We start from the raw sequence: 56244 nt of genomic DNA, 5'->3' as shown, positions 1-56244 counted from the left end.
AACTGGCCGATGTAAAGTTCACCTACCGACCCGAGCTGATCCGTGATGCAAAAAAACTGAGCGTTGAAGCCGAAGCCTCGAAACTGGCTGATCTGCTCGATGAGATCCTGCAACCACTGGACATCAAATACAAGATTGTGCGGCGGCAGGTGATCCTCACAAAAGTGGAGCGCAGCCAGAGCCTGATCCCCGAAATAGCACCATTACAGCTGAGCAGCAGGGCCGAACGGGAACTGACCGGAAAGGTGCTCGACGAAAAGAACAGTGGCCTGCCCGGGGTCAGCGTCGTGATCAAAGGCACCCAAAAGGGCACTACCACCGATATTGACGGGAGCTTTAAACTCGCCTTACCCGACGAGGAGGCAACGAATGCGGTACTTGTTTTCAGCTTCGTAGGATACCAGAGCCAGGAGGTTCCGGTAAGAAGTTCATCGGTGATCACGGTCTCACTTGCGCCGGAAGACCGCTCGTTAAACGAAATCGTGGTAGTAGGTTATGGTACCGTCAAAAAGAGCGACATAACCGGGTCGGTGGCCCAGGTCAAATCCAAGGATATTAACTCTTTCCCTACTTCCAATGCATTGCAGGCGCTTTCCGGCAGGGCGGCCGGTGTGCAGGTTACGCAAAACAATGGCTCCCCGGGCGCTGGCATGAGCGTACGGATCAGGGGTACCAACTCCATTCAGGGAAGCAACGACCCGCTTTATGTGGTAGACGGATTTCCTACTACGGGCAATAACCCGACGATCCTGAACAGCGTCGACATTGAAAGCATGGAAATTTTAAAAGATGCTTCTGCGACCGCTATTTATGGTTCAAGAGGTGCGAACGGCGTTGTTTTGATCACTACCAAACAGGGTAAGGCGGGAAAAACGAGGGTGGATATCGAGACAAGTTACAGTTCGCAGACGCTCCGGAAGAAGCTCGAACTGATGAATGCTTCCGAATATGCGCGCTTCTATAATATGCAGGCTGCGAACGATAAGCTTGCACCCTATTTTACCGACGAGCAGGTCAACAATTTTGGCGAAGGTTTCGACTGGCAGGACCAGGTTTTCCGCCGTGCGCCGATCAAATCCACTTCGATAACGGTGAGCGGAGGAAATGAAAAAACGCAGTTTTCGATATCCGGGAGCTTCTTCGGACAGGATGGTATTATAAAAGGCAGCGATTATGACCGCTATTCACTGAGAACCAATTTTAAACACAGTATCAGCAAGAAGATTTCCTTCACAATGTCGACCACCCTGTCCCGCCTGAAAACGGCGCGTCGTGACAGCGAAGGCGGATCACGTGGGAATTCGATGATCTCGGCGGCTATATCCAGCCCGCCTACTTTGACGCCCTACAATGAGGACGGATCGTACAGGGTTATGGCCACCGCCTACCCTTTTATCGCGACAGACCTGATCAACCCGCTCAATTTCATTAATGAACAAACGAATGTGGTAAAAGCCAACAGGATCCTCTCCAATGCAGCATTCATTTACAACCCTATTCCGGAAATAGCTATTAAAATTTCCGGCGGGATCGAGAATGCGGACGACCGTACCGACATTTACACTACCCGTAAATTCGTAAACTCCAATGGGAATGCGACCGTGCGCAACACGCAGGCGACAAGCTTCCTGAATGAAAATACAATCAGCTACAACAAGACTTTTAACGAAATACACAGCGTGTCGGCTGTGGCGGGTTTTACTTATCAGGATTTCCTGACTACCTCCCTTTCGGGAGCCGGTACCGGTTTTCTGAGCGATATTACCGAAACATCTGGCCTCGGCTCGGCCGCTACGCCAGGCATTCCGGGTTCCGGATATTCCAAAGCTGTACTCCTTTCCTACCTGGGGCGCGTTAACTATGCTTTGAAAGATAAATACCTGTTCACGGCCAGTATCAGAAGGGACGGGTCTTCCCGGTACAGCAAGGGTGAAAAATGGGGCTATTTCCCTTCCGGCGCCGTTGCATGGCGGATTTCGAATGAAGACTTCCTCAAAAATAACAGCAATATCTCCGACCTGAAACTGCGGGCCAGCTGGGGACTCACGGGAAGCCAGGCTATTGATCCTTATGCAACACTGAACCAGCTCGAAGCTGGCCGCACCGTATTCGATGATGCGATGTACCCTTCCTTCACCCCGGAAACGACCTTGCCGGGTAACCTGAAATGGGAGACGACGGAACAAAAAGATATTGGTATTGATATGGGAATCCTGAAAAACAGGGTCCTGCTTTCAGCAGATTTTTATATAAAAAATACCCGTAACCTCCTCAACCGTGTGACCCTGCCCTCCTCTCTCGGTTATACTTCCACGATCAGAAACGTAGGCGAAATGCGTAACCAGGGACTGGAATTCGGTGTCGATAGCCGCATTTTCACGGGTGAGTTCAAATGGGACCTGAATACCAATATTTCTTTTAACCGCAACAAAGTGGTTAAGCTGTACGGCAATGATGATATCCTCGGGGGCAGCGTCGGCGTAGTCGTGATCAATGACGTGACCTCCATTTTGCGTGAAGGCAGGCCGGTCGGTCAGTTTTGGGGCTATATTGAAAACGGGTATACCGAGCAGGGAAAACTGCAATTCCAGGACCTTGACAACGACGGTAACATTACGCAAAATGACAAAACCTATATCGGTAACCCGAACCCTGATTTCATCTACGGTATCAATTCCAACATGTCCTACAAAGGTTTCGACCTGACACTGTTTATCCAGGGCGTGCAGGGAAATGACCTTTTTAATGTAAGCTCGATTGTGAATACGATCGACTACGGTTTTGGCCTCAATATGCCGAAAGAAGTACTATACAATCACTGGACGCCCGAAAACCCGAATGCAAAATACCCGCTGATCACCCGGAATTCGAATGCGCGCGTTTCTGATCGCTTTATCGAGGACGGTTCGTACCTGCGGCTGCGGAATATCCAGCTCGCCTATAACCTGCCGCTGGAAAAATGGGGAGTTAAGTCCGTGCGGAATGTGCAGCTGTATGTCAGTGCGCAAAACCTGCTGACGTTTACCAAATACTCCTGGTGGGATCCCGAGGTAAATTCCAAAGGAGGTGGTAATGTGCAGTTGCAGGGAATTGACCACAACAGTTACCCTACGGCAAAATCATTCACAGCCGGGCTTCGTGTAGGCTTTTAAGGTATTCGCTTTTTTTTTACTGCTAAAAGAAATCTCATGAAAATCTCAAAATATATCCTGCCTGTCATTGCGCTTATTACGCTGGCTTCCTGTGAAGACCTGCTGGAAGAAAAGCCTAAATCCATTGTGGTGGAAACATTTTTCAATACCGCCGCCGAGGTGGAAGCCGCTGCTAACGGCATTTACAAACCGCTCCGCGACAACAATTACGCCGTCTATGAAACTACCCTCGAATGTCAGGCAGACTACGCCTACGGCCGCGGCAGCTGGGCGCCATTGCATGAATATCAGGGTTTTAACGACGCCAATATCAGCCGGGTAGCCGGCTTGTGGAATGCGTTCTACCTCAGTATCCGCAATGCAAACCTGGTGATTGCGAATGCGCCGAAAGGCAATGCGATCAGCGAGGCTGATGTCAAAAAGTATGTGGCCGAGGCTAAATTCCTGCGTGCATTTAACTATTTCCAGCTGGTAAGAAACTGGGCGGGTGTGCCGTTGCGGACGGAAGCGAATATGCTGGAAACAGACCTCGCCAAAAGTACGCCCGAACAGGTGTACGCATTGATTACCGCCGATCTGACGGAGGCTGAACAAAACCTGCCTGATAAACCCGCCATGAATGGAAGACCCTCCAAATGGTCGGCCAAGCTATTGCTTGCAGATGTGTACCTGAATTTGAAACAATATGCCAGCGCGCGTGACAAGGCGGATGAAGTGATCAAATCAGGTAAATTCTCGCTGGTACCTGTCAAAACGACGGCCGACTTTCAGACGAACGTTTTCGGGCCGGAGCTGGTGAGTACTTCCGAGGAAATTTTCTTCTTTAAATATACCCGGCAGATTGCGCAGGGCAATTATATGCTCTGGATCACAAACCATCCCAGCACAGGACTGTTCAATTTCGGCGGCGCTTATGTGGTTTACGGACAAACTACCGATCCTTTTTACCAGGCATGGAATGAAAAAGATATTCGCAAGGGGCTGTGGAATAAAGTCAATATCGGTTTGGGTGCCAATACGCTGCTCAGTTCCAAATTTATCGATAAAGCTGCAATTGCACAGAATGGCGCGGGTAACGATGATCCGGTTTACAGCTATGCCGACGCCCTGCTGATCTACGCCGAGGCTGCGGTAATGGCAGAAAATAGTGTTACCCCGGCAGCAATGGATGCACTCAACCAGGTACGCCGCCGCGCCTATGGATTAGCCCCGGCGACCGCCGCACCTGATGATTACGTGGCAACAGCCTACACCGCCTCGACATTCCAGGATCTGGTTTTACAGGAAAGGGCCTACGAATTCCACTACCTCGGCAAGCGCTGGCTCGATCTGAAACGCACAGGAAAGCTGAAAGAGGTTATCCAGAAATCGAAAAACATCACTGTCGCCGACAAGCATTTGCTCTGGCCGATACCCAATTCAGAAATCAATTTTAACAAAGCACTGGACCCTTCAAAAGATCAGAATCCAGGTTATTGATCCATATAAATTCAAAGATTATGAAGAGAAGATCAGCATTAGCTTCCATCGGGGCCATTTCCTTTGGGATCGGATCAAATGAGAATGCGGCGGAAATAGTCCGGGAGCCTTATAAAGTAAAAAAACAATCGCTGAAAACGGATATTGTGGTTGTAGGTGGCGGTACCGCGGGCGTGATTGCCGCAATACAGGCAGGGCGTGCCGGACAAAAGGTCATTTTGATAGAAAACGGAAGTCAGCTGGGCGGCACCACCACTACCGGCGGCGTGGCGTTTCCGGGGATATTTTTTGCGTGGGGAAAACAGGTAATCGGCGGGATCGGCTGGGAACTGGTGCAGGAGGCGGTTGCATTGAATGACGATACCCTGCCCAATTTTTCGATACCGCACGGACGCCACCACCCGAGGCACCAGGTGCGCCTCAACGGACAGCTTTATGCCATGCTGATCGAGGAAAAGTGCCTCGAAGCGGGCGTGCAGCTCCGCTTTTATGAAACCCCGACGCGTGTTGCTTTTCAAAATAACAGCTGGACCATTGAGACGGTGGGGAAAGGCACCAATACCGAAATAACCTGCAAGCAGCTGATCGACTGTACCGGGAATGGTTACGCAGCGCACTTAGCCGGTTACAAGCTTTTACGCGAGGCCGAAACACAGCCAGGTACATTGATGTTCCAGATCGGCGGGTACGATTTTAAATCGCTGGATTTGAAAATGATACAGTCAAAATACCAGGAAGCTATTCAAAAAGGGCAGCTTGTCAAAACGGATTTCCGGAACAATATTGTAGGGCTGCTGAAAAGCCAGGGCGACAACATTCAGCATATTTTGAAAGCAGATTCCACTACCTCGGAAACGCATTCCGTCGCCAACATTCAGGGCAGGACCGCATTGCTGAACACGCTTCGTTTTCTGAGAACTTTACCGGGATTGGAAAAAACAAAGCTGATCGACATGCAAAACGAAACAGGCGTGCGCGAAACATACCGGATCGACGGGCTGTACAAAATCACCCACGAAGATTATGTGACCGGAAAACTCTTCGACGATGCCGTCTCCTATTCGTACTATCCCATCGACGTCCACGACGAAAACGGTGTGGTACCTGACCACCTGAAAGAAGGCGTGGTACCGAGTGTGCCGCTGCGCGCACTGATCCCGAAAAACAGCAAAAACTTTCTGGTAGCCGGACGATGCCTCAGCAGCGACAGACTGGCCAACTCCGCATTGCGCGTACAGGCTTCGTGCATGGGCATGGGCCAGGCCGCAGGCGCGGCGGCAGTACTGGCCTGCAAATTGAACAAAACCCCGGCAGACGTGCCGATGAAAGAGCTCAGACAACTTATCACAGAACATGGCGGAATTGTGCCGGGCATTGCCTGATTGGATGTTTCATGAATAAATGCAGCCATTTTTTGGTTTTAATTTTACTTGCATTGGCTGGCTCGGCATTTCATTCCGACCAGCCAACCAGGTATTTCCTTGCGCCGACAATTGCACTAAAACCGGAAATCACCCGGGCGTTCACATTCGATTTCGATGATGAACTTTCCGACGATACCTTGTTTCAGAGTCTGTCGAAAGAAGGTTTCCCTGTTTCCTATCACCGGCGGTTGAAGGCAAGTGTTTGTTTTGATGATAAATGCAGGTTGCTGGATGTGGCGATTTACTGGAACACGACCGGTCGCTACCTGGGCTTTGAGCTTCCTGAAAAGGAATATTTAAGCAAATCCGACCACGAACCGTTTACAGCCGAAGAGTACCAGCGACTGAATGCATTGCTGGCCGACGCACAATCTCCGCTGCGGAATTTGTCGTACGAAGAGTTGGTTCCAAAACCCCGATTTGCAGTGAAAGGGGTTGACGCAGTCTCTTCTGCGACGGCCAAAAGTGTGCTTGATTACATTGTAAAAGGCGCGGCTTACACCACTTACAAAATGTGGCATTTCATTTATGGACCCACTCAGGACCAGGTTATTAACCTTACCAAAAAAGCATTATCTGCCGAACTGATCCTGAAAATACTGGAAAGCAGCGACCCGTCGGACCGACTTTGGGCGCTGGACCATATCAATGGATTTATAAAACCAAACCCTGCGTTGACAGCCCGGCTTTTAGGTTTTATCAGTAATGAAAATTACAGCTTTTCCGAAAGGGCAATCCGCGCGATCGGTGCGACCGATCTGCAATCGGATTCACTGCAAATCGCGTTGTTAGGGAAGTTTAATCAGGCGGACTATAGCCAGCGCAAATTACTTTTGGCCAAACTGAAAGATGCGCCATTTCTGAACGAAAAAGTACGGGACGGGCTCGCGGGTCAACTTCAGAACCTGAACGGAGAACTGGTCGGCGATGTGCTTGCGATTTATACGAAACTGGCTATTAAAGATCCCCAAACCTGCAAATCAGTCATGAAGCTGCTCCAACTGGAAAACCGGTTTATCTCCCAGAAAGCATTGAAATTCCTCGAAGAAACCGGGACTTCTAACCCTGCAATATTAAAGGAGATAGCAACTTACAAGGCGAACAAGCAATAGGGACAGCAGCTATTTTACCATTCTCTTTGCCCAGTTGAAAATCGTAGAATATACTTCTTCACGCACTGGTTTTTTGGAGAGTACCAGATCGTGCATACCGCCCGGAACTGCCTGAATGCTGTATTGGCCCACAATATTCTGCGCCTGCCGCGCCACCTCACTCACATTGAGGATTGCATCCGCACTAAACATCGCGTCGGTCCATTTCTTTTCGTCGATGGATTTGGCGGCGTGCAATACCAGAACCGGTTTGTTGATCTGCAAACCCTGCGAAAGCTTTTCCTGTCCCATATTCACGGCACGTAGCCAGCCGAAATTGACCGGCGGGGCGATCAGCGGCTTGAAACCCAGGCTATAAGACCATTCGCCCCGGTAATCTTTATGCAGACTTTCTCCGTAAAGCGGGTTCAACCCCAGGTCGATAAGTGTTTCAGGATGCTTTTCAGCGCGTTTGATCATCAAAGGCAGGGCTGTTTTTTTTAGTCCCGATTTAAAAGTAAGGTCAAACATCGGGCTATTCAGAAGTATTGCATCAAAACGTTCCTTCCCGCTTCTTGCATCCGCATACATTGAAACGATCAGCCCACCGAGCGAATGCCCCATGAGCAGGACTTTCGCGTTGCCTTCCTGATGAATGATATTTAAAGTAGTATCAATGTCGGCGAAATACTCGCTCAGATCTCTAACATTGTTGAATTTCTGGTGCCCCAGCCACGAGCGGCCGTACTTGCGGAGGTCGACCGCGTAGAAGTTATACCCTTCATTCAGAAAGCGTTCCGCCATTTCTTCCTGGAAAAAGTAGTCGTTAAAACCGTGTACGTACAGGACAGCCTTACTGCTTTTTTCCGTCGTGGTTTTCCGGACAATCGTGCAGGTGACGCTGCCCTCATAGTCAGCAGGTTGGACGATAGTAGCCTGCTTAAATCCTTTACCGAGAATATCTGTGAAATAGGTAGCCTGTGCCCGGGCGGTGCAGGTACAGATCCATATTAAAAGAATACAGCTAACAATTGTTTTCAATGCAGGGCAAATTGGAAATGAGGATATAAATATAGCTTCACTAACTCAGTTACAGGTTCCAGGCAAAGAAAATTTTAACACAGATCGTCAAAACCTACTCTATTTTCTTCAACTCCTCGCCGCGGTCAGGTTTCAGGTTGACGGTTTGAAAGGCGGGGTCGGTATTGTTTTCGATCGTAAAACCCTTCGCCTGGTCTATCTCCACACGCACCGAGTTGGTCGTGAACTTAAAGATATGACCGCCGGATTTCAGGTCGTCAGAAACGTAATGCAGGTGAAAGCCCGGCACGTTGGTCCGGGCGAGATATGGCGGAAGGAGGAAACCGTTACAAATACCATGCGTTTCTTTTAGCTCGAAAACGGCCTGATTTGTTTTCAAATGCTCACTCAGTGTTTTGTAGGGAGGTTTTGCCGGACTAGCCGCGCGCGTGGTCATTTGTGAAAATTTCCCGGTGATCCGCAAAGCATAAATAGCGTTTGGGTTGAGGATATCTACCAAATGCTCCTGTATCTTTTCATAGCTCAGGTTTTCGCCGGTAATTGTAATGATCGTATCTGCCTTAAAAAACTTCACAAATGCCGCCGAAGTACTGTCGGAGTCGCTGGCTTCCTTCACAGAACCGTTGTGAAGAACCTGATATACCCGTCCGTTATTGATCATCAGTTCCCCGTCGACCTTATTAAAAGTACCGACACCAAAATCACCCTTGGTTTTCAGCCCGGCTATATTCAGATCACCGTCGAATACGCCGGCCATCAGTGCATCGATAATAGAATACTGGTACATGAAATCCTGATCTGCAAGGCTGGTTTCAATGTTTTTTTGGGTAAGCCGGGTGGATTTGCAACCGGCACAAAAAGTAATCAGGATGGTAATAAAAGAAATTGATAATATCCGGCGGGTTAATGTGATCTGCATAACAGGAGGTTGAGGTGCTTAGTACTAATGCAGGCTTTGGGTTTCTCTACTGTTCTTTTCTTTCCTGAATTTCAATCTGAATGCGCTGGAAGTTGTTTTTCCGGGAAAAAGGGGGCATCTTAAACCAGCATAGGCCAATTGCGAAACCGCTCAAATTGATTCTCAATGAGAAAACTCCTGCTCCTTTTTGCATTTCCGGTCGCGGCACTCGCCCAGGCACAGCCGGTTACGATGTCGCCCAAGGCAGCGCAAATCCACGCGAATGCCCTCACGATCGATACCCACGCCGATGTACCTATTAATATGATGAAGGAGGGTTTTGACATTTCGAAGGAATACGACTACGAAAGAGACGGTTCTCAGATCGATTTTCCGCGAATGATCAGAGGCGGAATGGACGGGATGTTTTTTGCGGTATACCTCGGCCAGGGAAAACGGACAGAAGCAGCGAATGCAGAAGCCAAAAAGAATGCGCTGGCGATATTTGACAAGATCCGTGAAGCTGCCCGGCTCCACCCGGATATCGCCGAAATCGCGACTACTTCCAAAGATGCCTACCGATTGCAGAAAGAGGGAAAACGCGCCATGTTTATTGGTATGGAAAATGGCTGGCCGATCGGGAAGGACATTGCCAACCTGAAAATGTTTTACGACCTCGGCCTGCGATACATTACCCTTTCCCACTCCCTGAATAACGATATCTGCGACTCGTCTACCGACGGCGACGGACCTGAACACAATGGTTTAAGCAAGTTCGGCGAGCAGGTGGTGCAGGAAATGAACCGGCTGGGCATGATGGTCGACATTTCGCACGTCTCGGACTCTACCTTCTACGATGTGATCAGGCTCACGAAAGCGCCGGTGATCGCGTCGCATTCCTCCTGTCGTGCACTGTGCGACGTACCGCGCAATATGACCGACGATATGATCAGGGCGCTCGCGAAAAACGGAGGTGTGATCCAGATCAACTTTGTCCCCAATTTTGTAAAGAAACCCTCGCAGCCGCACGAAATGTCGCTGAAAGCGCTGCGCCTTAAAATCCGGCAGACCGACCTTTCGGATGCGGACAAAAAAGCTTTAAGAGATGAAATGAAAGCAGTTGACGAAAAATACAAGGACGACAAACCGACCGTGCAAGACGCTGTAAACCACATTGAACATGTGATAAAGCTCACCAGCGTAGATCACGTAGGCATAGGAATGGACCTTGACGGCGGCGGCGAAGTGATCGGAGTGAAAGATGTGAGCCAGATCGGTGCCATTACGGAAGAACTTGTAAAACGCGGTTATTCTGCCGGAGATATTGAAAAGATATGGGGTAAAAATATCATGCGTGTGCTGGACGAGGCAGAGAAAGTAGCAGGCAAACGGTAACCCGAACAAAATGAGGTTATTTGCAAAAAAGACAGTAAAAAAATATATACATTTTAAGAAATAGTTTAATAAAATTGTAAATCTTACATTCAGGTTAATGATTATCATCAATTGCGTTCAAACAAATGGCTAAGTCAGCGGAAAAGAAAAAAACAAAATCAGCAAGTGATCTTCCTGACAATGAGATTCAGAAGGAAGAAGTGCAGGAGCTGAATGCGGTCGAAACCATTAGCCGTTTTACAGATTTTGATATTCATCTTTTCCGGCAGGGAAAGCATTATAAACTGTATGATAAGCTGGGTTCGCACGTCATGGAATTCAAAGGGGTTACAGGTACCTACTTCGCGGTATGGGCGCCCAATGCTACCTATGTTTCTGTGGTTGGGAACTTCAATGGATGGAACCACTCGGGTCACGCGCTAGCAGCCCGTTGGGACAGTTCGGGAATCTGGGAAGGATGGATTCCTAACATAGGTGTCGGGGAAGTTTACAAATACTTTATTATTTCCCAAAACGGCGACCATCTCGAAAAATCCGACCCTTTTGCTTTATGGTGCGAAGTAGCCCCGCGAACCGCGTCCATCGTTTGGGATACCTGGTATGAATGGGAAGATTCGGAATGGATGAAAGTCCGCAAGGAAAAAAACAAGCTGAATGCCCCGATATCGGTCTACGAAGTGCACCTCGGTTCATGGCAACGCGACCCTTCTGATCCTGAGCGCTATCTCACCTATAAAGAAATTGCAGCCGGGCTGGTACCTTATGTAAAGGAAATGGGCTTCACCCATGTGGAGCTGATGCCGATCATGGAACACCCCTACCCGCCTTCCTGGGGTTATCAGATCACCGGTTATTTCTCGTGCGCCTCACGCATGGGCACGCCGCAGGAACTGATGTACCTGGTCGATCAGCTGCACCAGGCAGGGATCGGTGTGTATGTAGACTGGGTACCGTCCCATTTTCCGGGTGATCAGCACGGGCTTTTCCGCTTTGACGGCACAGCACTTTATGAACACGAAGATCCCAGGAAAGGCTATCACCCCGACTGGAAAAGCTACATATTTAATTACGGAAGAAATGAAGTGCGCTCGTTCCTGATCAGCAACGCCCTGTTCTGGCTCGACAGATACCATACCGACGGTCTGCGCGTCGACGCAGTTGCTTCCATGCTGTACCTTGACTATTCGAGAAAGCACGGGGAATGGATACCAAATGAATTTGGCGGAAGGGAAAACCTGGAAGCAATATCACTGCTGCGCGAAATGAATGTGGCCGCATACACTGCATTCCCGGATATCCAGACAATCGCCGAAGAATCCACCGCCTTCCCGGGTGTATCCCGTCCGGTTTTTGTAGGGGGATTGGGTTTCGGAATGAAATGGATGATGGGCTGGATGAACGATACGCTTAAGTATTACGAGAAAGATCCGAGTTTCCGAAAATGGCACCAGGATCAGCTGACATTCAGTCTGGTGTACGCATTTTCTGAAAACTTCATGCTGCCGTTGTCACACGATGAAGTCGTTTACGGCAAGAAATCGCTGATCAACAAAATGCCTGGCGACGAGTGGCAGAAATTTGCAAACCTGAGGCTGATGTTCAGTTACATGTTCACGCATCCGGGCACGAAGCTTATTTTCATGGGCGGCGAATTTGGTCAGACCTCGGAATGGAACTTCCAGCAGAGCCTTGACTGGCACCTACTGGAATCGGCACCGCACCACGGGATCAAGGAATGTGTCAAAAGCCTGAACAAGCTTTACAAAGAAGAACCGGCATTATTCGACTTCTCCTTCGCCAGCGAAGGCTTTGAATGGATTGATACGCAGGACCGTGAAAACTCGGTATTGATTTACGCCCGTAAAGCATTCGATCCGGCACAGCATCTGATTGTGATCCTTAACCTTACGCCCGTACCGAGGAAAGGGTACCGTGTAGGCGTTATTTCGGAAGGCAACTGGCAGGAAATATTTAATTCGGACTCCGAGGCTTTCGGAGGCAGTGGAATGATTAATTATGCGCCGGTGGCATCCGAGGAACACAGGTGGCACGGCAGGGCCCAATCACTTATTCTGGATCTACCACCAATGGGCGCCGTCGTTTTGAAAAAGGTTTCCAAGGCATTAAGGTAAATACATTGCCCGTAACCAGGCTTGATATTATTCTTAAGGCAGAGATTCTGATCTCTGCCTTATTTTTTTGCACATTTTTTTACCTTTGCCCATCACATCATTAAGAAACAGATGAAGCGTTTTCGGTTAATAGTACTTTTTGTGTTTTTGGGATCAGTGTCCGGGTTTAGTCAAAGTCTGTCGCGTGTTACCTCTGGTATTGATGTTGGGGTCGGTTATCAGGATAAGGTGTGGGTGCCTTCGGTTACTTATCATCAGGAATTAAGTCTGAGTAATTTTTCCTGGTTTCGGATCGGCTGGGGCGTGCGTGCGTGGGGATATTATGCAGGCAGGACAAACCTCTTGCCTCAGACCAATGCATTTTCTGACGACACACTGAAACTGGGTGCTGTCAGTGCAAACGGGGCCAGCTTTTTGTTTGGTGCCAATGTTCGGGTCTGGAAATTCGATATCGGGGCAAATACAGATATTTTCGGAATTGCGTTCGGGTTACGCAGGAAAGCGCTTTATACCAAGTCCACATTCTACGAAGGCGAAGGCAGAGGCAATTATAATGACTACGTTCCAAGCAATCCTGCCACATTAAATGCACTGCCACTCGTTTTTGATAAACAGAACGGCCAGTCGGAAATTTATCTGCGCTACTGGATTACCGACAGGATAGGTTTGAAATTGGCTTATGTTCACGGCAGAATGACTTACGCTACTGCCGAAAAGCTTGACAACGGGCAAAAACGGTTCTCGACTTCATTCGGAGTTCCTTACGCTGCGATATCGTTCCCTCTTTATAACTGACCTATACACTCCAATGGCTGAAAGGCTGGTTGATTCCCACAAATACAATCTGTGGAAGAAAAAGCTCGAAAGCAACGGGCTGGATATCCACCGTGTAGATGAACTTTACACGCGGCGGAACGGTCACGGAGACGTTCTCTTTTCGCTTTTGTACACAGATGCCACCACTCCGGAAGGAAACAAGATACCGCCGCTTTGTTTCCTGAAAGGCGAAGTTGTCAGCGTACTGATCTGCTTCATCGACGCTGCTACCCGCGAAAAATATCTTCTGCTCGTTCAGCAAAGAAGGATCTGCGACGGCTCGATGACATTTGAACACCCGGCCGGCATGCTCGACAGCGAAAGCGACGCAGCGGCGGTGGCGGCAAGGGAAGTGTTTGAAGAGACCGGCATTCCTGTAAGCGCGGATAAGCTGATCAGCGTAAACAAGGAGCCATTTTACCCGTCAACGGGAACAAGCGACGAGGCGATGTTTATGTTTTACTGTGAGCTTGAATTGAGTACCGAAGAAATTCATTCCTACCATAATCAGGTCCAGGGGATTATTTCAGAGCATGAGTTCATCAGCACTTATGTAGTACCCTTTGCGGAAGGTCACAAGCTGATTACCAACGTAAACGGTGTGTTGCTGGACTACTTATATCTGAAAGATGTGGGTGACTGGGAGTTGCTAAAACGATTATAAAAATTTTAGTCCATAAAAATTTTAGTCCAAAATGGCCTAAAATCAAAATAGGGGCTATATTTGCACCCCATTACCGAGAGAAGCGCCCGTAGTTCAATGGATAGAATTGTGGTTTCCGGTACCACCGATAGGGGTTCGAATCCCTTCGGGCGCACGATTTAATAGTGATCTGAGATACATCGCAAGGCTTTGAGCACCGATTCCCGCCCGTGAAAACAGGCGGGTTTTTTTGTGGGTAATATCCTGGGTAACCAGCTTTTTACAAGAAAATATTACCTACCCTTCTTAAATAAATCACGTGAACACCAATCGTATGCCCCTCAAAGTCAAATTCAGAACCAGAAAAACCGGAAACCGGACATTCATTTACTGCCGGATCAGGCTGAACGGAATGGACGCTACCGACTTTACAACACACATTGAGCATCGTGAAAGCTGGGATTCGGCCAGCCAGCATTTCAATTGTAAGACCATGCGGGATGCAAACCAAACACTCAATGAGATCACAACTGATATTCAGTTATTATATAAGGAGCTTACCCGGCAATCGGAAATTTCAGTGCATGATCTCCGTAACGCATACGTTCGCCGGGCTGAAAAAAGAACGCTGCTGAATGCCTACGACGACCACATGCAGCATTTGCGCAAGAACCTGGGAATTAAAAAGGGATGCAGCAAAGGAACTTTGAAAGCACATACCAGCCTGCACAACAACCTGATTAAATTCCTTGCATACAAAAAACTGAATGATATTGAGCTGATCTTATTGCGGGAATCGTTCGGAAAGGAACTGATCGACTTTTGCCGGATCAAACGGAAGTATACCCAGAACTACACCGTGCGGCACATTAATCATTTAAAAATGATCATCGACCAGGAAAAGAAAGCGGGTTACCTGCAAAGCAACCCGTTCGAATACCTGATAGAATCCAAAGTCCCGCCCGGCCCGATAAACTTTATCAGCGAGGCAGAATTAGAAGATTTGAAAGTGACTGACCTGTTAACACCTGGTTTGCGCCGGGTTGCCGATGCATTCCTATTCCAGTGTTACACCGGGCTTTGCTACTTCGATATGAAAGTTTTTAACCCGGATAGGCACATTGCTAAGATAATGGGTACGCGGGTAATCCAAATGAGAAGGACAAAAACGGGTACCTTATTCACCGTTCCGGTTTTGCCATACGTGGAAGAACTGCTCTCAAAATATGAAGGAATGATACCAATTTTGAGCAATCAGAAGATGAACAAGTATTTGAAGGAGATCGCCAAAACGGTAGGAATCCGTAACAACCTGACCACGCATGTAGGAAGGAAAACAGCCGGTACCTACCTTTTGAACAACGGTGTGCCGCTGGAAGTGGTTAGTAAAATCCTGGGTCACCAATCAGTTAGGACTACGGAAAAGATTTATGCTGAACTGTTACAGTCAACCATTATCAGGGAAACGGTGCATTTAATGAAAGCGGCATAAAAAGGAAGCCCGGCACGCGCCGGGCTTTATTCATAAATATCCTTTCTATTTCCAATGTCAACAACTTCTACGGTCAGCACCTTATCATAAACCTGGTACAAGATCCGGTAATTACCCGCCCTAATACGAAACGTATTTTCAATGCCTTTTAATTTTGTGCAACCCGACTGATAAGGATCAGATTCAAGGGAAGCAAGGGCCAGCGAAACCAATTTATAATCTTTCCCGGAAATAGATTGCATAAACTTCTTAGAGCTACGGCTTAGCGAAATTATATACATTACACCAATCCATGTTTGGCGTCAAGCTCCTTTTTCACAACGTCCCAAGGCACGTAATGCTCAAAATGTTTTTTTTCTCTAATAACGACCCCATCGTAAAAATCTTCCAGGAGATCAGACAATTTATCGCCCTTCTCCAATTCACCATTTATGACCAGGTCCATTAAAAACACATTTTCTTTAAGAACCCTCACCACTCGCATGACAGTTTCAAAAAGCGGCTTTGCTTTGTCTTGCGGGGTTACCTGCCTATCAGTAATAATTCTCAGCACTCTCAAATTGTATTCAAATCGCCTTTTATCCTTTGCAGCATCAAAAACGGTTAGAGAATGAATCTCCTTTTGCTCGCTCTTTAAATCCTTTGCAAAATCAGAATAGGCAGCATTCAGCTTCGCAACTATGATTCCTGGTAAATCATTACTAACCCGCACACCCCAAGAGAATAAACGAGGTAGCCACCTTATCGGCTGTATCGGTACTGAAATAGCTAAATACATATTTGTTGCTTGCATCAAGGCAACACAAATCTAGCAAAAAATATTCCACCTGATTACACCCACAAAGAAAGCCGCCCCAATCGGAGCGGCTTTGACAACACACGCAATCCACACACTTAACCCGTTCTTAAAGATTTGCTATTGAAAGGTGCGGCATATCTCCGCAAGCCTCGAAAGTATAAGTAGCACCGGATTGACCGATTACGGTCACAGTTTTACGTTTATTGTCGCTGCACGGATCAATAAAGAAAATCGCTTCCTTACCGTTTTTCATCACAGTTTCACAGATCGGCTTTTTGTTGGCCGCTGCGTGGCATAAATCGTCCTCAAAGGTATTTACCGGGTTGTAGAACGCCCCGTTCCCTACCTTGTACTTAGCCGCTTTACGGGTACCGCCGTAAACCTGACCAAGGGTTGCGGCATAAGCGTATGCAGCAAAAGAAGCCATATCATTGTTGCTTTGCCATGAAACAGTTGTATAGGACATATCCCCGGAAAGGTACGGCCACGATTCCCAACTACGCGTTTGGCTTTCCCCGTTCTTAACCCAGAACGATCCATTAAACAGTTCGCGGAACCAATGGGTAGACCAAATTTTATTGGTCACTTTCCCACTGCCGCCCCAACCACTGAACCCGTCGCCAAAGTGAAGCCCGGCAACAACGATACCAGCCGTTACAGAATCGCCTACCGGTATTTTCTGTTCCATGTACAAAATCCCTTCCGGCCTGATCTGTCCGTGTTTCATGTTCGGCATCCATTCCCGATCATGCGCAAAATATGCAATGCAATGACGGTTAACCGCTTTGTAAAATCTCGCCTGCAGTGCCAGTGCGTACACTGCCCGTTTGTCCCGATCCATACCGCCCAGGTACACACCATGCCCGTACATATTGCAATGCTTCAAAGAATTATTAAGGTTCTCTGATCCCGGCGCGGTGTTGGGGTTGCGGAAATAATTCTTTGCCTGCTGTTCGGTAATGTAATACCAATCGGGGCCAATCTTGACAAACATGTAATCATGTGCCATTCGCCAGTTACCAGCACCAAAGCGGGCATCTAACCGGGGTGCCTTTGCATCGTAGTAGCCCGCCCAATGTTGCCCTGCTGGATTTGTGTAATGGGTGTTCTCCATTGTTTCCCCTACAATGATCCTATGCGAAATATCGCAGCCCTGACCGTATGCAAACCCTTGGTTATAATCAGGCAACCCGTTAGGGAAAAACAGACGGTTGTAATTGTTGGGGTAATCGCCTACCCACTCATTCGGACCAGACGCGCCAATGCCGAAAAGTTCAGGCGTAATCGGGACGTCGTGAAAAGTCTTGCCCTGATCTTTTAATTGCTGGATCGTACCGGCATCAATCCCGTGAAAATCGTTATGCGCCAAATGCGTAAGGCCGCGTGAAAGCACCTGTTGGTGGTTCCACTCTTTACCTTTGGTCAACCTGAAAATCTTATCAGAAGGAAGCTGAAAGGCTGGCATAATGTCGCCCCACTGATGTATCTGTGTTGTCGGGTTATACTGATCCGGTACAACTTGATGAATATCTACTTGCATTATTAAGAGCGGTTGAAATAAAAAGTCTGAATTGCAAAACTCACGTTTCCGAACATCGAAGCCCCGTCTTGTGGCCGGGCAATTCCCTGATCACTCGTACCGTAGAAATAAAGGTCATCAACCCCGTCTTTGATAATCCCTTTATGGAATGTCAAAGGAAAATTGCTTTCCCAGCGGTAGCCCACCAGCGGCGTTTTAGTAATAATCGTTTCGCCTGATCCGATATAATACCGGATGCTATAACCTTGCGGCACGTCCACTACTGCCAAATCCCGGAATGTCCAATTCCCTGAACTTCCAGACCATTGCATATTGATGTGACCCGGATAACTGAACGTTGCCATTTTTGGAGTTACCGCGCCATTGCCCGGCGTGTAAGGCTGGAAGCTTCCCGGCGAACCGCCCGGCGTTGTCGGTTGCCCGTTTCCGGTATTATATCCGGTGCGTAGGCTTCCGTAACCCGGCTCGTTCTGTTGCGCCCGGTTGCGTACGTAGAAGAATAAAGCAACCGCCCCGATAATGAAAAACAGGATTTTACGGTTCTTCTTTTTGCTTAACCAGCGTTCAAATTGATTTGCCATTTTGTCCGTTTTTCTATTTTTGAACCCGTATCCTGAAATTGAAAGCTGTCGGGTCGATTGTACCCGCCGTTCCATTGTGATAGCGAACCGTCACCACATCCGGGGCTGAAACAAAGGCCGTATAGCCTTCCCCCTGCGTTCTGTTGGGCGCACCGGTGAAAACGTAATCCCCTTCAACCGCGCCAGTGACCGCAATCGTCAAATCCGCATAGCCACCCGCAACCGTGCTCGGAAAGTTCAACGACGCCGAACCACCAAGGGTAACTTGTGTCTGCATTGGCTTCCAGTCGTCGGAAGGGGATACACTTCCAACCGACGTACTTACAAAGTATTTTCCCGACGAAGTGTTAAGCCAGAACTGCCCCAAATAGGCCGCGTTTGAAGTCGGATCAGTTGCCGCACGGCGAACCGTCGTAATAAAGTCAACGCCTGATTGCGAATTTGCTACCCTCGAAAAACCAAGTCCCTGACCTGCGTTTTGTCCAGATAACGATGTTATGCCTATCCGGTTAACATTTGTAAATGCGTCGGTTGACACGCCAAATTCCAATTCGGTATCTACACGCAAATCCCCGAATATCCTTGCTGACTTCGACACCGCGTTTGGTACATCTAACCTGAGAACCGTCTGGTCTGTCCCTGAGTTGGCGTAGCTTGACCCTAATTCGGTATACCTTCCGTTTGTTTTAATAAAGGCTGTTTCGGACGCATTCGAGGAAGCCTGAATGCGTATCGTCTGTGGGGAAGTAGCACCGCCCCTTAGTATCCTTAAAGTATTTAATACATCCGTGGCCGGTAGTTTGTTGGGTGCGCTCAACGAACTAACAATTAAAAATGGAGGGTTCCCAGCGGTTTCGCTACTCGGTTGGGCATAGTCAGGAAATTCATTTGAATTAAAGCCGGTCGCTGTTCGGTGCCTGTACCCAACAGTATTATAGAGCCGTTGCGGACCAATATTGACTATTTTGCTTTCGTTCAACGAACGTATCAAACCACCGTCCGCATAGATTGCTTTTCCGCAATGAGAAGCTGAAATTTTAACAATATTCACCACGTCATTAGCTGACAAATCAATCATTCGTGCTACCCCTTCCAAATGGACATCCATGATGTTAATCGTGTTTACGCGCTTGATCAACATCCCATTCCCCCGGTCGGCTTGCGTGTTGCGTGGATCACCGTAATTCTTATTTTTTATATTTTCGATATAAATATCTTCCATGTAGATAAGCCCGAACAGGTTCGGACTTGCTACATCCTTGTTCACTTCAACAGCATACCGCGTGGAATCTTCAATAATTGCATTGGACACCCAAAGGTTTTCCACGTGCAAATCTGACCCGTTGCCAATAGCAAGGGACGTACCTTTTGTGTTTGCAATGAAAACATCCTTAATGCCCGACGTTACCCAAACGCCTTGAAAGTTAATTGCAACATTCGCCGCCGTTTGGTTGACCCCGTTCCCGTCGAAATAAATTCCCTGCAACTCCATGTAGTGCGTTGCGCCTTCGCCTCTTGCAAAGGGAGTATTGAGCATTTCACAATTTGATCCAGCTTTTAAGAATATCCGCGTGGAGCGGCTTGCGATTGTTTCCCTATTTCCGGTACCAATCAGCCGTACACCGCGCTGCAACCTGATCGGTGCGCCGATCACATAGGTCTTTGAAGAGAATTTAACATCCCCCTTTTGAAAAGCAATTGCCTTGTTAATAGCTACAATATCGTCGGTCACGCCGTCGCCAACTGCGCCGAAATACTCCGGCCTGACATATTCGTACTGCCTTATGTACCTGCGGTTCCCGTGCCGGATAACCATAGCTGAGTCGTCGGCTGCATTGCTTGTTGGTGAATAAATGAAAGTACCTGACCTTACCCCGTCATTGATATTGACCACCTGCGCCGTATCTGCCTGGCCAGCACGTAATTCTTTCATTGTCAGGTAGGGAGCACGCTTAACGGCCAAATCAGTAATTGCTTTGAAAGCATTCCTGAAATCTGCCGGGGTGATTGCCCGAATTGTATTGTCCCTGATCCGGCCAATACGGTACCGGGCTTTCTTTTCAAACGTCGTCGTATCGGGTGCCTGACTGAATGCAGTCAGGGCAAAAAACTGTAATAACAGGAGTGAAACTAACTTTTTCATATTTGGTTTTTAAGTGATGAATTACGCGAAGGGTGAATTTTTCAATTCTTCAATTTCAGCTTCCAGCATCGCAAACTTTTCGTCCATATCCCTGCGTAGAAGTGATTCATTGGTTGACATTACACGGGTATCTGTTCCGGCTACTACCTGCGCTTTCCGGCTGCGGAAAATCAAAAACAGGATGATAAAAAAAATAATGTGCTCTGTTTTCATCTGGTTAGAATAGTTACAGCGGTTTTCGCAATTACAGCGGCCACAATTACCACTACTGCCTTCCCCCGCCTTTTTGCTTTTTGTTTGAATTTGTCCCGTTCCTTTTCAGCTTTGGCCGCTGCTGTCTCTGCTTTCCCTCGCCGGGTAATTTCGACATTCAACTGCCCGGTGAGACTGGTAATGTATTTGGCCTGCGTGTCCCGTTCGATCTTGATCAGGTCGCAAACTTTTAAATCCCGGACTATTTCCGGCAAGTGCGCCGCCAGATCAAAGCCTGTCGAAAATGCTTCATTTGGGCTTGTACCGTTCTGACATATACCGGACTGATTCAGCCATATCAGGCAAAACAGCGTTGATAGAATCTTGCTTAACCCGCAAGTCGGAAATCTGTTTTTCATATTGCTGATTGGTTACAATGAGGTTGACCGGCTGTTGCTTTTCGCATTTCTGAAATGCGCCTACCACCACACCGCCCAGCACGGCGAAGAAGAAAGGACGGATTGCCGAAAGGACCGCCCCGGCTGTTTTGATAATTTTCGGGTTTGGGATCATAGCGGCGCGTTGTTGAAAATGACGTTTGAGATTCCTGTCACTAGTTCCCCCAGGTTGTCGCGGTACTTGTTCACGTCCGACGGGTTGGACATAAAGCAGACTTCCAAAAGAACCGCCTGTACTTTGGTGCGGTCTATTATGCCAATTGTCCTGTGTTGGGAATATGGCGGTGTTTTAACGCCCCTGTTAGGGATATTCAACGTAGTTTCGATTGCCTCGCATAACTCAGTTGCTACCTTCTTTTCAAAGTCCGAAGGCTCGTAAAGCTGTACAAAGCATTCTACCCCGGACGGGTTGGGATTGTCCACCGCATTGAAATGGATTTCAATCAGTAGATCAGTTTCGGCGGCATCCTGATTAACCCAGCGGATCACATTCCCGGTGCGCTCGTGGTTACTGTCGTTTGTAACCTTGATATTGCGCTTGCGTAAAGCCTTGGTAAGCAGGTCGCGAAGTATGATCGTTTCCGTCCCTTCGTCAAACCATGAACGCCACGCACCCGATTTGAAACCGTAGTGCCCGGCTGTTAAAATAATGTTGCGCTTTTCTTTTTTTGCTGCCATTGCTATTAAGAGTTAAGTTGTGGTTCCTGTGGTTTGGGCGGCTCGTCTTTGTCCTTTGCCAAGTCTTCCAATTTGCCGGTTTGCTGAAATTTATCGAGCCGTTCAATTACCCATTTGGGTACCCAATCGGGTTTTATAGCGTTGATATTCTTCGCCACGCTCATAGCCTCCTTTGCGATCATGTAGGAGTACAGGAAATAGTCTATCCAAGTAAAGTAGGTGAAGGGCTTTCCGTGAATGGTGAAGTTTCCCAGCGAGTGAGCGAGTACCAATACACCGAAATACAGAAAGCATTTTACCAGCAACCCGTTGGCTTCTTTGAAACTCAACGCCCGCCAGCCTTCCTTTCTCACTATTTTCCACATTGCAAAAACAGTATCAGCGACAATCAGCACAAACAGGAACCTGAAAAATTCCCAATCGTTAAAAACATACTTTGCGAACAGTTCACGGAATATTGTGAGCCAGATCGCTAAAACTGCATAGCCCTTTGCATACATAGAAGTGAGGTAGTATTTCAGTAACGAAATCATTTTTTAAGGGCTAAGAACATGAATGCACCAATCAGGATCAGCCATATAAAATTTGTTGGTGCAACTGATCCGCTTTCGTAGAGACGTATCTCTTTTTCCCTGCGATCGATCAGCCCTTGTTGGGGCACACCACCGGCATTAATCCATTTTCTAAACTCGGTTGAAATAGCCTGATAGTTCAGTGGGTTTTCATTCACTCTTTTCAAAAGCGTACTATCGGCCAATGCGCCCGCACCGAAATTGTACACGAAAGAAACCAGCGCGTCAAACTGGTTTTGGTTGATATTGCTTGTCACATATCTATTTACACTCGCCCCGCGTAACGGCGCGTCGCGGATCAGCATTTGCCACGCTTCCGCTTTCGTGACTGTATCCCCGGCCTTTACCGGCCTGCCGTTTGGCATGATCCCGGTACCGTAGCCAATTGACCACTGTTTGTAATCCCACTTGGCGACAGGTATAAAACCTTCTACGTCGGCAAGGAAATTCAGGGTACTATTTTGAACTGTCAGGTTTGCCATTTTAAGGGGTTATCAACTGACCAGTTTTTAACAGTTCGGCCACATAATCGGCCAGCTTTTGACCGGCTAACCGGCTTGTAAGTTCCTCGGTAAAATTGCCGCCATACGTTGAGTTGTAGGCATATTTCACCGCATCGTAATTGGTTGTATTACGGGCAAGGTAAATGTGCAGCGGAACGCCCTGATAGGTCATATCAGACGGCGACGTGATCAGATCACGGTACGCTTCAATTACAAAATCACTTGTCACGTCAATTGTTTTACTGCCTGACTTTCTGGAAAGCAGTAGCACCACGGCCAGCACACCGCCGACTATTAGAAGTTGCTCTTTCTCTTTCTTTGTCATTTGTTCAGGATAGTTAGAAACCGCTGGTATTCAGTTGCTGAAAGTTCTTTTTGGAGATCAGCGGTTAAGTCGCGATTATACTGTGACTTATAGGAATCGAACACAGCTTTATAATTTGTAGTCTCAGCGGCCAGTTGGTAAATCAAATCTTCCTCTGTTCCATCTAATTCAAACATCCAGTCATAACCGGATGAGTTAAGAGCCTGTTTATAAAGGGTAGCCAGGGCATTCGGATTGTTGCCGCCTGCTGATTGTAGTTCTGATTTAGCTTTATCCGTTGCGGCTTTTATCGCCCATTTTTTAAGTATGAAGTACGCTACAATAGCGATAATCCACTTTCTGTTTCCCTTAACAAGACTGCTAGAAGCTCCGATGAGCAGGGGGATTACAAGGGCTAGAATTTCGATTATTTTCACGTACTGCATACTCTGATTTTTAGCTTGATGAATATTCTTTTACTGCATTTGTGCGATCAGGGGCGCGTATTGCGCTACCTGAGCAATCATTAATTTTGCGTCGGCCACCCCTTCGCGTGTCAACATTTTGTCGAACACTTCCGGGTTTTCTACTACCAGTTGCCGGATTTCCTGCAACGCGTCCGGGCAATCCTTGGCGAACTGCGTAAGGGCGGTTAATAATTGTGTTGTTTCCTCGGTTCCGATTGCGTTGTCAATCGAGGCTGCAAAGTTTTTTACCAGTTCGAGTTTGTCCATTTTTTTATACGACAGGGTTAAAAATTGAGTGAATTACAGGTTTGAAAAACCGCCTGATCTGATTGCCGGGGCGGCGGCGGTGCCCGCTTTCATCTTACTTGCAATCAATGGGGTAAACATTGAAATCAACTTCGTGAACGCGTCGTTGTCGTCCTCTTTCCCTTCGGTCATCGCTGCCGCAATGGCTTTTCCCAACGTGTCGAGCTTTTCTTCGATACGGTTCATTTGCATCTGCATTTCCAAATCTTGCTTTGCCCGCATGTACATGTCGTAAGGGTCAGGGCTTCCGTTTCGGTTGAATTGTTGGTTCATGCGTGGTTCATTGGCGGTGATGGTGAAATTGTGCTTAAATGCGCCTTTGTCGCCGTTTGTTACCCGGATCAGGTGAATACGGTACTGCCCCGGTTCACTCATTCGGTATTCCAGTTCCTGCTGGAACAGTTGATAGGCAATCTTCGGATCAGAAGTCGGGTTAACTTCAATATCGCATTCTGCAACCTTGTCATTTCCAGCCCCTTTATAAAGTTTCCAGAATGGCAGATTACGTCTTTCGATTGTGTCAAGTGCTGTTTGCGCTGTGCTCATTGTGTTAAGCGGGAAGGTTTAAAAGCGGCTATTCCGTGAAGTATAGCCGCTTTTAATGGTTTACTTGCGTTTTGACTTCATTTGCTGAACCTGCTTTTTCACAGCTTCCTTCTTTTTCTTGTCAGCAACGATTTGAGAATTATGCTTATCAACCGCGGCGCATTTAGCTTTGTAATTCTCCCATGTTTGCAGGGATGCGCTTTGCTTTGGCGACTTTGGATATTTTTTAGGCTTTGCCATTTTTCGTATAAAATTTTTAAATGATTACTGAATGAAATAGCAAGGAACGCCCCGTAACGTTTTACAGGGGGCTTATTCCCTTGCGCCCTGCCGATCTGGTTTTATATCAGGCTCTTAGAAAATAAAGAGCGGTTTTTTCTTTTTGCGACGGAAGAACCAAATAGCGGCCAGAACCAAAATCACAAACATGATATTGTCCTGAAAGAACTTAACCGGGTTGGTCAGGATCAGTCCGAAATCTGCCGGGAAAAGCCCGTTCAAACCGCCTGTGTTGCCCGCTGGTGGATTGGTCGTAGTGCCGCCTGTGTTTGCGCTGCCCGGTGTGTTGGGTGTTGTCGTTTTCAGCTTGTCAATATCTGACGTTGAAACGCCCTCACCTTTTACAGTATACGCAGGTTCAAAATTGAACAGTCTCGGTGCTTCGTCGCCATTGGTTACGGTTTCCACAGTTGGGAAAACGTTCTCTCCGTCAGCTACAAATTCAGGTGATGCAATGTCAGTCAACAAAGCAAAGTTAAAATCAGATTGCAGGATAATATCCCCGCCGCCAATCCCCGACTCAATTCTGCTTTTGCGGTAGTATTTCCATACTTCCACATTGTTTTCAAGGTGCTTCATTAAGGCCATGTAAGTACCTCCCTCGGTCTTACCTACGAATAGCATTCCATTGCCACTGTACCCCTTAACGTATCCAATGTTTGCAATGATTTTTACGTCTTGTGCCATTTGATTTGTATTTATTTGGTTTTTAGATTGTTACGCTATTATTTTTTCTTCATGAACAGGATCACCACAATCGCGGCCACTGCTATAATCAGGATCATGTTTGTATTCATGCCGCCCGTATTGGTGCCCGTTCCGGTCGGGTACTGGTTGACCGGGTATTGGTTGGCATTGGCATTGTTCCCAAACAGGCCGGTGATGATCGCAGGGAATACACCGAGCGCGACTTCCCACCATTTTTTACCACCCGTTGCCGGATTGGTGTAGCCCGGCGTGTCTGAACCGCCGCCGCCTGTCGTGTACCCGTTTCCGTTGCCTGTACCGTTCGGAAAGGTCGTTTTCGATGTTCCGTCCGAATAAGTTACCGTCGTTGATCCGTCCGCGTTGTAAGAAATATCTATGATGTCCATAACTGGTTATTTAAACTTTGGCAGGTTGAACGCAATCGGTATTTCGACAGGGACGTAAAAGCCTTCCACATTGAGCGTACCACGAAAAAGCATATTCACCGCCTGATCCTGAACACCGCCCAAAAATCCGGGAATTGCGCTTGCCATATCGATCAGGTTTACGAAAACCTGTGTGCTCAACATGCTTTGCCCGAATGGTAAAATCTGTTGGTTGTAGGCCGCAAAAGCCCGCCCTATGTACTGCCCTTCCGCATATACCCTTAGGTCAATGCCGCCGATATTCAGTGTCCCGTTTGATCCGTTGAATGCCGTAAATGGCAAGTCAAAAGACAGGTTCGAAATCCCGTTCAACCTGAAATTCCGGGGGAATGCAGGACGCAATTCCATGCTTTGCAATGCCCTCCTTTTATTTAAAAAGATCAGCAAAACGCCGACAATGATCACAATCAAAAGTTCTTTTTTCATTTCCTGCTGATCAGATAAATAAAAACCCCAATGCCAATAAGGAAAAGAGCGGTTCTTCGTGTTTGTGCGGCTTTTGCCGCGCTATCGTCCCGGTGATGAACCGGGTAAATGCTGTAATCGTAGCCTAATTGGCCGTTTTCAATTTTAAACCCGGCTGGTAAAACACCTTCACTTTCCGGCTTGTAAAACTTGTCTGCCGAAACCCAATTTCTGAACGGGGTATTTTCAAATATCCCGTCGTGGTTGAGCGGTGAAATGTGGTCTACCTGAACAGAAACTAGTTGACCATTGACCGCGTGATAATTACCAGTGTAAACCCCCGCGTGCCCGCCCTTATACATTCCAATTGTGTAACCGGGTCGCATCCTGCTTACAAACCGCTGTGTCAGTTCTTTATCTGTAAAGTAGAATCCCTGATCCTCATTCACATAAAGCATTGTCCCGACCTTTGGCAAAACCTGCCCGTTTTTCAGCCGTAGCATATTATTTACGCTTTCGTGTCAGAAAGTAAAGCCCCGCCCCGATTGCTGCAAGTGTCAGTAATTGCGAGTTCTTTTCTTTGCTGGTTTGTGATCCGGCTGGGTTATCCGTCCCGGTTTCATAGCCGTTGCCGGTTGGTTGCTGCGAAATCTCAGACGGTAGTTTATAATCGAAGCTGGAAGCCGTTACCCACAAAGTATATTCAGTTTCGACCGCGTTACCCTGCCGGTCAAATGGAAATTTTGTTTTTACTTCCAGAGCGGTTATTTTCTTTATCCCTGCCGTTGTCGTACCGCCGAAAAAGTGTTTTCCGGTATAGAGCCCGAGCACTTCGCCAGATTTCCGGCTACATTCTTCAATCGTTTTACCAATCGGCCAAAACCTTTGCACTAGCTCCTTTTCCTCGAAGTAGTACACTTTCTGACCGCGCGCAATGATTTCAGTGTTTTGCGCCGGTAACGCTTTGCCACTTGGCAAACTATAATCAAAGCCTGATGAAAGATCAGGGCGCGGTTCGTTCTTGCCGGTATTGGTGTTTTCAGCCGGGATCAAATAACCCGGTTTTATCTGCCCGTCTAACTGGACATATTCGTTCAGGTTCGCGCGTTCCGCATCTATTTGCGGGGTGTAGCCCGTAAATGGCCTTACCTGTATGTATCCGGTTGCGTTCATCTGCGCTTTTTCTTTTGAGTGCTGAAAATCAACGCTGCCGCTACTGCCGCATAACCGAGTGTCGTTGTGTCAATTCCGCTATCACCGGGCGGCGGCGGGGGTGGTGTTTCTTCGTCACTGTCCGGATTATTAGGGTCAACAAAAGTTGTTTTTAGATCAACAGAATCTAACTTTACCCAGCTCGTTTTATTTTCTGTTTTATAAGTCCCCTTTTCAGGCATTCCCCAATTTCCTCCGATTCCAAAACCTGGCTTTCCGTTTTGCCACCACCTATTCACCCAATCCACTTGGATCATTCCGTTTTCACCGACCCCGGTTGCGACACCTACGTACTCCGTATTTGAACGACTTGGATTCCCATCCTGACCACCTTTCCCACCAGAAGGACCGACGACACTCGCGGCTTTCGAATCATTAAAGAAATTCAGCGACTTGCCTATTTTCGCATACACAAACATCCCTTTTTTAACCGTCACACCACCACTGGTATAACCTCTTGGCAGGTTTAACCCCTTATTTAATGTTGCAGTGTTTTGGTACGTTCTAGGCCTGGTCTCACCGCCGCGGTCACTATGATATGTAGGGGTATCGCTCATCGTTGGCTTATTAAGTACGCCGCCGCCCCAAAAAGAGCAATCGGCAATAAGTTTATTTTTTGAAGTTCCGACGTATAGTTATCGTAGTACGTCTTGATCTGGGAAACTTCAAGTTGCATTCGTCGGGCTTGACCTTGCAATTGCTGCAATGCCTTACTGTCTTTTTTTCGTTCAGCAGCATTTACAATCAAGCCGGCAAGGCTAACAACCGCACCGCCTATCTGAGTGTAGATAGTAGGAATTACAATAGCCACCCCACCAATTGTGGTTAGCCATTTTCCAACATCACTAGCACCATCCAGTTTTGCCCCTTGCTCCAACAATGCCTGCATTTGTCCAGAGTAGCTGTTCAGGGCCGCTTGAAGATTGATTAGCTGCCGCTGCAACCACTGCTTTCTGTCTGTTGGATTGGCATTGTATCTTAGTGCTTCCTGCCGGAAGAATTCCGGGTCTAAAACGGTCGATTTTTTAGCACTTACATAAGGCATCTTGAATTGTTAAGCCCTGGTTATCAAGGAATTTTCTAATTCAAAGATGATTTATACGCTTTTAACGTTCTGCAAAAAATCGTATATTGTATAAGAAACAATCAGAATTAATCACAATGAATCAGCAATTGGGTGTGCAACTTTATCCAAAATCGAAAAGTGAGCTTTTTTACGAGTACAAGGATAGCATATCCATTTGCACATTTAGAAACTGGCTTAAAGAGCTTTCAAACGAGGGCAAAATCAGGAAAGGAAAGAAAATTCTCAGCGTGAAAGAGGTACAAACAGTGTACGAAGAATTGGGAATTCCTGGAAGTTTCAGACAGTTAGAAATAGAATTTGGATAATAGCATCTGAACATCGATCACAACACTAACAAAAAACCGCGATAATCGCCCATTTTGCCGGGCTTATCGCGGTTTTTTTATACAAACAAGAGCCGATACCAGCCCGATTTTTTAGCGATCCTCAGACCGATTTACCAGCCATTAATAACCGTACGCTACTCCCGACTGTATACTTTCTGGATTTTTATTAAATCCCCTTCCTGTTGTTTCATGTTGATGAATTAAAACAACATGGCCATTCTTTTCAGCCGCCTCACGCTTAATGCGCTCCGTGGCCTTTTTATCACTACCCTTAGTAGTTCTCAATGAACCATATCCGCCCGCTTTTGCCTTTATTTCTCCTACCCTTCTTAATCCTACCACATCGCTATTGTTACTGGTAATTATTACATTTTGCCAGCCATCCTTTCCACCGACATCTATCTTTTCAGAAATTTCCTGTACCCTCCCAGACTTAAATTCAATTTCTGAAACCGCGGCTTTGCCGATGCTCTGAGTGACACTTTCACCAGGGAATTTATAGTAAATGCTGTTTTCTCCAACTTCGGTAACTTCAACTTGCAAATTCTTACCAGTATGGCATTTTATTACATCTTGGCAAAAAGCCAAACCTCCAAAAGAAATAAAGAACAATGTGCAGATCACTTTCATAGAATAGACGGTTTATGTTTTTGCGAAAATTAGAAAATTACTCGAATACTGTTTGAAAATTCTTAATATTGGTCACCCCGGCAACCTGGCATGCTGTCAAGAATGCAGGCATGAAATAATTCCAATCGTCTATCGCATGTTCAGCATGCATTGTTATTATCAAATCCGGTTCCCGTAACATTTCCGGGTAAATCGTTACCGGGCTTTCCCTACCAACCGGGCTTATATAAGTGCTCCGAATTGTCCCGTCCGGCGAAACCTCCCAGGTCCCGAAAACCGCATACGGCATTTCTTTTTTTACGGGCTTCATTCATTGTCACCCGCATAAAGGAAATTGAACACGCCCCGGTAGTGTTCTTTGTACCGCTCGAACATCGGCGGCGAATACATTCGTAGAATATCCTTTTGTGTGTTTTCGAGCGGCACAATGACACCGCCGTAATGTCGGAACTGCTCCCCAGCTTTGGCCGTAGCCTTATCAATGTCAGCTTTCGGAACGTACGAAGTAGTCAGGAATTCAACATAGCGGGCCGCATCCGCATCTACATCCGGGGCGGCAATATCCCGTTTAGTGTCCCTTACCTCATTTACCTTCACAACCTTTTCCATGTGAGAGAAAACCCGTTCCCCAAAAATATTGATAGTATATGCTGGCTGGGAAATGGTTACCGGCCTGTACTCTGTTGTTGTCGTGGTCACCATGCTGAATGTTTCCAGCGCAATTGTATACGGGGAAATTGAATCGGCATGCAGCAATTTCGAAGAACCCCACACCCGGCCACGGATATAACGATTTGTAAATGATACTTTTACTTCCCTGGTCTTTGTTTCAACTGTTTCCATCTCATGCCCTTCAAGTGAGATAAGCGGCGTAACCAGTTCGGTTTGAATGAAATACTTTCCGTTCTCCTCAATCAATTTTTCTCCTTCGCCCAGCTTTACATTCACTTCCGGGGCCTTCGTCATATACTTGGACACGTAGGCAGTAAGCTTTTTTATGTTCTGGATAGCGTGAATTTTTGTCGATGGTGGATTGTTCCAATTTTCCCGGATTCCGTTATTGTATGCTTCCAGCTGCTTTTTCTTCCCGTCGTTGCGAACATCGTGCATGTTGAAAGACTTTTTATTTGCCTGGCATTCCTTGCGCCGCTGGGAAATGTAGCTTTCCAGCATTTCTTTCCTGACGAACCAGCCGTTTTTGAAAATGTAGTTTTGCTTGTTGCGGAACCGGGTCACATATCCGAACCTCTCAATGATCTGGTTCCATTTCTGATTAATACGAACGCGCGGCAAAGCCCGGTCGATGATAAGGTGAAAGTGTATGTTGTGGTTTTTCTGCGTTTCCGCAACCCAGATATAATTTTTCACACCCCACCCCGAAAAGCCTTTTTCCTTATCGCCGGTAAGCCATTCAATGAATCGCAGGAAGCATTCGCGCTTAATATCATTATCGCAGTGAATCTGCTTTGCAGGAAGTGTCAATGTGAGAAACGTCGGGTAAACCTCTGTTGATGGAAATGATTTCGGGAACTGCATAGTAGTATTGAGCTGCACTGCAGTCAGGAAATTTTCAATTTTCCCTTTCACGTTCCGGCGCGTGGCCGGGGACATATACCCGTTCCATTGGCCGGACGCTCCTTTTTCCAGGTTCATGAGGCTATTCGCGTTTTTTTGCGACAGGTCCGGTTTAACCACTACCCTGTTACCGTTTTCATCATAGGAATAATGGATGAAACGCGTTTGCAGGATCACCGAATGAGGTTTGAACTTGGCGTATTTCTGAAAATCGAAATCTGTCGTGCGGGTTTCAGAGGTGCGGGTAAGAGCTGCTGACATAGTCAAAACTGTCTGTAATGGCCAGAATGGAGGAAAATTTACTTTTGATGTTCGATTTTGGAGCGTTTGAGCACTTTACGGGTGGAGTCGACGCTTTGATAAACCCATTAAGGATCGGTCCCGGTTTGGTTGGCTATTTTCATTCGTTTGTAGAGATCAGCTATTTCTTTTTCACCATCTCTCATTTTTTTGCAATATGTCAGGACAGCAAGAGCTTCCGATAAATCAGCTACCTTTTGCTCATACTCTTTTGTGCCGCGCATCCATTCAGCATTCGGATTAGGAAGCAATTTTGATTTGCGCAAAAGCTCAGTATATCGTTTCAGTTGGTAATCCAACTGCTCAATAGCGTATTTCATAAGGTTTGAGGCAGTTAAGTTTATTCCGGTTCCATAGCTACCACCATTGACACAGTGGAGAAAATGAACATTAAGCCGTACCATTGCCGATCGGTGACAGGTATTTCCCAGGCCCATACGATAATGAAAGCAGAAACGAGAATACAGGTGAATATCAACGCCCATTTGCCTAAGACGGCAAGAATGATAATAAACAAATCTTCCATAGGGATTGACTCTGTTAAAGTTTAACGGTAATTGTCGTAAGGATAGGGTTCTGATATTGGAGCCTGGCTCTTTACATGCGAGTATGAATTGTCGTCATTTTTCACCCACGTGCGGGACTTATTCTTTTCCAGCTTCTTAGCAAATGCGGAAACAATTTGCTCAATCGTGATGCCGTTGCGGCCTGCACTATCAAACAGGCACATAATAGCGTCGGCGTATTCTTCCGCGTCCTGAATTCCGGCTTCAATATTTTCTTCGATTTCCTTTATTTCAGATTCGCATTTACGTAAGCTACTGACTGCCGTTGCTTCTGGGAAGGTTTCAAGTGCCCAAACCATGCGCTCTTTCTCCAATTCAATAAGAGATTTTGGTTTGAATGGTACTCTGTCCAACGCTTTCGCACGATCCAGAAATAACTTATGTTTTACTGCATCAATACGCAATAGACCGTTAACGCCTTCCCTCGCTGTGGGTAAAGGCACATTGTAAGCTTCACAAAATTCAGTCGTGGTCATCCAATCAATATTGAGGATGAATGTTATCATAGAATCCATAGGAGTTCGACTCTGTTAAAGTGTTGAATTGATTCTTTTGTCTTCGCAGCCCACACACATAAACATTAATGGTAACTGCCCGGGCGGGTTATGCTTCGTCCATTCGGAAGGGCCGGAAGACCAGGGCCACGGTTTGCCGTGGTCAATAGCTATCTGATGAATCCTATTTATTTCGGCTGCGGCTTCTGGGAACTCAGACTTTATTTCAGACCATTCTTCCCGGCCAGCAAACGCACCACAAAGGCACTCGCCACTGATACAAATCTTATCCTTAACCGGATTACGCGGCAATGACTGTTCTGCCATGTACTTTTTGCAGTCCGTTTCGCTCCAATAAAAAATAGGGCTGCACCAGATTCGACTATCCTGTTTCTGAATGTATTCTTTGTACCCCATCCTGATTTTGCTTTCAGATTGACGAATACCACTGATCAGCAATACATTTTCCCGCGCTCTGGGATTGCTTTTGCATTCATGCGTGACAAACTTGTGCAGCGCATAAGCCTTTAATCGCCGGTACATAATTTGGTGGCTTTGCGGCGTTGATCCGGGAAAACCCCACTTCTTAACCAAATCCTCATACGTATGTCCTTCCTTTGGGAATCCCTCATAAAACGGCCAGTTAAAATGTTTGACAACTGAATAGACATATTCTCTGGTTTGCCTGATCCCGATTCCGGTATTACCGTGGTAAACGGTGAAGTCCCTGCCAATCGATTTCAAGTAGGAGGCGGCAAAGTGCGTACTGCACATAGAATCGTGTCCACCCGAAAACAACAGAACTATCTTAACCGGGTTATATTTTTCGATTGCTTCCGCAATTATTGAGCTCATAGGGGTTCGACTCAGTTAAGGTTAAGAAAAGCTGTCAGTCTTGTAGGGTGCGCGGGCCATTACCTGCAATGAATTTTCCATTACATCAATGATCGTTGCCAGATATTCCGGGGTTATTGGTCCAGCTGCTGAATGCATGTGAACTTTCATATCCGGTGTTAGGGCAATTGAAAATACGTCAACGGGTGTACTTAGATCGGCTTCCATTTCAACCAGGAATGCGCAATAGCCAGAAATAATTTGATCGGTAGGGAGTGGCATGAGTAAAGTATTAAAAGCTTACTGAATGATTTAGAAGGGATTTCCATTTGTTTATTCGAAAATTCTCAAAGCGTCGCGCCTCCCTATTAATTTGGAATTCGTGCTCTCTCTCAATGAATTTGTGAAACCGGTACTTTTTGGCAGGCACAACAAAGCCTACACGCGGGGTAGTCGTGGAAGTCATTTGAATGAATGTTATTATTGACGGAAAGAGAAACGGGGCGCGGGTTGGCTGGAATCGAAAAACCAGACAAGCACCTGAAAAGAAAAAATGAATATGGCAATGATCACAGCGATAACCAGGGCAATTAATCCAGCAATGCCATAAACGACATACATGTAATATTCAGCGAGGCATCCGAGGAAGTAGAGAAGGTTTTTCATGATCTGATTTTGCGGGCCGGCGTGGACATTGGGAAAAACTTCTTTTCTGGTTCCCGCTGTTCCTTTCGCAGGTCTGCCAGTTCACGTGTAAGATTATCAATCAGTTCAGCTTGCAGCCCGGCAAAATTTATCATTTCGGCGAAAGTCTCTTTTTTTTCAAACTTCAACCATTCCAAAAGCTGTTCGGATCGGTGCTGCAAATCGCCGTCCTGCATTTCTGCAATTGCTAATCTGAGTTCCTTATTTGATTTCATGGTTCAGGGAATGTGAAGGTTTCAAAAGCAATAGCGACAGGATCAGAACCAGGAAGGTGAACGTACAAATGCGTTTCGGTTACTACGTCGATGAAGCAAAGGAAACACCAGCGGTTTTGTTGATAGTGGGCTATATATTCCCGGTTGCGATCCTCCGTCAGCCTCAATACTTCATTCTCTAATCTGGGAACCTGAAACCGTTCACCGGCTTCAAACCGCTGCTTCTTCGATTTGGGGAGTTGTGGCATTGGTGTAGCTGTCTAAAATTTGTTGTTTGTAGAAATTAATCCGTTCCACCTCTTTTTTGTCAATTAGGCTTGTGATTCGATCCCGGACCGGCTCCCAATTAAAAACCGTCGCAAACCCGTCCGCAACCTTTACACCGTCGATTTCCCTGAAAGTCTGTTCAGATTTTGTCATTAGAAACTCACGCCTGAACGCGCTCCGAAAACCTTCACATTCCAACTGGATCAGTAAAATATTCTCCTCGCATTGCCTGCGTAATTTCTCTGCTTCGTCGGCGGCAGGGAGCAACCGCCAGCGGAATCGCATTGAATCCAAATCCGCTTTTAGTTCCTTGACATTTGCCATTTCACGAAACCAGTAAATGAGCGGTCGCCAACTCATCATTGATCTCAGCCAGTTCTTTTATATGCTGATCCTTTGCGGCTTCATTCGTCCGAAAGTCACCGTCTGCCCTTTTTTGCAGGAAAACTGTAAACTGATTGTCAAATTCAGCATCACCCAAGACTTGACGGTATAACCGCTCTACTATTGACAATTCTTCGCCTTTAAATGGACGTACGCCGTACATCTTATTATTGAACGACTTGGCCGAAACTTGCTGTATTTCCGCGAACTGGTCACGTACGGACGCATTTGTTAACCGGCTGCAAAAGGAATTCAGCTGCTGAACGAATAATAATTTATCATCCGTTTGTAATTGTTTTCTTTCCATTTGTCAATTCTTTGATGTTAATTTGAGACAATTGATGTAAATCGATGTATTAAAGGTAACGAGAAAACTTTTAAAATGTCAAGTTAAAACTGAACACTATTATGAAAACAGTACCTATTGGCGTGATTATCAAGGATATAGTCCAGAAAAAAAATTTATCACCTGCACGTCTTGCTGATAAAACTGGACTATCAAGACAGGCTGTATACAATACTTATAGCCGTACTACTATGAATGAAGCCGAACTAGAAAGGTGGGCTGACGCGCTGGGTGTAACTATGGACGATCTAACAAACGCCGGTTCCGACTTTAACGCCGGTCAAGCTTCAATAAAAGCCGATGACGTTATGTCGCTAATGCGGAAAATGTTTGAGGAAGAATTAAAGGAAAAGAATGACCAAATCCGGGCATTACAAAAAGCATTGGAGCAAGCTCAAAACCTTTCAACGGCTCTGCTGGGAAAGTCGCCTGAGCATTCGGACGCGGACGTATTACCACATTGGACAATCATCATCAACGGCGCTGACGCAATAGAGCGTCCATTGTGGCCTGATGGAATCCAACATGCCACGGCATAAAGTGGGTAATATTCCGGGTGCTCATCGCAATTGCGATATTTAAAACTCAGACACACAACACTATACAAGTTAGGTTCTACGCCCTTCGGGCGCACTAGATGGCATATCCAATTTCAACAAAACCCTGCAAATCAAACATTTGCAGGGTTTTATGTTTTCTGAGGTGTGCCCACAAGGTCAAAGATTGGCAATATTCCGGGTGTTCCGGGAGGTGATCGTACTATACGCGCTTCAAGTGCGCAAATTTGCTGCTTCTCGTATTACGCAGATGCGCATAAATGCAGTCTTTAATACTATCAACTCGTCAATTCAACAAATAAAATATTTACTTTCCCGAAAATCTCAATGGTATGTTCATAATATTTGTAAATTTACCGGGTACGTACCCGACACGTATTTCTACATGCTTCTATGTGCGCTGTTTACATGAACAATTTAACCTAAAACATTTATAAGCTCCACGAGTGACAACAGTGTGCTCCCAACTGAGCATTATCGATCGATTACGGGTACGTAACCGTTTTTTATGATCCTTGATTTACAATGCATTATCACCTAACCCTTAACTAGTTTTTTTATGAATTTAAAACACCTTTACCACAGCCTTACTGTGATTTTGCTTTTTGTCCTGAGCACCTGTGCGATTCCAGGCGCAATAGCACAGGACACACGGGACATTAAGATCACAGTTTTAGACAGCGTTTCTAAAACCGGCATTCCCGGCGTCAACATTGCAGTAAAAGGCACCACTCGCGGCGGCGCAACTGATGTTGAAGGGAAATTCAGCATCGGCGTCACGGCTACTGAAACGCTTGTTATTTCCTACATCGGTTATGAAAAACAGGAGATTACTCCGGGAAACAAAACAGCGATTGAGGTACTAATGCGCTCAGGCACGAACGTACTCGACGAACTCGTCGTGATCGGCTACGGAACGCAGAAGAGAAGCGAACTTACCGGTTCAGTCACTTCTGTGAAGGCAGAAGAAATCCAAAAAGTAGCTACCGGGAGCTTCACAAGCGCATTGCAGGGCAAAATACCGGGCGTGTCTATTAACCAAACCAGCGGCGCTCCCGGCGGTTCCTCATCAGTGAGGATAAGAGGTGTAGGCACAACAGGAGGTAACCAGCCGTTGTATGTAGTCGACGGCTTTCCGCTTGGCGGCGGCGGAATGGATATTGCGGGCAGCTCCGACCGCATTGACGGACTTTCCATTGTCAATCCTAATGACATCGAATCCATTGAGGTGTTAAAGGACGCTGCCGCTGCTTCGATTTATGGCGCACGTGCCGCCAATGGGGTTATTTTAATTACTACCAAAAGAGGAAAAGACGGTGCGACCCGGATCAATCTCGACGCCTACACGGGAATGCAGCAGCTGTGGCGAAAACCCGAATTCCTGAATGCCACCGAATTTACCACGCTGGCCAATGAATTATACACCAACTCGGGTATGACACCGAACCCGGAATGGGCCAATCCTGCCTCGTTCGGACAAGGTAGCAACTGGATCAACCAGGTTTTCAGAACCGCGCCGGTTCAGAACTACGACCTCAGGATTTCCGGCGGTAGCAAAAAAATCACCGGCGCTTTGTCCCTGGGTTACCGCGACCAGCAAGGTACGTTGATCGAAACGTGGCACAAAAGGTTCAGCGCCCGCATTACCGGTGACCTGAAAGTGAGTGATAAATTGCGGTTCGGCAGTTCGCTGGCTTTTACCGTTTCGCGCGCAAAGGGACAGCAAAATCAGGATATGCGGATCGGGATATTCAACCTTGCGCAGCAATTTTACCCAACACTCGGTAAAGAAGACGTAGTAAATGGATCCTCAGCCTATTACACAACCCAGGGGGACAATCCCTACCTGCGTGCAAAATCAATGGATAACCAGCTGCGAAACCTGCGGATGTTCGGTAATATTTTTGGTGAATTTGAGATCCTGCCTGGTCTGAAATGGAAAACCAATGTAGGGATTGACACAGACAATAATCGCGCAACTACCTGGGAACCAAAGGCTGAAAGGGGACATTACCGAAACCTCCAAGCCATTTTGGGCGAGACTTATTCTCAGGGGCTCAACTGGCTGCTCGAAAATACGCTGTCTTACTCAGTGTCGCTTTCTAACCACCGCATTTCGGCGGTTGTAGGCCAAACTGCTCAAAAGAACAATGTAAACTGGATCGGTGTCACAGCGAGAGATTTCCAAAACGAACAATTACAAGTTGTCAATGGCAGCAAAGACACCGAGCGCAGGGCCTCCGGAACGGGATCGCTTTATACACTTGCCTCTTACCTGGCTAGGGTCAACTATTCTTTTAAAGAAAAGTATCTGCTTTCGGCCAGCGTACGCCGCGACGGCTCCTCCAACTTCGGCCCAAGCCACAAATGGGGGAACTTCCCGTCTGTTTCGGCAGGATGGAACATTGCCGAGGAGGCTTTCATGAAAAATGTGAGGGCGGTAAGCTCACTGAAACTCCGCGCAAGCTGGGGACAGCTGGGTAATGACGCAATCGGTTCATTCGGTTACCTGAGCGGCATTCGCCTTGGTACAGTAAACGACAACTATGTGCTGGGAAGCGGACAGGCACTCGAAATCGGAGCATCTATGTCGCGCCCGGGGAACCCCGACCTGAAATGGGAGACAAGTGAGCAGACCAATTTCGGGATAGACGCTACTTTTCTCAACGAACGCCTCTACCTGACTGCCGATTATTATATCAAAACAACCAAAGATATGCTGGTAAGCCTGCCGGTATCTTTCGAAGCAGGCTTCCAGACAGCACCTTCTGTCAATGGCGGACAGGTAAGAAACAGTGGTATTGAACTGCTTCTGGGTTACAGGGGTGAAATCGGTGACTTTACTTACGACGTGAGCGGGAATATGGCTACGCTGAAAAACGAAGTGATCAGCCTCGGGGTAGGCCGCCCCATTGCAGGTCCGACACTTGGTTTTACCAGCATCAGCTCATCTTATACCGAAGTGGGGCAATCCATCGGCTATTTCCGCGGATACGTGGTAGATGGGATTTACCAGACCAATGATGAAGTGAACAAGACCTTACAGCCCAATGCAGTGGCAGGTGATTTCAGGTACAGGGATATCAATGGAGATAACCAGCTCTCGGATGCCGATCGTGTGAAACTGGGAAGCCCCTGGCCTACCCTTACTTATGGAATGAACTTCGATTTCACCTACAAAGGTTTTGACTTGAATGTGATGTTTCAGGGCGTAGCCGGTAACCAGATTTTCCATTCCAATAAGTTTGCGATTTATCCTTTGAAATACTTCGGAGGATCCGGGGTTGTGAATGGTTCACGCGAAGTGCTGAACCGGTGGACTCCGGGAAGCGGCAATAACGAAATCCCCCGCCTGGCTTACGTCGACGCAAATGGTAACTATGCCAACAGTTCTTCATTTTATGTAGAAGACGGCGACTATATGCGTATCAGGAACATTACACTTGGCTATCGTATTCCTCAAACGCTGGTCAGCAAAACGAAGGTTTTTCAGGGAGCACGCTTTTATCTGAGTGCGCAAAACCTGTTCACCTTTACGAAGTACTCAGGTTTCGACCCCGAAATAGGCAGTACAAACCCGCTGCAATCAGGGGTTGACAATGGCGTTTATCCGCAGCCGAGGACGTTTATGGCGGGTGTTAATTTTAGTTTCTAAATCCTTCAAAAAGCAAATAAGATGAGACAAATCATAAAATACATCTGCGTTTTCGTGGCAACGTTCTCCCTGGTTTCGTGCGGGGACAGCTTTCTTACTTTAAAACCACAGGATATACTTACTGATGCCAACTTCTTTTTAACGGAATCCGATGCGCAGGCTGCTCTGACCGGAATTTACGCGATCCTGCAAAGAGAGGAAACGTTTAGCAATGTGCGTGATGCGGCGGATATCGAGTGGGCAATGGCAGGCGATATGTACGAGATGGACGGAAGCGCCAACCGCATTGAGCTCCATTCACTGAGCCTTCCTTCCAACAATACCATTCTGCGGGATGTATACTCCGGCGCATACCAGGGAGTGGGCCGGGCCAACATCGTCATCAATCGTGTTGGCAAAATGGAGAACCTGGACCCTGCTGTGAAAGCAGGTATTATCGCACAGGCCAAATTCCTCAGAAGTCTGTTCTATTACCGGCTGGTCAGCTATTGGGGCGGCGTTCCGCTGATTACCGAAGAACTGAATGCGTCCTCCAATCTGGAAATCCCAAGGTCTTCCGCCGCGGAGGTTTGGGCGCTGATTGAAGCTGATCTGAAAGAGGCCGCAGCCGTGTTGCCAGCTACCTGGAACGATGCAAACAAAGGCAGAGTTACTAAAACCGCCGCATTGGGATACCTTGTAAAAGCTGCGCTCTGGCAGCAAAAATGGACAGACGCGGTCAAATACAGTGAAGAAATCCTGGCCACGAACGCGCACGACCTGCTACCGAAGTTCCGTGATGTGTTCCGGGAAACCAATGAGAACAACAAAGAGCTTTTATTTTCAACGCAGTTCCGTACTTCTGTTGACGCAGAGGGTAACAATCTTGTCAAAAGAACTGCCCCACGGGGAGCGCCGGCAGCTTATACTGGAAGTGCGGCGTGGAGTAATTTTGTTCCTCAAAAACATTGGGTAAATGCATTTGAAAAGGATCCTTCAGGAAAAATAAAGGACAGCCGCTATTGGGACGTGATCATCGGACCGGGCGAAGCGCATCAGGATATCAGTGCATTTGTGATGCCGGCCAATGTACCTGCTGGCTGGTCAAGGACCGGGTACATTGTAACCAAATACTGGGAAGCTCCCGCGCTGACCAATAGTGGCGTGAATACGCCGATCCTCCGTTTTGCCGAAGTGTTGCTCAATTACGCGGAAGCATTGAATGAAACCGGCCAGCCTCAGAAAGCGATGGAGCTGGTGAACCGCATCAGAAGCCGCGCAGGACTGACAGCGAAACCGCTCACGCTCAGTAAAGAAGCTGTTTTAGACGCTATATTTTATGAAAGAAGAATGGAGTTTATCTGGGAGCCTGTCGGCGCATTCTCGGACCTGAACCGCAGAGGTCGCTTTGTTTCCTTTGTAAAAGCCAACCGGCCGAATGTCGCTGAGCTGGAAATTGATAAAAAACCATGGTTAAGCACAGTGCCTATCCTTTTCCCGATTCCGCGTGAAGCCTGGGATAAGAACAAAGCACTGGAACAAAATCCGCATTATACCTTTTAAAAAAACGCCGGCTGAATACACTTAGAATGTCCTAAACCATTTTTACCATGATCAAGAAGTATCAAATCGTTTCGCTACTGGTTGTTTTTGCTCTCCACGCGCATGGTCAGACCGGCGAGGAAAGACGAAGGCAATATCTGCGGGAATCGCTTCTGATCAACCAGCCTGCCGACCACCGTCACCCGATCAGTCGGCGGGTGACGGTACTGGACAGTACGTGGATGGATTGGCAAAAAAGAACGGGCGAGCTACCTCCCGACTTTGAGCAAATGCCCTCCTACCCCTTTTTGCCCGAGCCGCTGGTTTTTGAGAAAGATGGCAGGAAGCACCAGATTAAAACAAGCAGTGAGTGGGAACAACGGCGCAGCTGGATCAAAGAACAATATCAATACTGGGTATCCGGAATGCGCCCGCCAGCGCCGGCACACTTTAAGGTTAAGATCCTCGACGAACGCCGGGAAGGTTCTACAAAAATTCAAATGATAGAATTGTCGTTTGCCCCGGGATATCAGGCCAAAATGACTTTTGAACTGATGATACCCGCAGGTAAAGGTCCGTTTCCTGTGTACCTGACGCCATGGACGCACCGGAACTGGGCCCAACTGGCACTCAGGCGCGGCTATGTAGCCTGCGTATACGCCGGAGCCGACGGCAAAGACGATACCCAGGCTTACCAGTCGCTCTACCCCGGGTACGATTTTACAGCACTAATGCGCCGCGCCTGGGGTGCCTCACGGGTGATCGACTACCTGGTCACGAGAAAAGAAATTAATCCGAAACAAATTGCAATCACCGGGCATTCGCGTAACGGCAAGCAGGCACTTTGGGCCGGGGCTTTCGACGATCGCATTGCGGCAGTGGTTGCCAGCAGCTGCGGCACGGGCGGCATTACACCTTTTCGTATGAGCGATCCGCAGTATGTAAATCAGACGCTCGATGATATTGCCTCCAATGCAGCGCACTGGTTTCATCCCAGACTCCGCTTTTTCTTTGGCAGAGAAGATAAGTTGCCGGTCGATCAGAACTTACTCGTTGCATTGATGGCACCGCGACACATTCTTTTTCAATATTCAACTGTTGAACAGCAGCTGAACCCCTGGGTAAACGAGCAAACCTATCACTCGGCAAGGAAGGTATTTACTTTAATGGGCGTTGAAAATAACATCGCACTTTCGGCCAGAATGGGCGAACATGCAGTTGCCGCAAGAGACGTGGAGAAATGCATTGATTTTTTGGATGCAAGCTTCAAAAGGAACAATATATCCTGGACTACCAGCTTGAACTTTGATTATGATTTTGAAAAATGGGCGACGGACCATGCCGCGGAAAAGCAAGCAGCTTTGTCAATGGAACCCGTTTATTACAAAAGCTATGAGGATCCGGGAAAACGTAAAGAGCAGGACGACAAAATAAAGGAGCGCATTGACTGGCTTTTGGGAAAAGAACCTTCCGGTGTGAAACCCGCAGTAGTAGCTCCCACAGATCCGTCCCGCATTGACTGGATTGACAGAATCACCGGCAGGCCGGTTGTCAAAAACACGAAAACAGAACACATTGGCCCCTACACCGCCATTGGCGATCACTTACCTGCTACCATCTATTACCCAACTGATGCAGCAGGAAACAAGAAAACGGGCTTGAATGGAAAAATACCGGTCGTCATTTACCTGCATGAATACGCGTATGCGCACGGATTTGCACACGGTTATTCGCCCGAGCGACAAGGAAACAGCAGGCTTTTTCAATCGCTGACAGACAAAGGTTTTGCTGTGATGGCCATTGATTTGTTCGGCTTCGGAACACGCATGGAGGAAGCGCAGCATTTTTATTCAAGGTATCCGGAATGGTCGAAAATGGGGAAAATGGTTAGCGATACCCGTGCTTGCATTGATGCCCTGGAAAGCTTCGAGAACATTGATAAAGACAGGATATTCCTGCTAGGGAATACGCTCGGGGGACAGGTAGCTTTGTTCACGGCAGCGAAGGACAACAGAGTGGCGGGGCTGGTCACAGTTGCCGCATTCTCGCCGCTACGCACCTCCGATAGCCGGTATGAAAGCATCAGAACCCTTTCACATTCACATGGTTTGCTTCCTAAATTAGGCTGGTTCGCTGACAAACCCGCCAATTCCATTCTGGATTATCCCGAGCTCATTTCCAGTATTGCCCCGAGGCCCCTTCTTGTTTTCGCGCCGGTTCTGGACAGGTATAGCAACATTCCGGCTGTGAAGGAAAACCTTTCCACGGCGAAAAAGGCTTACGAAATGCACGGGCAGGCGGGAAACTTGCAGACTGAATATCCAGTTGATATCAACCGGATTTCTGAGTCATTTTATGATCGGATTACAACCTTTTTTAACAATATACCCGCCAGGCGCAATTCTAACTGACCTTGCTATATCTTGACCGGTATTCCAGTGGCGACATTCCGGTAACTTGTCTGAAAACCTGTCGGAATGCTTTCATATCAGAATAGCCGGAGTCATACATTACCTCTTTGATGTTTTTGCAGCCGACTTCGAAAGATTTTTTGGCAGATTCTATTCTCACGCGTTGTATGTATTCAATGGGCGTGTTGCCGGTTGCTTTGATAAATCTGCGATCAAAATTCCGTCTTCCGACAGCGAACTTCCCCGCCAGATCAACAATGGAAACTTTGTTCTGAAAGTTATTTTCAATGTAAACCTGGGCCTGCCTCACTATCTCATCGTCGTGAGACTTCTGTCCGGCAAAGATGATAAAGGGAGATTGGCTCACCCTGTCTATATCGATCTGAAATACTTTGGAACAAAATATGGCTGTTTGCCTGTCAAAATATTTTTCGACCAGGTAAACCAGTAAGTTGAGAAACGAAAACGCGCCGCCATTTGTGTAGATGCCATTTTCATCCGTAATCAATCTGTCGGCCTGCACGTCGATCTGCGGGAACATTGTTTTGAACGCATCCACAAAAGCCCAGTGCGTGGAGCAGGTTTTTCCGTTTATCAAACCTGACGCAGCCAGCAAAAAAGCGCCGGTACAAATGCTAGCGACCTCTGCACCACCTTGATATTGGGTTTGCAGCCAGCGGATCAAGTCTTCATTTTCATCGATTGCACGCCGGAACTGGTGATTTAAAGAGGGAATGATAATGAGGTTTGTCTTCGCTATTTCAGAAATATGGATATGAGGCCTTACAGAAAATAACCCATCGTGAAAGTCAACCTGTTTGGCTAATCCCGCCAGTTCAATCTGGTATAAGCAGGTATTGTGCTTTTCCTGATAGTAGGTATTTGCTCTTGTAAGCACCTTATAAGCACCGATGATACTGCTCAAATTATTCTGGCCGCTCGGGACAAGTATGGTGATTTTCTTCATTTTTTTAATGCAAGATAGGAACACAAACTGTCCAAATCAACCCGTGAGATTGTCCATTTCGCACTACAATCCTAAGCTGGGAACGGTGTACTTTTGTCGTAACATTTACAGTCAGGCAATCATCTAAAACCTTATAAACCAGCAGCAATGGCAGATATTCTTCACAGAGTCGGAATTAAGTCGTCGTCTTTACAAGACGTTTATCGAGCACTAACTACGGAGTCGGAACTCGCGGATTGGTGGACAAACGATACCCAAGGGGACGGAAGCCAGATCGGCAACATCATCGCATTCAGATTCGGGAATGATGGATTTGATATGGAAGTAAGCAAGCTTGAAGAGCCAGGCCTTGTCCAATGGGAGGTAATAAAAGGCCCGGCGGAATGGGTTGGCACGACTGTCAGCTTTGAATTGAAATTGGACGGCGACTACGTCATCCTACTTTTCAAACACAGCAACTGGGAGCAGCCCGTAGAATTCATGCACCATTGCAGCACCAAATGGGCTATTTTTCTGATGAGCTTAAAATCCCTGATGGAAGACGGAAAAGGCAATCCCCACCCTAACGATATCAAGATAGACAACTGGAATTAGGAAAAAGCCCATTCAGTCCCGCCCCGGTAACATGGCTTTTGCGAGCGTGCCCAGATGTTTAAGACTGGACTCAATTTGCGCATTCCACTGCATTCCGAAGCAGAGCCGGACACAATTTTCAAACTGGCTCTGTAAGGTAAACATGCGTCCGGGAGCAATGCTGATCTGGTGTTTGATGGCGTAATCGTAGAGTTTCGCGGTATCGATCCTTTTATCAAACTCTACCCAGAGGGAAAGTCCGCCCTGGGGCCTGCTCGTTTTTGTTCCCTCCGGAAAGTGCTCGGCTATTGTGCGGACGTATTTTTGATAATTGTCCCGCAATGTCCGGCGGAGTTGCCGCAGGTGCGTTTCGTATTTACCGTTATTCAAAAAGTTGCCGACCGCTTCCTGTGCGATCGCGGGAGATGAAATGGAATGCACAAGTTTCAGCTTCAATATTTTATCCTTGTACTTGCCGGGTGCAATCCAGCCCACGCGATAGCCGGGTGCCAACGTTTTTGAAACAGAACTGCACCATAGTACATTTCCTTCTGTGTCAAAAGCTTTACAACATTTCGGGCGTTGAGAACCGAAAAACAGATCTCCGTAAATATCATCTTCAATGAGCGGGATGTTGTGCTTTGCGAGCAGCGCGACTACCTCCTCTTTGTTTTCCTCGGGCATGCAGCTGCCCAGCGGCGTATTGAAGTTAGGGACTAAAAGACAAAGGTCAATTTTAGGAAGTACCTGCTTCAATGCGTCAATTTCCAGTCCGGTGACAGGGTGTGTAGGCATTTCGAGCACTTTAAAGCCAAGACCGGTTGCGAGTTGCAGCGTGCCGGGAAAGCAGGGACTTTCCATCGCGATGGTATCGCCGGGCTTCCCTGCGGCCATTAAACAAAAAGAAAGTGCGTTCATCGCGCCATTGGTCGTGATCAGGTCGTCTTCATGGAGGCTACCACCCCACCCCAGCGAGCGGATTGCGACCATTCTCCGCAACTTGACATTACCCTGCACAGATTCGTATGCCACTCCATTCCCGTGAAGTCCACGTGTAGCAGCCGAGACTTCTCTGGACAGTTTTTCAAGCGGCAACAGATCCGCAGACGGGACTGCAATTGAAAACAGTGTAAAATCCTTGCTTCCCATATTCGCGTACACCTTATCCAGGAGCTCGTCGGGCCCCTGCGTGCTGGCAACAGCCGACGGCCGGCTCACTGCCGGTAACGGGAGTTTGGCATGCGGCCGCAGACTTACGTAATAGCCGGTTTGCGGCTTGGAATTCACCAGCGACAGCGATTCCAGTTCCAGAAAAACGCGTTTGGCTGTGTTCATGCTGATCCCGTATTCGCGGCACAAAACCCGCACGGAAGGCAGTTTGTCACCCGCCTTCAAAACGCCTGTCGAGATCTGGTTCGCGATACCTCTTGCAATTTCGGTGTATAGGAAGTCTTTGTTCATGCATAAATATAACTGTACCCATTGAAATACACAAAACTGGTACTGTGTCTGCCTGTACTGCGTACTTAATTTTGCCTGAAATCAATAAAAGGCATCTGCATTATGGAAAGCACCAGTAAATCTCTCCCTTACAATTCAAAGGAAAGCAGCTTGTCGGGCTGGGTGAACGGACTTTTGGGCGTGTTGATATTCAGCGGCTCGCTACCGGCCACGAAAATGGCTATCCTGGATTTCGATCCTATATTCCTGACAGTGGCGCGCGCCGCCATTGCCGGACTGTTGGGACTTTCCATTTTGTTCATTTACAAAGAAAAACGCCCGATCCGGCAGCAGATCTTCCCATTGATGATCGTCGCGCTGGGTGTGGTAGTCGGGTATCCGCTTTTATCGGCACTGGCCTTGCAATACGTTACTTCGGCTCACTCCATGGTTTTCATTGGTTTGCTACCTCTTTGTACCGCAATATTTGGTGTACTGCGTGGCAGCGACCGCCCGCATCCGGCTTTCTGGCTGTTTTCAATCCTGGGAAGTTTACTCGTAGTCGGCTTTGCCTTTGCGCAGGGTATTTCGGCTTCGCCAAAAGGTGATTTACTGATGCTATTAGCGATAATTCTGTGCGGACTAGGTTATGCCGAGGGTGCAAAACTTTCGAAAACGCTGGGAGGCTGGCAGGTTATATCGTGGGCATTGGTGATTTCAATGCCATTTACGGCGCCGCTGATGTTCTTTTTAATGCCTTCATCACTCGAACTGATTTCCGCTCCCGCCTGGATCGGTCTGGCGTATGTCACGCTGTTCAGTATGCTGATCGGTTTTATATTCTGGTACCGCGGACTTGCGCAGGGAGGCATCGCGGCCGTGGGACAATTACAATTGCTGCAACCGTTCTTTGGACTGGCATTGGCAGCGACTTTGCTTGGAGAAAAAGTAGACAGCAATATGCTTTTCGTTACTGCCGGGGTTATTCTGTGTGTCGCCGGTTCCAGGAAATTCACCAAGTGAAGTAGTTTGTTATCAGGTGCTTATCGGATTATTTTTGCCAAAAATCAGCTGAAAGCATTATTTCTTAATACGTTTTCATATCCTGCTCAACGATGGATTGGTGATGCCTAGAAAAGACGAAATGTGATATGCGGGGATGCGCTCTACAATATTCGGGTGTTCTTCCAGCAGCCTCAGGTAACGTTCTTCATGAGAGAAAAAGACAAACTCCTCAGTGCGCGTCTGGGCATACCGACCGTAGAACCCGATCAAGTGATGTCGTACTAAAATTCATTGCTCCAATGATGAAGTTCATCAGAAAAATCCGGAGACTTGGCTACGGTCTGGTGGTAATATTCTACTTTTCTAACTTCATCGATTCCGAAGCCAATGATGCGCCAAGTAACGGGTCTTAGAGTAAACCACGTATTCATTTTCATTTTTTCCTCGCTGCTCTATGCATTGTGTCAGATGTTGCTGAGTAACATTGTAATGGAGGACGATTTATGGGAAAAGTTTGCCGTGCAGCTGACGGCCCACTATATTGTTGTCTTGACGATGTGTATGGCGGATTACAGCCTGCTGGTTTTCCTGAACAAGCATCTACCTTATTCCAAAAACATACTGTTCCGCGTCATCGCCGATCTTGCCGGGCTGATCTTAATAAGTCTGACGCTGCTTTGGGTTTTCGATTTTATGATCTACAACATACTTCTTATTCCCCCGGCGGGACTGCCCTCGTTTACAACCAAATTTGCTTTGGGAATGCTCACCAACGCGCCCATACTGCTGGTCTTTGAGCTGATTTATTATTTCCGGTCCGAACAACAGGCCATCGCCGACTCGGAAAAGGCGAAACGCGAAGTATTGTTATTTCAGCACGAGGCATTAAAAGCACAGATAAACCCACATTTTTTGTTCAATTCACTCAATGTGCTCGCTTCACTCATTTACCTGAACCCGCAGAATGCCAACAAATTCACCAAGGCGCTTTCACGAAGCTACCGCTATGTGCTTTCCCTTCACCAGCAAAGTGCAGTGACAGTCGCAGAAGAAATGGAAGCGCTTGACTCGTATATTTTCCTGATGCAGATGCGGTTTGAAAACGCTTTCACCTTTGAGGTTCACAAATCAGGCGCATTTGAAAACAACAAGATTGTGCCTCTTACCATGCAGCTTCTCCTGGAGAATGTGTTCAAGCACAATGTTGCGACCGAAGAATCGCCGCTCGGTATACAAATTACGATCGGACGCGAATATATTACAGTGGAAAATCAGGTACAGCCATCCAGCAACACAGACAAAAGCGGTATCGGACTGAAATACCTGAAAAAGCAATATCAGTTAAAAGGTAAGGAAATCATCGTGGAGCATACCGGCAATCAGTTCATCGTTAAAGTCCCTTATGTTCAGTCATGAAATACCTGATTGTAGAAGATGAGCGGTTTGCAGCCGAAGAACTGAAACGCATGATGACCGCATTGCGTCCAGGATACGTTTTGGAAAAGCAGACCAAGACCGTCATTGATACTATAGCATTCCTCAAAACATCAGAGGTTGATTTGATCCTGATGGATATCAGGCTCGCCGACGGCAGTTGCTTTGAGATATTCAACCACGTGGAGGTAACAACTCCGGTCATATTCACGACTGCCTATGATGAACATGCGATCAAGGCCTTCAAATTAAACAGCATCGATTACCTGCTAAAACCTTTCGAGGAAACTGAGCTGGAATCGGCACTGATCAAATTCGAGAACATCTTCCATAACCATTCATACCAATCGAATTTTGAGCGCTTTAAACAGCTATTGCCAACCAGCAAGAAAAACCGTTTCCTGATTTCGAAAGGAGAAAACTATCATTACATAGAAACGACCGATATCGCTCATTTTTACAGCGAGGACGGAGTGGTCTTCCTGCATGCATTCAGCGACAGGCGGTACATCGTTAATTACACGCTTGACCAAATTGAGCAGCAGCTCGACCGCCAGCTCTTTTTTCGCGTGTCCCGAAACTGCATCGGCAATGTTAAGGCGATCGAAAATGTAGCCAAATATTTCAATAGTCGCTTGCAGCTTTCATTTTCACCCGCCTGCCCGCATGAAGTGCTGGTGAGCCGGGTACGCGTTCCGGACTTTCTCAAATGGATGGACGACGTGCTGGAATAGATGACAAATAACGAGCACTCGAAAATTCCATTCTCCTTATTCTGCATTTCGCCCTGCTGATTCTGAACCCGGTGGTTTATGCCTTTCGCTGTTGCCTTGTTCAGCTCACTTTTGCTGAGAAATGAAACAAATGTAAACGCCAGCAAAAATCTAATTCATGAAATCAGCATCATTATTTGCAGCAATGCTCGGATCCTTATTTTGCCTGAAAACAAACGCGCAGCAAGTCTCTTTTAAAACAGAGCTCATCGGTAATTCGGGTTACTGGTTTCTGCCAAACGGGGACAAACCGAAAGAAAAGATAGGTGACAGCAAGGGGTCTTCCATTGTGTACCAGGGCGCGGTGAATATTCCGCTGTCCATGAAAATGACCGAAAACAACCGCCCCACCGCCTGGGGCGTAAGCCTTAGCGGTGCTTACGCCTCGCTCAGCAACGAGAAATTTAGCAGCGAGATGGTTTCAAAGATCATGAACCTGCAATTGGGCATTTACCACCTACGGCCGCTAAACGAGAAATGGTCGGTCAGGGCCGGTCTGGGAATGGGTGTATTTACTCCTTCCACCGATTTTTCCAAAATCAGATTTAAGAATATGCTTGGGAGTGCCGGTGTTGTTTTTATCCGGCATTTGAAACCGAACCTGGCAGTCGGTGGCGGTTTGGCATTGAACAGTTCCCTGGGTTATCCGATGTTATTTCCTGCCATCTATCTGAACTGGAAACACCAGGGGAAGTTTAATATCAGCGCCGAATTGAATGATGGCCTGGATGTCGCAGCCAGTTACAAGTTCAATGACAACCTGAAACTTTCTTGGGCATTTGAAATGAACGGACAAATGGCCCTGCTCGAAAAAGAGGGTAAAAATGTCATTTTCTCGCACCAATACATTGTCACCGGGCTGCGTCCCGAGGTAAAGCTCGGTAAGACCGGATTGACGGCGACTGCCATGGTCGGTCTGAATCTGTACCGGCCAGCTGCATATACCGACAGAACCTTAAAGGGAATGTTTGCTTCCAGTAATGATTACTACTTTTCTGCGTCTCCATATGCGTCCGTAGGCTTAAAATGGAATTTCAAGCTATGATTTCACAGAACAAACAGCATATGTATCGAAATCTTGGTGAGAAGCCACATCAGAATGTCTGCTTCATTGCTATTCCAGACGTTAAATCCGATTTGAGCAATCAGCAGTTTTTCAACTGTAATTTCGAGAATTGCCGATTTAGTAACTCGGATTTAAGTAGCAGTGAATTTATCAACTGCCAATTCACAAACTGCGATCTATCATATGCCGATCTTCGGGGTTCCGGGTTTCGGGATGCCGTATTCAATGAATGTGAGATCGTTGGAGTCGATTTTTCAACGTGTAACACTTCTATGTCATCCTTTATGTTCTTCCGGTGTGTTCTGGACTATTCTAATTTTGCAAGCATGCGAATGGTTATGACCACATTCAACAATTGTACGCTGTGCAATGCCAGTTTTATTGGAGCTGATCTGACCGCATCTTCATTTGACAATTGTGATCTTTCTGAGGCAAGATTTGAAAGTACGATTTTAGACGAGGCTGATTTCAAATCGGCATACAACTTCAATATCGACCCGAGGCTTAACCGCATCAAAAACGCTTCATTTTCGCACCTGAACATCAGAGGGCTATTGAATACGTTTGACATCAAGGTCGATGAGTCCCATTCATATTGTGAACAGATACTGGACATGCTGATGCCTTACTCGTTAAAATAATCTCGCCGTCACCAGGTTTCAGATCGCACTGGAATTCTCCGTCTTTGTGATTACGAATTTACCCATGAGGGGATGTGATTTGGATACTTAATCTTCTAGCCTCAGCTTATCATTTAATAAACCCGTTTTTGGGTGTTTATTATTCTTTTGGACTCGAAGTAGCAACCGGAAGCAATCTTACCTTAATCTAAATAAATGTCAAAATAATATCAATTGAGAGAGAAAAAAAATGACCCGCCGAATCGGACATTATTTATTTTTCCTCTACTCGATCGGCTGTGTAAGCGATGTGGTATTGATCATCTTTCAAGCAAACTATACGTTTGCTCGTGATTTTGAGCCTGGTCAGGGGAGGCTCAATCGCAAGGTACAGCTCGTCACCTACCTGAGGCAGTAGATATTCCGGCAGCGAAATTGGGTGCGCCAACTCGTTTCCGCCAGGCAGAGTTTCAAAAATTGTAATGTTGATTTTTTCCATTGATTAAGGTTTATTTTGCGCCTGCGGTAATATACCCTGCCGACAGAGCCAAAGGACGCATTGCATGATTAATCGGCACCAATAGGAGCGGCGGAAACCACATGCGGCTGGCAGGATGCTGCGAAGGGGCCTGCAAATCCATGCCGGGCTGCTGCCTATTTTTTGGGAGGATACTCCCTGGTATAGCCAGCCCTGCCATCTTTGATAACAAAAATCAACAGGACTTTGGTGGGATTCATCATATCCGGATTGCGCGTGAAAGAATGCAGGACATTTCGCTTTTCATGAAACATTTGTCCGGCCGTGAAGGTCTTTGGCGTCTCTTTATTCAGACCAACTTCCAGTTTTCCTTCGATGATATATCCAAAAACTTCTGCATCGTGGCGGTGCGCGACGGTATCCGTACCACCGGGAGTTACGGTCATGAGCTGTGATTCCCATTTGTAGCTTTTGAGATCGGGGTCTCCCAGGTATTCATTTAAAACCGGGCTAAATGTAAGCGGGTTCGCACTTTTTACCGTTTCGGCGGGGTGTTGATGCTGGGCTGTTACATAGGAGCTGGACAGCATCCCAACGGCAAAACCTAGTAGGATGCTGCGGAAAGATTTAAGGTACATATCGTAGTGATTAAAGTAAAACCCTTGCAAAACTAATTAACCAACAATCTGTAAAGTAGTCCAAATCGATTAAAACGGGTAGTCCGATTTGCCCGACCGCACTGAATTGGCTTTACATAGCAGCCGATATCTGTCCCCTGCCGCCATTGCTCCTGGTTAACCTTCTTTGACGAAATCGATCAGGTTCCGGCCAATGGCTACAATTTTCGGCAGCACCAAACTAGCTCACTTAGCTCCCACGCAAATGCTATCCGCCAGTTTATCATCTGGCCACTGGACATCTAAGACGACAAATTGACCCGGCAACCGCATGACTGCTGAATACTCTTAAAAAACTGCATTACTAAGTAGTATTAACTTCTATTGATCGCCTTACTTATTGAATTACTTCTATAAAATTAATTAATGAACTTTATGAAACGTTATTTGCTTTTTTGCCAGCTGGCACTACTCCCTTCTGTTGCAGCTTTTGGCCAGTTTGCGGCAGGATCCGTTGGATTTCATGTGGTCGAAAACACACAAGTCGCTATTGACGGCCTGACCCTCAACCCTACGGCGGATTTTACCATTGCTTCCAGGACGCTAACCATTTCGCCCACACCCATTAGCGGTTCTCCTGCCAGTATTGCCAAGGTGTACAATTTTAATGAACCCGTTAATTTCGTGGGCAATGTAGGTTTCTTTTTTCTTCCGGCACAATTGAATGGAAACACTGAAAGCACACTACAGCTTTCTTATGGAACGGCATCATTTGTGACTACGCTCAATAGCTTTGTGGATGTAAACCAGCATTATGTTGCCAATGATCTGCCGGTTCTGACCAGTTTCGCTTCGGTTACCGCAGCGCAGGAAGGTGCATTGCCGGTAATGCTGGTTTCATTTGATGTAACAAAAGCTGAAAACGAGGCAGTGCTGCAGTGGCAAACCACGTCAGAAGTGAACAGCAGTTTCTTCGAAATCCAGCAAAGCAACGATGCAAAAAGGTGGAATATACTGGGATCGGTGGAATCTGCCGCTAACAGCAAAACACTGAAACGCTATTCCTTTAAAGACGTCCTGCGGAGCGGAACCAATTATTACCGGCTCAAAATGGTGGATCTGGATGGTAGTTTTGCTTACAGCGCGATCCGCAATTTAAGGAACGAACATTCGGAAATGGTGACGGCCTATCCCAACCCGGTGGAGGACAAATTACAGGTTGACATTTCAAAACTGCAAGAAGCTGCGAGTATCAGCGTGTTCGATATCTCAGGGCGGGAATTTTACAAATCCTCCCGTTTACAACCTGTGAGCGACGTCGACATGCAGGAATTTCCATCTGGAACTTATCTCATTCAGGTAAAAAAACGGGATGGAGGCAGCGAAACAGTTAAAGTCGTTAAACAATAAAAACTTAATCTAAATGGTACATAAATATACTTTCAAGACATTTTTCGGCATTAATAGTGCTATAACTGCCTGCATATTAGCACTATTCTCCCTCCATGCGCAAGCACAAGTCGGGGTAGGGACCACCTCGCCGCACCCGACAGCACAGCTCGAAGTCCAGTCTACTTCCAAAGGTGTGCTGATTCCCCGGATGCTGGATACAGAGCGGGCTGGAATCAGTGATCCTGCAACAGGCTTGCTCGTTTATCAGACCAACGGAGCTGCTGGTTTTTACTATTATACAGGCAGCGAATGGACTCCGCTGAAAACAGAGGCACCTGCGACAGGGGGGACCATTATCCCCTTTGCATCGGGCACTCCGGCTGTGATTACTACGCTGGGCAACGGTTTAGCGGGAACGTCCACCGCTTTGGGATTTGGCAACAGTGTCACCGGCGTCAACGTCTCTGGCGGCTTAGTCGATGCCACCATGTTGAACAACGTTGCATTTTCGGTTCCCCGCAATGGCACGATCACGAGCCTGTATGCTTTTTTCAGCAATAGTTTAGCATTGGCGCTCCTTGGCACAGATATTAATCTCAGAGCAGAATTGTATGTGGCCCAACCGGGCAGCAATTCCTTCACTCCGATCGGCCCATCTGCTGCCCTTTCGCCCTCCTTTTCAGGGATAATATCAATAGGAAGCATTGCCGAAGGCAATTTGTCAGGTTTAAATATCCCGGTAACTGCGGGCCAGCGCATCATGCTGGTGTTTTCAGCCGATGCTAACGGAATTTCACTAGTCAATACGCTCGCCGGTTTTGCCAGTGCGGGTATAAATATCAATTAATATGAATAAAGGCTTTGGAATAAGTCCTTGTCACTAGCTCGAAATCAGGATGCCCGTTAGATGTACATCCTGTTTCAATTTCAGTTATTGGTGATCAACAGGGGCGAATTCGAAACTGATTCCTGAGCGCTTTTCAATCTCTAATTCACCCCTTCGCTTTTGTTAAATTTTAAGAATTTGTCATATAGCGCCAAATCTTCAAAAGCCCGCAAATCAATGATTTGCGGGCTTTTGAAGATTTGGAAACGTGTTGGAGTCGAGGTGCAAATACACATTTTTTGCCACAACCCCTGTGATGATTGAAAGAAAGGAAGTTGCGGAAAAAATGTTCGGGGAACTTTGGCAGTACCCGATCAGAGTTCCAGCTTTTGTTTGTCCTTCAACAGTTGCGTTTTCAGTTTGGCGTAATCTATGTCCTGCACTGCCACTTTGCGGTCTATCGCCTGCACTGCCGCTGTGGCCGCACTTTGCCCTAAAATCATGAACACAGGCTCCATCCGGATCGAACCGTAGGCAATGTGTGAGCTTGACAAACAGACCGGCACCAGCAAATTTTCGCATTCAGCTTTTTTAGGGATGATGGACGCATACGAAATGCTGTAAGGTTGCTTTGGATGCACGCCGATATCACCTTCATTCTGTACAAAACCATCTTCCTTGACATAACGCTGCGCATTATGGGCGTCCAGCGCATACGAGCCCATGCCGATGGGTTCCGATACCGCTTTTTTGCCCAACGTTTCATTTTCAGTCATTACGCCGTGGCCAATCATGCGCCGGGCTTCACGGACATAAATCTGGTGCGGCCAGCCGCCATTGTCTTTGAATTCATCTTTTGGCAATCCCCATTTACTGGCTTCCGCACGCACGTCAGCCGGAACAGCCGGATCATTGGCGATGAAGTACATCAGGCCTTTCTGATAAAGCTCGTGCTCCCTGATAATTTCTTTGCGACGCTCGTAAGTAGCCTCGGGATAATCGTAGTTCTGACCAATGAAATCGGTGCTGAACGGGCCGTGGTTATTGGTATCTGTCTTCCGGTTGGGAATAGGATCGTATTTTTTGAACGTCTCTGTCCAGCCTGCTTTGTAAACGCGCGCCAGCAGCTCATATTTGGCAGGATCGTAACCTTCCGGCTTGGTGAAAGCAATGCGGTTATCGGGGTGAGATGACAGGCACATACGGAAGCAATAGGCCTGGATTTTATTATCACCATCGCCGTTTTTGCCTATTTTTTCATCCGAAACATAAGGCAACAGTCCGCTCTTTGGATCACCTTCTACCTTGTAGGGACTTATATTTTTCTGGAAATAATGGTTATGCTGAAATACACCCGCCTGGATACCATTCCATTTTTCATTGTAAACACTGTTCGCTTCCCGGCCCACGTGGTATTTTACTTCGGCAGCAGCCATCAAATCCCCTTCATAGGTAGCGTCGATGAACATTTTACCTTTGAAAGTTTTGCCGCTTAATGT

Annotated in this window: 64 protein-coding genes and 1 tRNA gene (2 of these 65 cut by a window edge); 23 read left to right on the top strand and 42 right to left on the bottom strand. The window is 47.1% G+C overall.

Going from position 1 to position 56244, the window contains the following annotated elements; genetic code table 11:
• The 4 genes in view from FXO21_RS22770 to FXO21_RS22755 are tightly spaced (at most 36 nt apart) and all read left to right on the top strand, a layout consistent with a single transcriptional unit that may run on beyond the window.
• Nucleotides 1-3152, top strand: the 3' portion of a protein-coding gene (locus FXO21_RS22770; RefSeq protein WP_149642241.1) for a SusC/RagA family TonB-linked outer membrane protein. 151 nt of this gene lie to the left of the window's left edge; only the last 3152 of its 3303 coding nucleotides appear in the window; its start codon lies beyond the left edge, outside the window; the stop codon is at nucleotides 3150-3152.
• 36 nt (nucleotides 3153-3188) lie between these two features.
• Complete coding sequence (locus FXO21_RS22765; RefSeq protein ID WP_149642240.1) at nucleotides 3189-4631, top strand: RagB/SusD family nutrient uptake outer membrane protein; 1443 nt, start codon at nucleotides 3189-3191, stop codon at nucleotides 4629-4631.
• 20 nt (nucleotides 4632-4651) lie between these two features.
• Nucleotides 4652-6013 carry an FAD-dependent oxidoreductase gene (locus FXO21_RS22760; protein WP_149642239.1) on the top strand — a complete coding sequence of 454 codons (1362 nt, stop codon included), beginning with the start codon at nucleotides 4652-4654 and terminating at the stop codon, nucleotides 6011-6013.
• Between the two features lie 32 nt (nucleotides 6014-6045).
• Complete coding sequence (locus tag FXO21_RS22755; protein ID WP_149642238.1) at nucleotides 6046-7167, top strand: hypothetical protein; 1122 nt, start codon at nucleotides 6046-6048, stop codon at nucleotides 7165-7167.
• 9 nt (nucleotides 7168-7176) lie between these two features.
• Here the strand turns inward: FXO21_RS22755 and FXO21_RS22750 are convergent, their stop codons facing one another.
• Both FXO21_RS22750 and budA read right to left on the bottom strand, forming a co-directional pair.
• Nucleotides 7177-8187 (bottom strand): alpha/beta hydrolase, encoded by a 1011-nt coding sequence (locus tag FXO21_RS22750; protein ID WP_225865809.1) that lies wholly within the window; start codon nucleotides 8185-8187, stop codon nucleotides 7177-7179.
• A gap of 94 nt (nucleotides 8188-8281) precedes the next feature.
• On the bottom strand, nucleotides 8282-9106 hold the full coding sequence (budA, locus tag FXO21_RS22745; protein ID WP_149642237.1) for an acetolactate decarboxylase: 825 nt from the start codon (nucleotides 9104-9106) through the stop codon (nucleotides 8282-8284).
• A gap of 165 nt (nucleotides 9107-9271) precedes the next feature.
• Between budA and FXO21_RS22740 the strand changes: the two genes are divergently transcribed.
• The 6 genes from FXO21_RS22740 to FXO21_RS22715 all read left to right on the top strand — a co-directional run bounded on the left by FXO21_RS22740 (nucleotide 9272) and on the right by FXO21_RS22715 (nucleotide 15563).
• Nucleotides 9272-10480: a dipeptidase gene (locus tag FXO21_RS22740; RefSeq protein ID WP_149642236.1), complete on the top strand. Its 1209-nt coding sequence runs from the start codon at nucleotides 9272-9274 to the stop codon at nucleotides 10478-10480.
• A 125-nt stretch (nucleotides 10481-10605) separates the two neighbouring features.
• Nucleotides 10606-12612 carry a 1,4-alpha-glucan branching protein GlgB gene (gene glgB, locus FXO21_RS22735; protein WP_149642235.1) on the top strand — a complete coding sequence of 669 codons (2007 nt, stop codon included), beginning with the start codon at nucleotides 10606-10608 and terminating at the stop codon, nucleotides 12610-12612.
• 141 nt (nucleotides 12613-12753) lie between these two features.
• On the top strand, nucleotides 12754-13407 hold the full coding sequence (locus tag FXO21_RS22730) for a hypothetical protein (protein WP_225865808.1): 654 nt from the start codon (nucleotides 12754-12756) through the stop codon (nucleotides 13405-13407).
• Between the two features lie 13 nt (nucleotides 13408-13420).
• Nucleotides 13421-14092, top strand: a complete 672-nt coding sequence (locus tag FXO21_RS22725; protein ID WP_149642233.1) for an NUDIX hydrolase — start codon at nucleotides 13421-13423, stop codon at nucleotides 14090-14092.
• A gap of 82 nt (nucleotides 14093-14174) precedes the next feature.
• Nucleotides 14175-14246: transfer RNA gene (locus FXO21_RS22720), tRNA-Arg, on the top strand.
• Nucleotides 14247-14405: 159 nt separating this feature from the next.
• Complete coding sequence (locus tag FXO21_RS22715; protein WP_192579302.1) at nucleotides 14406-15563, top strand: site-specific integrase; 1158 nt, start codon at nucleotides 14406-14408, stop codon at nucleotides 15561-15563.
• Between the two features lie 26 nt (nucleotides 15564-15589).
• Here the strand turns inward: FXO21_RS22715 and FXO21_RS22710 are convergent, their stop codons facing one another.
• From FXO21_RS22710 to FXO21_RS22600, 23 genes are all read right to left on the bottom strand, one after another.
• Nucleotides 15590-15805: a type II toxin-antitoxin system RelE family toxin gene (locus FXO21_RS22710; RefSeq protein ID WP_225865807.1), complete on the bottom strand. Its 216-nt coding sequence runs from the start codon at nucleotides 15803-15805 to the stop codon at nucleotides 15590-15592.
• A gap of 38 nt (nucleotides 15806-15843) precedes the next feature.
• A complete protein-coding gene (locus tag FXO21_RS22705) occupies nucleotides 15844-16359 on the bottom strand; it encodes a hypothetical protein (protein ID WP_149642230.1) in 516 nt (171 codons plus the stop codon).
• Nucleotides 16360-16468: 109 nt separating this feature from the next.
• Nucleotides 16469-17902: a hypothetical protein gene (locus FXO21_RS22700; protein WP_149642229.1), complete on the bottom strand. Its 1434-nt coding sequence runs from the start codon at nucleotides 17900-17902 to the stop codon at nucleotides 16469-16471.
• Between the two features lie 2 nt (nucleotides 17903-17904).
• Nucleotides 17905-18483, bottom strand: coding sequence for a hypothetical protein (locus FXO21_RS22695; RefSeq protein WP_149642228.1), 579 nt, complete (start codon nucleotides 18481-18483; stop codon nucleotides 17905-17907).
• A gap of 13 nt (nucleotides 18484-18496) precedes the next feature.
• Complete coding sequence (locus FXO21_RS22690; protein ID WP_149642227.1) at nucleotides 18497-20626, bottom strand: glycosyl hydrolase family 28-related protein; 2130 nt, start codon at nucleotides 20624-20626, stop codon at nucleotides 18497-18499.
• 21 nt (nucleotides 20627-20647) lie between these two features.
• Nucleotides 20648-20839 carry a hypothetical protein gene (locus FXO21_RS22685; protein WP_149642226.1) on the bottom strand — a complete coding sequence of 64 codons (192 nt, stop codon included), beginning with the start codon at nucleotides 20837-20839 and terminating at the stop codon, nucleotides 20648-20650.
• Nucleotides 20836-21093, bottom strand: coding sequence for a hypothetical protein (locus FXO21_RS22680; protein WP_149642225.1), 258 nt, complete (start codon nucleotides 21091-21093; stop codon nucleotides 20836-20838). The genes FXO21_RS22685 and FXO21_RS22680 overlap by 4 nt, the downstream gene beginning before the upstream one ends.
• Nucleotides 21094-21127: 34 nt before the next feature.
• Nucleotides 21128-21391, bottom strand: a complete 264-nt coding sequence (locus FXO21_RS22675) for a hypothetical protein (RefSeq protein ID WP_149642224.1) — start codon at nucleotides 21389-21391, stop codon at nucleotides 21128-21130.
• Nucleotides 21388-21954, bottom strand: a complete 567-nt coding sequence (locus FXO21_RS22670) for an N-acetylmuramoyl-L-alanine amidase (RefSeq protein ID WP_149642223.1) — start codon at nucleotides 21952-21954, stop codon at nucleotides 21388-21390. The genes FXO21_RS22675 and FXO21_RS22670 overlap by 4 nt, the downstream gene beginning before the upstream one ends.
• 5 nt (nucleotides 21955-21959) lie before the next feature.
• Nucleotides 21960-22487, bottom strand: coding sequence for a phage holin family protein (locus tag FXO21_RS22665; protein ID WP_149642222.1), 528 nt, complete (start codon nucleotides 22485-22487; stop codon nucleotides 21960-21962).
• Nucleotides 22484-23008 (bottom strand): lysozyme, encoded by a 525-nt coding sequence (locus FXO21_RS22660; RefSeq protein ID WP_149642221.1) that lies wholly within the window; start codon nucleotides 23006-23008, stop codon nucleotides 22484-22486. Before FXO21_RS22660 ends, FXO21_RS22665 begins: the two co-directional genes overlap by 4 nt.
• Before the next feature lies 1 nt (nucleotide 23009).
• A complete protein-coding gene (locus FXO21_RS22655) occupies nucleotides 23010-23354 on the bottom strand; it encodes a hypothetical protein (RefSeq protein WP_149642220.1) in 345 nt (114 codons plus the stop codon).
• On the bottom strand, nucleotides 23351-23779 hold the full coding sequence (locus tag FXO21_RS22650) for a hypothetical protein (protein WP_149642219.1): 429 nt from the start codon (nucleotides 23777-23779) through the stop codon (nucleotides 23351-23353). The genes FXO21_RS22655 and FXO21_RS22650 overlap by 4 nt, the downstream gene beginning before the upstream one ends.
• 30 nt (nucleotides 23780-23809) lie before the next feature.
• Entirely contained in the window at nucleotides 23810-24067 is a 258-nt protein-coding gene (locus FXO21_RS22645) for a hypothetical protein (protein ID WP_149642218.1), read from the bottom strand.
• A 33-nt stretch (nucleotides 24068-24100) separates the two neighbouring features.
• A complete protein-coding gene (locus FXO21_RS22640; RefSeq protein WP_149642217.1) occupies nucleotides 24101-24652 on the bottom strand; it encodes a hypothetical protein in 552 nt (183 codons plus the stop codon).
• A 60-nt stretch (nucleotides 24653-24712) separates the two neighbouring features.
• On the bottom strand, nucleotides 24713-24892 hold the full coding sequence (locus FXO21_RS22635; RefSeq protein ID WP_149642216.1) for a hypothetical protein: 180 nt from the start codon (nucleotides 24890-24892) through the stop codon (nucleotides 24713-24715).
• Between the two features lie 114 nt (nucleotides 24893-25006).
• Nucleotides 25007-25618 (bottom strand): hypothetical protein, encoded by a 612-nt coding sequence (locus FXO21_RS22630; protein ID WP_149642215.1) that lies wholly within the window; start codon nucleotides 25616-25618, stop codon nucleotides 25007-25009.
• A 38-nt stretch (nucleotides 25619-25656) separates the two neighbouring features.
• Nucleotides 25657-26025 (bottom strand): hypothetical protein, encoded by a 369-nt coding sequence (locus tag FXO21_RS22625; protein ID WP_149642214.1) that lies wholly within the window; start codon nucleotides 26023-26025, stop codon nucleotides 25657-25659.
• 6 nt (nucleotides 26026-26031) lie between these two features.
• Nucleotides 26032-26490: a hypothetical protein gene (locus FXO21_RS22620; RefSeq protein ID WP_149642213.1), complete on the bottom strand. Its 459-nt coding sequence runs from the start codon at nucleotides 26488-26490 to the stop codon at nucleotides 26032-26034.
• Nucleotides 26487-26972, bottom strand: coding sequence for a hypothetical protein (locus tag FXO21_RS22615; RefSeq protein ID WP_149642212.1), 486 nt, complete (start codon nucleotides 26970-26972; stop codon nucleotides 26487-26489). Before FXO21_RS22615 ends, FXO21_RS22620 begins: the two co-directional genes overlap by 4 nt.
• 1 nt (nucleotide 26973) lies before the next feature.
• The gene (locus FXO21_RS22610) at nucleotides 26974-27642 is read right to left on the bottom strand and encodes a hypothetical protein (protein WP_149642211.1); all 669 of its coding nucleotides are present in this window, start codon (nucleotides 27640-27642) and stop codon (nucleotides 26974-26976) included.
• Nucleotides 27639-28238 (bottom strand): hypothetical protein, encoded by a 600-nt coding sequence (locus FXO21_RS22605; protein WP_149642210.1) that lies wholly within the window; start codon nucleotides 28236-28238, stop codon nucleotides 27639-27641. Before FXO21_RS22605 ends, FXO21_RS22610 begins: the two co-directional genes overlap by 4 nt.
• A complete protein-coding gene (locus tag FXO21_RS22600) occupies nucleotides 28235-28726 on the bottom strand; it encodes a hypothetical protein (protein WP_149642209.1) in 492 nt (163 codons plus the stop codon). Before FXO21_RS22600 ends, FXO21_RS22605 begins: the two co-directional genes overlap by 4 nt.
• A 116-nt stretch (nucleotides 28727-28842) precedes the next feature.
• Between FXO21_RS22600 and FXO21_RS22595 the strand changes: the two genes are divergently transcribed.
• Nucleotides 28843-29073 (top strand): hypothetical protein, encoded by a 231-nt coding sequence (locus FXO21_RS22595; protein ID WP_149642208.1) that lies wholly within the window; start codon nucleotides 28843-28845, stop codon nucleotides 29071-29073.
• A 141-nt stretch (nucleotides 29074-29214) separates the two neighbouring features.
• On the opposite strand, the gene FXO21_RS22590 is transcribed toward FXO21_RS22595, so the two are convergent.
• The 11 genes from FXO21_RS22590 to FXO21_RS22540 all read right to left on the bottom strand — a co-directional run bounded on the left by FXO21_RS22590 (nucleotide 29215) and on the right by FXO21_RS22540 (nucleotide 35371).
• Entirely contained in the window at nucleotides 29215-29724 is a 510-nt protein-coding gene (locus FXO21_RS22590) for a hypothetical protein (protein WP_149642207.1), read from the bottom strand.
• A gap of 306 nt (nucleotides 29725-30030) precedes the next feature.
• On the bottom strand, nucleotides 30031-31560 hold the full coding sequence (locus FXO21_RS22585; protein ID WP_149642206.1) for a rolling circle replication-associated protein: 1530 nt from the start codon (nucleotides 31558-31560) through the stop codon (nucleotides 30031-30033).
• Nucleotides 31561-31667: 107 nt separating this feature from the next.
• A complete protein-coding gene (locus FXO21_RS22580; RefSeq protein WP_149642205.1) occupies nucleotides 31668-31919 on the bottom strand; it encodes a hypothetical protein in 252 nt (83 codons plus the stop codon).
• A 227-nt stretch (nucleotides 31920-32146) separates the two neighbouring features.
• Nucleotides 32147-32671: a dATP/dGTP pyrophosphohydrolase domain-containing protein gene (locus FXO21_RS22575; RefSeq protein WP_192579301.1), complete on the bottom strand. Its 525-nt coding sequence runs from the start codon at nucleotides 32669-32671 to the stop codon at nucleotides 32147-32149.
• Between the two features lie 24 nt (nucleotides 32672-32695).
• Nucleotides 32696-33514 (bottom strand): phosphoadenosine phosphosulfate reductase family protein, encoded by an 819-nt coding sequence (locus tag FXO21_RS22570; RefSeq protein ID WP_149642203.1) that lies wholly within the window; start codon nucleotides 33512-33514, stop codon nucleotides 32696-32698.
• A 21-nt stretch (nucleotides 33515-33535) separates the two neighbouring features.
• A complete protein-coding gene (locus FXO21_RS22565) occupies nucleotides 33536-33775 on the bottom strand; it encodes a hypothetical protein (RefSeq protein WP_149642202.1) in 240 nt (79 codons plus the stop codon).
• A gap of 198 nt (nucleotides 33776-33973) precedes the next feature.
• On the bottom strand, nucleotides 33974-34159 hold the full coding sequence (locus FXO21_RS22560) for a hypothetical protein (protein WP_149642201.1): 186 nt from the start codon (nucleotides 34157-34159) through the stop codon (nucleotides 33974-33976).
• On the bottom strand, nucleotides 34156-34413 hold the full coding sequence (locus tag FXO21_RS22555; protein ID WP_149642200.1) for a hypothetical protein: 258 nt from the start codon (nucleotides 34411-34413) through the stop codon (nucleotides 34156-34158). The genes FXO21_RS22560 and FXO21_RS22555 overlap by 4 nt, the downstream gene beginning before the upstream one ends.
• A complete protein-coding gene (locus tag FXO21_RS22550; protein ID WP_149642199.1) occupies nucleotides 34410-34661 on the bottom strand; it encodes a hypothetical protein in 252 nt (83 codons plus the stop codon). Before FXO21_RS22550 ends, FXO21_RS22555 begins: the two co-directional genes overlap by 4 nt.
• Nucleotides 34624-35004: a hypothetical protein gene (locus FXO21_RS22545; protein ID WP_192579300.1), complete on the bottom strand. Its 381-nt coding sequence runs from the start codon at nucleotides 35002-35004 to the stop codon at nucleotides 34624-34626. Before FXO21_RS22545 ends, FXO21_RS22550 begins: the two co-directional genes overlap by 38 nt.
• A gap of 1 nt (nucleotide 35005) precedes the next feature.
• Complete coding sequence (locus tag FXO21_RS22540; RefSeq protein ID WP_149642197.1) at nucleotides 35006-35371, bottom strand: hypothetical protein; 366 nt, start codon at nucleotides 35369-35371, stop codon at nucleotides 35006-35008.
• A gap of 101 nt (nucleotides 35372-35472) precedes the next feature.
• On the opposite strand from FXO21_RS22540, the gene FXO21_RS22535 reads away from it, so the two are divergent.
• The 4 genes from FXO21_RS22535 (at nucleotide 35473) to FXO21_RS22520 (ending at nucleotide 43554) form a co-directional block, all read left to right on the top strand.
• On the top strand, nucleotides 35473-35949 hold the full coding sequence (locus tag FXO21_RS22535; protein WP_149642196.1) for a helix-turn-helix domain-containing protein: 477 nt from the start codon (nucleotides 35473-35475) through the stop codon (nucleotides 35947-35949).
• 577 nt (nucleotides 35950-36526) lie between these two features.
• On the top strand, nucleotides 36527-39622 hold the full coding sequence (locus FXO21_RS22530) for a SusC/RagA family TonB-linked outer membrane protein (RefSeq protein ID WP_149642195.1): 3096 nt from the start codon (nucleotides 36527-36529) through the stop codon (nucleotides 39620-39622).
• A 21-nt stretch (nucleotides 39623-39643) separates the two neighbouring features.
• Nucleotides 39644-41164, top strand: a complete 1521-nt coding sequence (locus FXO21_RS22525) for a RagB/SusD family nutrient uptake outer membrane protein (RefSeq protein ID WP_149642194.1) — start codon at nucleotides 39644-39646, stop codon at nucleotides 41162-41164.
• 47 nt (nucleotides 41165-41211) lie between these two features.
• Nucleotides 41212-43554, top strand: coding sequence for an alpha/beta fold hydrolase (locus FXO21_RS22520; RefSeq protein WP_149642193.1), 2343 nt, complete (start codon nucleotides 41212-41214; stop codon nucleotides 43552-43554).
• Here the strand turns inward: FXO21_RS22520 and FXO21_RS22515 are convergent.
• Nucleotides 43547-44521, bottom strand: coding sequence for a GlxA family transcriptional regulator (locus FXO21_RS22515; protein ID WP_149642192.1), 975 nt, complete (start codon nucleotides 44519-44521; stop codon nucleotides 43547-43549). The genes FXO21_RS22520 and FXO21_RS22515 overlap by 8 nt on opposite strands.
• A 147-nt stretch (nucleotides 44522-44668) precedes the next feature.
• Here FXO21_RS22515 and FXO21_RS22510 point away from each other — a divergent pair, with 147 nt between their 5' ends.
• The gene (locus FXO21_RS22510) at nucleotides 44669-45115 is read left to right on the top strand and encodes an SRPBCC family protein (protein ID WP_149642191.1); all 447 of its coding nucleotides are present in this window, start codon (nucleotides 44669-44671) and stop codon (nucleotides 45113-45115) included.
• A 12-nt stretch (nucleotides 45116-45127) separates the two neighbouring features.
• Here the strand turns inward: FXO21_RS22510 and FXO21_RS22505 are convergent, their stop codons facing one another.
• A complete protein-coding gene (locus FXO21_RS22505) occupies nucleotides 45128-46555 on the bottom strand; it encodes an aminotransferase-like domain-containing protein (RefSeq protein WP_149642190.1) in 1428 nt (475 codons plus the stop codon).
• A 102-nt stretch (nucleotides 46556-46657) separates the two neighbouring features.
• Between FXO21_RS22505 and FXO21_RS22500 the strand changes: the two genes are divergently transcribed.
• Entirely contained in the window at nucleotides 46658-47557 is a 900-nt protein-coding gene (locus FXO21_RS22500; protein WP_149642189.1) for a DMT family transporter, read from the top strand.
• A 75-nt stretch (nucleotides 47558-47632) separates the two neighbouring features.
• Here FXO21_RS22500 and FXO21_RS22495 read toward each other — a convergent pair whose 3' ends face one another.
• The gene (locus FXO21_RS22495; protein WP_225865806.1) at nucleotides 47633-47809 is read right to left on the bottom strand and encodes a cyclic nucleotide-binding domain-containing protein; all 177 of its coding nucleotides are present in this window, start codon (nucleotides 47807-47809) and stop codon (nucleotides 47633-47635) included.
• 117 nt (nucleotides 47810-47926) lie between these two features.
• On the opposite strand from FXO21_RS22495, the gene FXO21_RS22490 reads away from it, so the two are divergent.
• The 4 genes from FXO21_RS22490 (at nucleotide 47927) to FXO21_RS29155 (ending at nucleotide 51453) form a co-directional block, all read left to right on the top strand.
• The gene (locus tag FXO21_RS22490) at nucleotides 47927-48955 is read left to right on the top strand and encodes a sensor histidine kinase (protein ID WP_149642188.1); all 1029 of its coding nucleotides are present in this window, start codon (nucleotides 47927-47929) and stop codon (nucleotides 48953-48955) included.
• A complete protein-coding gene (locus FXO21_RS22485) occupies nucleotides 48952-49707 on the top strand; it encodes a LytR/AlgR family response regulator transcription factor (RefSeq protein ID WP_149642187.1) in 756 nt (251 codons plus the stop codon). Before FXO21_RS22490 ends, FXO21_RS22485 begins: the two co-directional genes overlap by 4 nt.
• Nucleotides 49708-49864: 157 nt before the next feature.
• On the top strand, nucleotides 49865-50791 hold the full coding sequence (locus FXO21_RS22480; RefSeq protein WP_149642186.1) for a DUF6268 family outer membrane beta-barrel protein: 927 nt from the start codon (nucleotides 49865-49867) through the stop codon (nucleotides 50789-50791).
• On the top strand, nucleotides 50773-51453 hold the full coding sequence (locus FXO21_RS29155) for a pentapeptide repeat-containing protein (RefSeq protein ID WP_149642185.1): 681 nt from the start codon (nucleotides 50773-50775) through the stop codon (nucleotides 51451-51453). Before FXO21_RS22480 ends, FXO21_RS29155 begins: the two co-directional genes overlap by 19 nt.
• 253 nt (nucleotides 51454-51706) lie before the next feature.
• Here the strand turns inward: FXO21_RS29155 and FXO21_RS22470 are convergent, their stop codons facing one another.
• Both FXO21_RS22470 and FXO21_RS22465 read right to left on the bottom strand, forming a co-directional pair.
• Nucleotides 51707-51931, bottom strand: a complete 225-nt coding sequence (locus FXO21_RS22470; protein WP_149642184.1) for a hypothetical protein — start codon at nucleotides 51929-51931, stop codon at nucleotides 51707-51709.
• 155 nt (nucleotides 51932-52086) lie between these two features.
• On the bottom strand, nucleotides 52087-52548 hold the full coding sequence (locus FXO21_RS22465) for a cupin domain-containing protein (RefSeq protein WP_149642183.1): 462 nt from the start codon (nucleotides 52546-52548) through the stop codon (nucleotides 52087-52089).
• Nucleotides 52549-52962: 414 nt separating this feature from the next.
• On the opposite strand from FXO21_RS22465, the gene FXO21_RS22460 reads away from it, so the two are divergent.
• Together FXO21_RS22460 and FXO21_RS22455 are read left to right on the top strand one after the other, a co-directional pair.
• A complete protein-coding gene (locus FXO21_RS22460; RefSeq protein WP_149642182.1) occupies nucleotides 52963-53937 on the top strand; it encodes a T9SS type A sorting domain-containing protein in 975 nt (324 codons plus the stop codon).
• A gap of 13 nt (nucleotides 53938-53950) precedes the next feature.
• The gene (locus tag FXO21_RS22455; RefSeq protein WP_149642181.1) at nucleotides 53951-54766 is read left to right on the top strand and encodes an exosporium glycoprotein BclB-related protein; all 816 of its coding nucleotides are present in this window, start codon (nucleotides 53951-53953) and stop codon (nucleotides 54764-54766) included.
• Between the two features lie 353 nt (nucleotides 54767-55119).
• Here the strand turns inward: FXO21_RS22455 and FXO21_RS22450 are convergent, their stop codons facing one another.
• Nucleotides 55120-56244 carry the 3' portion of an FAD-dependent oxidoreductase gene (locus FXO21_RS22450; RefSeq protein WP_149642180.1) on the bottom strand. It continues 534 nt past the right edge of the window, so only the last 1125 of its 1659 coding nucleotides appear in the window; the start codon falls outside the window, past its right edge; it ends in the stop codon at nucleotides 55120-55122.

Source organism: Dyadobacter sp. UC 10, from assembly GCF_008369915.1.
Classification (GTDB): Bacteria; Bacteroidota; Bacteroidia; order Cytophagales; family Spirosomataceae; genus Dyadobacter.
Note: the sequence above shows the minus strand (reverse complement) of the source record. Positions and strands in the feature narration are given on the sequence as shown.

Bases quoted from the DNA above. Each gene is read 5' to 3' on its own strand.
- FXO21_RS22500 (WP_149642189.1), top strand. From the start codon at position 46,658: ATGGAAAGCACCAGTAAATCTCTCCCTTACAATTCAAAGGAAAGCAGC.
- FXO21_RS22635 (WP_149642216.1), bottom strand. From the start codon at position 24,892: ATGGCAAAGCCTAAAAAATATCCAAAGTCGCCAAAGCAAAGCGCATCC.
- FXO21_RS22590 (WP_149642207.1), bottom strand. From the start codon at position 29,724: ATGAAAGTGATCTGCACATTGTTCTTTATTTCTTTTGGAGGTTTGGCT.
- FXO21_RS22465 (WP_149642183.1), bottom strand. From the start codon at position 52,548: ATGTACCTTAAATCTTTCCGCAGCATCCTACTAGGTTTTGCCGTTGGG.
- FXO21_RS22695 (WP_149642228.1), bottom strand. From the start codon at position 18,483: ATGGCAAATCAATTTGAACGCTGGTTAAGCAAAAAGAAGAACCGTAAA.
- FXO21_RS22640 (WP_149642217.1), bottom strand. From the start codon at position 24,652: ATGAGCACAGCGCAAACAGCACTTGACACAATCGAAAGACGTAATCTG.
- FXO21_RS22485 (WP_149642187.1), top strand. From the start codon at position 48,952: ATGAAATACCTGATTGTAGAAGATGAGCGGTTTGCAGCCGAAGAACTG.
- FXO21_RS22645 (WP_149642218.1), bottom strand. From the start codon at position 24,067: ATGGACAAACTCGAACTGGTAAAAAACTTTGCAGCCTCGATTGACAAC.
- FXO21_RS22665 (WP_149642222.1), bottom strand. From the start codon at position 22,487: ATGATTTCGTTACTGAAATACTACCTCACTTCTATGTATGCAAAGGGC.
- FXO21_RS22765 (WP_149642240.1), top strand. From the start codon at position 3,189: ATGAAAATCTCAAAATATATCCTGCCTGTCATTGCGCTTATTACGCTG.
- FXO21_RS22620 (WP_149642213.1), bottom strand. From the start codon at position 26,490: ATGAAAAAAGAACTTTTGATTGTGATCATTGTCGGCGTTTTGCTGATC.
- FXO21_RS22725 (WP_149642233.1), top strand. From the start codon at position 13,421: ATGGCTGAAAGGCTGGTTGATTCCCACAAATACAATCTGTGGAAGAAA.
- glgB (WP_149642235.1), top strand. From the start codon at position 10,606: ATGGCTAAGTCAGCGGAAAAGAAAAAAACAAAATCAGCAAGTGATCTT.
- FXO21_RS22525 (WP_149642194.1), top strand. From the start codon at position 39,644: ATGAGACAAATCATAAAATACATCTGCGTTTTCGTGGCAACGTTCTCC.
- FXO21_RS22535 (WP_149642196.1), top strand. From the start codon at position 35,473: ATGAAAACAGTACCTATTGGCGTGATTATCAAGGATATAGTCCAGAAA.
- FXO21_RS22610 (WP_149642211.1), bottom strand. From the start codon at position 27,642: ATGAACGCAACCGGATACATACAGGTAAGGCCATTTACGGGCTACACC.
- FXO21_RS22690 (WP_149642227.1), bottom strand. From the start codon at position 20,626: ATGAAAAAGTTAGTTTCACTCCTGTTATTACAGTTTTTTGCCCTGACT.
- FXO21_RS22740 (WP_149642236.1), top strand. From the start codon at position 9,272: ATGAGAAAACTCCTGCTCCTTTTTGCATTTCCGGTCGCGGCACTCGCC.
- FXO21_RS22685 (WP_149642226.1), bottom strand. From the start codon at position 20,839: ATGAAAACAGAGCACATTATTTTTTTTATCATCCTGTTTTTGATTTTC.
- FXO21_RS22515 (WP_149642192.1), bottom strand. From the start codon at position 44,521: ATGAAGAAAATCACCATACTTGTCCCGAGCGGCCAGAATAATTTGAGC.
- FXO21_RS22565 (WP_149642202.1), bottom strand. From the start codon at position 33,775: ATGCCACTCCCTACCGATCAAATTATTTCTGGCTATTGCGCATTCCTG.
- FXO21_RS22585 (WP_149642206.1), bottom strand. From the start codon at position 31,560: ATGTCAGCAGCTCTTACCCGCACCTCTGAAACCCGCACGACAGATTTC.
- FXO21_RS22655 (WP_149642220.1), bottom strand. From the start codon at position 23,354: ATGACAAAGAAAGAGAAAGAGCAACTTCTAATAGTCGGCGGTGTGCTG.
- FXO21_RS22630 (WP_149642215.1), bottom strand. From the start codon at position 25,618: ATGGCACAAGACGTAAAAATCATTGCAAACATTGGATACGTTAAGGGG.
- FXO21_RS22470 (WP_149642184.1), bottom strand. From the start codon at position 51,931: ATGGAAAAAATCAACATTACAATTTTTGAAACTCTGCCTGGCGGAAAC.
- FXO21_RS22480 (WP_149642186.1), top strand. From the start codon at position 49,865: ATGAAATCAGCATCATTATTTGCAGCAATGCTCGGATCCTTATTTTGC.
- FXO21_RS22650 (WP_149642219.1), bottom strand. From the start codon at position 23,779: ATGCAGTACGTGAAAATAATCGAAATTCTAGCCCTTGTAATCCCCCTG.
- FXO21_RS22710 (WP_225865807.1), bottom strand. From the start codon at position 15,805: ATGCAATCTATTTCCGGGAAAGATTATAAATTGGTTTCGCTGGCCCTT.
- FXO21_RS29155 (WP_149642185.1), top strand. From the start codon at position 50,773: ATGGAATTTCAAGCTATGATTTCACAGAACAAACAGCATATGTATCGA.
- FXO21_RS22550 (WP_149642199.1), bottom strand. From the start codon at position 34,661: ATGCCACAACTCCCCAAATCGAAGAAGCAGCGGTTTGAAGCCGGTGAA.
- FXO21_RS22595 (WP_149642208.1), top strand. From the start codon at position 28,843: ATGAATCAGCAATTGGGTGTGCAACTTTATCCAAAATCGAAAAGTGAG.
- FXO21_RS22545 (WP_192579300.1), bottom strand. From the start codon at position 35,004: ATGGCAAATGTCAAGGAACTAAAAGCGGATTTGGATTCAATGCGATTC.
- FXO21_RS22580 (WP_149642205.1), bottom strand. From the start codon at position 31,919: ATGAAATACGCTATTGAGCAGTTGGATTACCAACTGAAACGATATACT.
- FXO21_RS22675 (WP_149642224.1), bottom strand. From the start codon at position 21,391: ATGATCCCAAACCCGAAAATTATCAAAACAGCCGGGGCGGTCCTTTCG.
- FXO21_RS22715 (WP_192579302.1), top strand. From the start codon at position 14,406: ATGCCCCTCAAAGTCAAATTCAGAACCAGAAAAACCGGAAACCGGACA.
- FXO21_RS22460 (WP_149642182.1), top strand. From the start codon at position 52,963: ATGAAACGTTATTTGCTTTTTTGCCAGCTGGCACTACTCCCTTCTGTT.
- FXO21_RS22540 (WP_149642197.1), bottom strand. From the start codon at position 35,371: ATGGAAAGAAAACAATTACAAACGGATGATAAATTATTATTCGTTCAG.
- FXO21_RS22625 (WP_149642214.1), bottom strand. From the start codon at position 26,025: ATGGACATCATAGATATTTCTTACAACGCGGACGGATCAACGACGGTA.
- FXO21_RS22560 (WP_149642201.1), bottom strand. From the start codon at position 34,159: ATGAAAAACCTTCTCTACTTCCTCGGATGCCTCGCTGAATATTACATG.
- budA (WP_149642237.1), bottom strand. From the start codon at position 9,106: ATGCAGATCACATTAACCCGCCGGATATTATCAATTTCTTTTATTACC.
- FXO21_RS22505 (WP_149642190.1), bottom strand. From the start codon at position 46,555: ATGAACAAAGACTTCCTATACACCGAAATTGCAAGAGGTATCGCGAAC.
- FXO21_RS22510 (WP_149642191.1), top strand. From the start codon at position 44,669: ATGGCAGATATTCTTCACAGAGTCGGAATTAAGTCGTCGTCTTTACAA.
- FXO21_RS22760 (WP_149642239.1), top strand. From the start codon at position 4,652: ATGAAGAGAAGATCAGCATTAGCTTCCATCGGGGCCATTTCCTTTGGG.
- FXO21_RS22670 (WP_149642223.1), bottom strand. From the start codon at position 21,954: ATGGCAGCAAAAAAAGAAAAGCGCAACATTATTTTAACAGCCGGGCAC.
- FXO21_RS22570 (WP_149642203.1), bottom strand. From the start codon at position 33,514: ATGAGCTCAATAATTGCGGAAGCAATCGAAAAATATAACCCGGTTAAG.
- FXO21_RS22455 (WP_149642181.1), top strand. From the start codon at position 53,951: ATGGTACATAAATATACTTTCAAGACATTTTTCGGCATTAATAGTGCT.
- FXO21_RS22555 (WP_149642200.1), bottom strand. From the start codon at position 34,413: ATGAAATCAAATAAGGAACTCAGATTAGCAATTGCAGAAATGCAGGAC.
- FXO21_RS22530 (WP_149642195.1), top strand. From the start codon at position 36,527: ATGAATTTAAAACACCTTTACCACAGCCTTACTGTGATTTTGCTTTTT.
- FXO21_RS22575 (WP_192579301.1), bottom strand. From the start codon at position 32,671: ATGATAACATTCATCCTCAATATTGATTGGATGACCACGACTGAATTT.
- FXO21_RS22490 (WP_149642188.1), top strand. From the start codon at position 47,927: ATGATGCGCCAAGTAACGGGTCTTAGAGTAAACCACGTATTCATTTTC.
- FXO21_RS22660 (WP_149642221.1), bottom strand. From the start codon at position 23,008: ATGGCAAACCTGACAGTTCAAAATAGTACCCTGAATTTCCTTGCCGAC.
- FXO21_RS22600 (WP_149642209.1), bottom strand. From the start codon at position 28,726: ATGCCTTATGTAAGTGCTAAAAAATCGACCGTTTTAGACCCGGAATTC.
- FXO21_RS22520 (WP_149642193.1), top strand. From the start codon at position 41,212: ATGATCAAGAAGTATCAAATCGTTTCGCTACTGGTTGTTTTTGCTCTC.
- FXO21_RS22700 (WP_149642229.1), bottom strand. From the start codon at position 17,902: ATGCAAGTAGATATTCATCAAGTTGTACCGGATCAGTATAACCCGACA.
- FXO21_RS22605 (WP_149642210.1), bottom strand. From the start codon at position 28,238: ATGAGCGATACCCCTACATATCATAGTGACCGCGGCGGTGAGACCAGG.
- FXO21_RS22615 (WP_149642212.1), bottom strand. From the start codon at position 26,972: ATGCTACGGCTGAAAAACGGGCAGGTTTTGCCAAAGGTCGGGACAATG.